This is a genomic window from Burkholderia sp. Ed8 (genome assembly GCF_040761425.1).
In the GTDB taxonomy this organism is placed as follows: domain Bacteria; phylum Pseudomonadota; class Gammaproteobacteria; order Burkholderiales; family Burkholderiaceae; genus Burkholderia; species Burkholderia seminalis.
Genome location: NZ_CP142887.1, coordinates 171366 through 229036 on the forward strand (window position 1 = coordinate 171366; position 57671 = coordinate 229036).

Below are 57671 nucleotides of genomic sequence, written 5' to 3' on the forward strand. Positions count from 1 at the left end.
CTGAGCGCCCATTGTCCATACGACCCGGCGCAGCTCGCCCGCGGTAATGGCTTCGCAGCGGCACACGATGGCGTCGTTCGGCAATTGCGCTGCCTGCAGCGCCGGCCATGGGAACGCCTGCGCCAGTTCCAGCCGGAACCGCTCCATGCGCACCAGCTCCGCCCGGAGCCGCTGCCATTCGTCGTGCAAGGCCGGCAGCACGAGGTCTTTCAGGGCAGCCATGGCCGCGAGGCGGCCGCCGATCTCGGCCGCATCCGCCCCCAGCACCTTGATGCCATCACCGACCAGATATACGCCAGGCATGCTTCGGGTTTCCTGTCAGATGAATCACGCCTGGCGCAGTTCGCTCGGCGGCTTGGTTTCGGGGTACGTCCATGCTTTCATGGTGACACTTCTGGAACGTCGCCCTTGAAATCATTAAAGCATGTGATGCCTGTGCGAATGCCTCAATTCTGACCGGCTACAACACACATTCGATCGAATTGGAGTCCCTGCTTAGCAGGATTTGCTGCATGGAGTTTGGTCGTATACACACCTTGCAGGCATGACGGCCCTCGCGCGCAGCACGACGTTTTGCAGAAAGGCATTGACGGTTGCCATGCATGTCATTTCACTCGTCCCGCGCGAAATCGATGAGGACGCTTTTCTGATGCAGGTCTGCCTCGTAGGCCTGATGTCCCAGGTCCTTGCGATGCCCGAGCGCTTGTAGCCGCTGTGATGTCCGAAGTACGGCCGTACCGGTTGATCCATACGGCTCCAGCTTCGATACTGCGCGCCATACGCAATGCCCGGCCAATGTCCGCAGTATGCACTCCCGCTGCCAGCCTGTAGTCAGGATGGTCGGCAAGCGCCAGCGCTTCTTCTTCGTCGTCGAATAGCTGGACAGTGAGGACCGGACCGAAGATTTCGCTTTTCACCGCCTCCATCTGGACATCAACGTCCGAGAGAATGGTCGGCAGATAGTCGCTCACAACAGTCCACCCGAGCGCGACCATAGTATCCCGCTGCTCGAGCATCAGCGCGGCGATTACCTCCACTCCGCGGTGCCAGGCCGAGTCGCTTACTGCTGTCTCATGACTGGAACCTGATCAGAGTTGTGAGGATTTCGGCCTGCATCGCGGCCACGGCTGTGGGCACTGGTTGGTGTGTCGCTGATTGATTTCCCGCACGGGCTGCGAACAGCGGCGGGGGTATCGGTACCGCGACGTGCGTGTTCTAGCTCGTCGCGATTCGGCGCGTGATGGAGGCGGGCGGCCCGTGGCAGTCGTTCTAAAACGAGTAGGCGAGCGACGCGAACAGGCTGCGCGGCGCCCCCGGCGTGACCCACAGGCTGTTGTAGGAGCTGACGTAGGTAGTGCGGTTGAACAGGTTGTTCAGCACGACCGACGCGCGCAGGTGCTTGTCGATCTGCACGTAACCGTTCAGCTGCACGGTCGCATAGGCCGGCAGGTCGAAGCCGTCCTGCGTGTTGGAGGTATTGCCAGCGCGGCGCCCGACATAGATCACGCCGGCGCCTGCGCCGGCCTTGTCCGCGAACGGCAGCGTGGCCTCGTACATCAGCAGTGCGCTGCCGCTCAGCCGCGGTACGTCGACGAGGCGCGAGCCGGGCGCCAGCACGGTATCGCGCATGACCGCGGCGTCGACATACGCGAAGTTGGCGATGCCGCGCAGGCCATGACCGAGATCGCCGCTCCATTCGAATTCGACACCGCGGCTGCGCACTTCGCCGGCCGCGCGCGAGAAGCCTGCATTCCCTGGATCGGCGGTCAACACGTTGCGCTTAGTCACGTAGAACGCCGAGACGGTCGTGAGCCAGCGTGCGCCGGCCCATTTCGCGCCGACTTCGTAGCCATGCCCCTTCTCCGGATCGAACGCGCGGCCGTATACGTCGGCGCCGTTGTTCGGCCGGAACGAATACGCGGTGTTCGCATACAGCGACAGCGCGGGGCTCATCTCGTACACGATGCCGAGGCGCGGACTCAATGCGGTCTGCAACTGGTGGCTCGTCGTGCCCTTCAGGCGGTTCTCGACCGACTGGTGAAAGCGATCCCAGCGCAGCCCCGCGAGGAGTTTCCAGTGCGGCCCGAACGCGAGCGTGTCCTGCGCGTAGACGCCTTGTCCATTGTCGCGTTCGAGCAGGTCGGTCGCGGTGCGCGGCGTCGGCGCGGGCTGGCCGTAGACCGGATCGAAGATGTCGATCGCATACGGCGCCGCGGCGGTCGGCGTCGAGCGCGCGACGAATTGGTCGTAGTTGAAGCGGTACGCATCGACGCCCATCACGAGCGTATGGCCGATGCCGCCGGTACGGAACGAGCCGCTGGTTTCGACGCGGCCTTGCAGGTCGTTCGAGTGAAACTCGACTTCCTTGTAGCGCCGCCACAACGTGCGGCCGTCCGGCTGCAATGCGAATGCCTCGGACGTACGACCCGACAGGTCGGTGTTGCGTTGCGCGACGCCGGCATTGATCGACCAGCTGGAATCGATATGATGCTCGAGCGTGAACTGGTGGCCCGTGTTGCGCACGTCGTAGTCGCCGTCGCGCGGCTCGCCGAGGAAGCGCGACGCGGGGATCACGCCGAGCTGGCCGTTGACCGCCAACACGCCGCGATCGAGCGGCGCGCGCTGGCGCACGCTCTCGAATTCGTAATGGAGCGTCGTGTCCGCGCCGATGTCCCACGTGAACGCCGGCGCGAACAGGTAGCGTTTGCTCGACACCGTATCGCGAAAGCTGCCGTTGTTCTCGTTCATCGCGACGAAGCGGTACGCCAGCGATTTCGTGACGGGGCCGGTCGAATCGAAGGTCTGGCGCAGTGCGCCGTAGCTGCCGGCCGACACGCCGATGGTGTTCGCGCGCGCAAACTGCGGCTGCTTCGTCGTATAGCTGATGATGCCGCCCGGATCGCCGCGCCCGTACAGCGCCGACGCCGGCCCCTTGAGCACTTCCATGCGCTCGAGGTTGACGGTGTCGCACGGGACGCCGATGCCGCGATTCCACGAAAAGCCGTTGACCAGATAGTCGGTGCCGGACGTGTTGCCGTCGCCGGCGAAGCCGCGCACCGCGTAGTTGTCCCACAGGCCGCCGAAGTTATTCTGACGAGAGACGCCCGCGACCCAGTCGTAAAGATCGTCGCCGCGCGTCGCGGCCACTGTCTGGATCAGCTTCGTATCGACGCTGCTGACCGCGAACGGAATCTCCATCACGTCGGCCTCGCTGCGCGTCGCGCTCGTCGATTCGCGCGTGCGGAACGGCGTCGTCGCGCGTTGCGCGGACACCTCGATGGTCGGCAGCGCCGTTTCCTGTGCGTAGACTGTGCCCATGCCGGCCGTGCCGACGACGATGGCCATCGGTGCGGCCGCCCAGTTCCTCCTGCTCATACCGCCCCTTTTCGTGTCGTTCGCGTTTGGGCACGGCGGACGGCCTGCGCCGGCATCTGTGTTCCAAACAGTACATTTGCGTGGCAATTTAATGCAAATGAGACGCGTTTGCAATAGTAGGCTGAGCTTGTTGTGTTTGAGTTGAAGTGCGGCGCGCGGAGCGGTGAATCGGCCCGAGTTTTTCGGAGACCTCAACTCTTGAGAGAATGGGGTCATGGGAACCTTAAAATCTGAAAGCAATGTAAAGAAGAAGGTCCAGCCGAAGTACTCGTCGTAGATGCGTGCTCGCGCCGTCCGGATGGTGCTGGACCACCTGCGGGAATACGAACCGGAATGGGCGGCTATCAGCTCGATCGCGGCGAAGGTCGGCTGTACACCGGAGACGCTGCGTAAATGGGTCAGGCAGAAGCAGAAGGGGCGAGGCCAGCGCGCCGGTGCCACGACGGCGGATCTGAGCGCCTACAGCGCGAACCGTTCGCACTGACGCCAAGGAAAACATGAGCAAGTCATGGGATTTCGCTGTCCAGCGCTGTCTGCAGTATCAGGCGGGTTCGGATAGTGATCAAACGTTTTCTTGATGACCGGTCGTAACCAGATCTTTGCTGCATCGTGGTTGAACCGCAGATACCAGCGCGTTTACGCGGAGGCTAGCAAAAACTACGCCGATTGGCCAACCTGAACAATGATCTGCGCGAGCACCTCAAGCTGACCATCAATCTCATCCTGGTCGACGTCGAACAGGTCGAACATTCCCATGCCACGCAAGCTGGCAAAGACGAGACCCGCAAATTGCTGCGGATTCGCATGCTCGAGCAAGCGGGGAAAACCCGCCGAGCCGAGTCCGATTTGACGCAAGCAGCTCGCATTCTGGCGGCCGCGCCGCTCGTTCGGACGCCGCCGGGACCGGTGTCGACATCGATGTCCACGTCGATCGCCGTAGCGTACCCGGCTACCAGTGTAGTGCGGCCCGAAGTCCCAGAGGTACGTGCGCATCCGCGCAAGCTGAAGATCGGCACCGGTCAGGTAGGTTGAACCAACGTTTCCGAGAGGAGGACACCATGTCAGTCGAGGTTCCACGTCCCATCGATCCGGCGGTGCATCCCTTGGCGACCGGCAATTACCGGATCGCTACGCCGGCCATCGAGGCATTCTACGATCTTGTCACGAAATGTTTGCGTTATCGCATCATGGGCCAGCTTTATCACTACAGCACGATCAAATCGCAAAACTAGGAATTTGGACAACGCGCGATCGTAAATTTCCTCGCTGCGACGGGGCGACGAGCAGTTGACAACGGTCTTCGCGACGCTCGCCTCGTGACAACTTTATTGCGCGGCGCACAACCTCATGAATTCACGAGGGTTTCGCATCTCTCGGTCGACGACGGCCGGCGAATTGACATCTTCACTTCGCAAACTGTGACAACATTATTTTGGTCTACGGACGCCGCTGCGTTGCTCGCGCTCGAAAACTGGGCCGACGAGTACTCGACCGGAATTTTGGGGGTGTCGAGCGATGGGGACTGGCAACGCTTCTGTGCGGGATCGACGTGGCTCTACCGGACGCCCGACCTGAGCGACGCGCCCAGCGCATTTCAGGACGAGACCGCACGGTTCGCCGCCCGGCGTCTCGCGGAGCTTTCGATGGCGGGCGGACCGCTCGATCTGGCGTCCGCGCTGCTCGAAGCGGTACGGAGCGCGAACGGTGCGATCAAAGTGCAAGTCGCTTCAGGAAAAGTCGAGCATTGACTGAAGTTCCCGCAACTCTCCTCTCTTTGCCAGTTGACTGACTTTAGCCGCAAAGGGTGCATGCCGCGGTGCCGCCTGAGCAATCTTTTCCGCCCAGTCAAGCAAATCGGATATCGCGCCCAGCTCGATCAGCACGCGTGCTTCGTCGAGCAATACCGTGGCAGGTGGTTCGAGAAACGGTGGATCTTGCGATGCCGGCTGCGCCAGTCGAAGCTCACGTTGCATCTTCAGCAGCGTAGCGATTGTGTTACGCAAATCGGCAAGACTGATCGGCTTGAGAAGCTGGGCGTCGAAACATTCGCCCGCATCCGGCCGTGCTGCCTGGCTAAACGGCACAGCGGAAACGAGAACGACTGGGACATGTGGATGGCAGCTTCGTGCAGCGGCCAACACGTCATGCCCGGATGCCTCTGGCATGAGTCGATCGGTTAGGATGAGTGCCGGAATCGGGCAATCCTTCGCAATCAGTCTCCGGACCGCTGACGCGCCATTATCGTAGGCTTCAACCTCGAACCCGAGGCTGAGCAAATCTCCGCGCAACAACTCTCGGATCTCGGCTGTATCTTCGGCCAAAAGGACGAGTTTTCCATCTCCGTCTATGAGCGGGAGCGCGTCAGCCGATTCATGCATGCGCAGACTGTCGACTCCCGCTTCGTCCACCTCATCGACCGTAAGCGCGATGACGACCTTCGTTCCGATTCCTGGGGTACTGTCGAATGTCAAGGTCGCCCCCATCCGGTCGGTCCATAGCTTGACAATAGAAAGCCCCAAACCGATACCTGGCCGATGGTGGTATTCCCCTACACGCACGAACGGCTCGAAAACGCGCTCGTGATCGACGATAGCAATGCCGCACCCGCTGTCGGATATGGAGAAGCGCAGATTCCAGCGCCGCTGCGTGCTATCGACAGGATCCGCGCTGACGGTCAGCAGGATACTGCCGTGGTTCGTGAACTTGGCTGCATTGTCCAGAAGGTTGCCAAGCACCTGGTGCATACGCTGTTCATCAAGCTCGATGACTGGCGGTAGATCTCCGACGACGTTTAGAGAAAACTCATTAGCGCTGCGATTCGCGAGTGCATAGCCATGCTGTGAAACGGCGTCCAGTAGAGCGTAGGTGTACACAGGTTGGGGTGACAGCGTGTCCGCTTCGCGCCCCCTAGCATAGTCGATCAGGTCGTTGACCATACCGAGCATGTGGTTGGCGCTGCGGCGGATGACTCGACCGCGTTCCGCATCCTCGCGACCATCCGCTTGGATTAGATCGGCGAAGCCGATAATCGATGTGAGCGGCGTTCTGAGGTCGTGGCTGATTCGGGCGAGGAAGTCGCTCTTTGCCCGTATCGCACCGTCGGCCTGCTCAAGTGCGCTACGCAGCTCGCGGGTACGTGTGGCAACCGCATTCTCGAGTCGCTCCTGAGTGGCCTCGCGTTCAGCCCAAAGCAGCCGCTGCACTTGTCGCTGCTCAAGCAGTAACTGACGCGACCTGCCGCCGACGATCATCGATAGCAAAACCAGCACGCCGATACTGTCCCAGATCTGTGCGGTGCCCGCGCTAAAACTGGTGGAAATGAATCCGGATAGCACACCGAGGCGAATGAAGAGCGTCGCACAGTCGGGAAGAAACGCTATCAGAATAAGGCGCGCGTTCGCCACCTTGCGCCGGTACGCATGAGCCACGGATGCTATCCACACCAGATTGCAGAGGAGTGTGCCCTGGATGGCGACCGCTGCGCTTGTGCGATAGTCCCCGAACGCGGTCCAGGCGGCGGCGGCGACAAGCGCCGCAATCATGATCTTGTAAGACCAGCGCCATGCACCGAATTTGTCGAGTCCAATGAACGAATACAGCAGCGCCGAGAACAGAGCGACACTGATGTTGCCCGCGATGCTCGGCAGGCGCACGAGCCAGTCGCCACCCTGATGAAGAAGCAGCGCGTAAAGATAGCCTTCGAAGGCTAGTTCGTAGATGACTTCGGACACCACGGTTGCCGTCAGTATCACGAAGACACGGTCGCGCCACATAGCTGCAAGCACTGCCGAGAAGACGGCCATCGCGAGCATGGCACCTGTCAGCAGCATATGCGCGGTGATGCTGCGCTGGGCTTCCACGTGGAAATTCCTCGGGTGCCAGAGATGCAAGGACAGCGTCAGCGATGAACGGCTTCGCACGCGGATCAGATACCGCATTTGCTGGCCAGGTGTCAGCGTGACGGGAAACGCGGTACTGACGGTTTCGAGCGGCCGGTTCGCGATCGGCGCTCCGATTCCGGAACGGTAGCGCACCTTGGCCGCGTTACCATCTTGATCGACCACGTAGAAAGCGACGTCTTCGAGACGTACTGGATCGACCGAGATCCATCGCGTGGTGGTTTGCGCGCCTTGATTTGAGAGTGTGCCGGCGATCCAGATGGTCGACGACGTGAAACCTCGTGACAGCGTGCGCGCGGTCGCACGCTGCCAGCCGTCGCTGCGCAAGACGGTGTCAGCTGCGAGGTTTGCCGTGCGATCGTCGAACAGCATGACGTCGTTCGCCAGCGATCGGTACCCGGAACCTGATGCGACGTCGATTGCCTGTGGCCATCGAAGGTCAGCCGAAAACGCGCTCAATGCGAAAAACATCAGCAACCACGCCAGTGCCAGCTGGCTACCCGCATGCGTGCGTCGGCCGATCATGGATTGGTCAGCGCTTCATTCGCATGGCTGCCCGCGCGGCGAAGCATACTCGGGGAGACGCCAAAACGTGTCTTGAACGCGGTCGCGAAGTTCGCACCGTTCGTATAACCGACTCTACGCGCGATGGTCACGATGTCGCTGTTGCTCTCGAGCAGCAGACGCCTCGACTCCTTGAGTCGTTCTTCTCGAATGTAGTCGAATATTGTGAGCCCGATGCAACGTTTGAGCGCTTGCGATAGCCGACGTGGTGAAGTACCGATCCGAGCGGCAAGCGCTTCGACGTCGGGTTCGTCGGCGAAGTTGGCGAGCACGATGGCCTTGACTTGACGGAAGAGCGCGAGGTCGATATTCGTAACATCCTGATTAAGCGGCTGGACGCCTGCTGTCGGTTCCGATTCGGTCGCAATGCCATTCAATCTCAAGTGCATGGCAACGCGCAGCTTTACCTCGTCGAAATGGAACGGCTTGGTGATGTAGTCGATCGCACCTGCCTCGAGGCCGGCAACGCGTTCCTGGGGTTGGCTTGATGCGGTCAGGAAAATCAACGGTACGTCTGAAGTGGCCGGATCGGCCTTCAGTCTGCGGCACGCAGTGAGCCCGTCGCAACCCGGCATCTTGATGTCCATCAGAATCAGGTCCGGCCGGACGGCACGTGCCTTGTTCACACCGTCTAGGCCGTCGCTCGCCACGAATACGCGAAAGTCCTGTTGTCGGAGGAATTCGGCGAGCAGGCTACGATCGTCGAGGTGGTCATCGACAACAAGGACGCGGGTCATAAATCAGCGGCTCGATGTGCTGCGCGCGGAGAGATCGGACGGATGCATATTGTGTTGCCAATAATAATGATCATTCGTTGTGCCGCAATGTCACCATCGCGTCGGCGGAGCAATGTACCGCAGGAAGGATATCTCGGAAACCGGCAGCTGTCGGCGGCGGGCGAAAATAATATCCGGCACCAAACAAAACAGACCGATTCGCAAAGTATTGCACTGCGTCATACATCGAATTGCTTTATCCGCGACTCGTTTGGAGAAGCGCCGAATCGTTTTCGGTACGCCGTCGAGAAATTCTGCCGGGTTCCATATCCCACTGCCTCGGCGATCGTCTGGATGTCGATAGTCGTTTGTGTAAGCAGGCTTGCCGCATATTGCATGCGCGCTTCGAACAGGAACTGCGAGACCGTCATGCCGGTGCATCGTTTGAAGACCAGGTTCAACCGCAAAGTATTCGTGCTCAACGTACGCGCGAGAGACGGAACGGGGGATGCTTCGTGAAGACGGGCAAGTAGATGGTAGCGGGCGTCTCGAAACAAGCGCGTATCCAGCGTATCGCCCGGATACGCGGCAGTGTTTTTGCCGCATGCGTAACGGCCTGCACGCGCATGGATGCTGAGGCGCAGGTGAACCTCCTTCAGATCGAAGGGTTTGGACACGTAGTCGATGGCACCTAACCGTAGCCCTTGTACGCGCTCGGCGGGTTGGCCGGCTGCCGTCAGGAAGCAAATCGGGATCGCGCGCGTATCTGGAACAGATCGTAAAAGGCGTGTGGTGGTCAGGCCGTCGCATACCGGCATGCCTACATCCATCAGGATCAGGTCGGGAATAATGGCCAGCGCCTTGCGAAAGCCGTCCTGGCCGTCGCATGCGACAAAAATGCGGCAACCGATGCCGCCGAAGTATTCCGCCAGCAGCAGTCGATCGTCAGGATTATCGTCAATGATCAGGATCCGCATTCCGGAAATGTCGCTGGAGCGTGATCGTTCAATTGCTTGTGGCATGTAAATTTCGCAATCGATTGGCGAGAGAGTCCGATGGCTTTATCTACCCGGAGCGCCGGACTGTTTACGGGCGAGATTTCTCTTCTTCCGGGTTAACGGCAACATCCGCCGCTAACTTGAGCTCGCAGCTGATGGTCGGCTCCTTCGAGCACCGAGTGCGACCCCGGTTCGGTCTGGATCTCGGCATCCCGTCGCGAGCCCTGTTCTCGGACGAAGATTTTATCGAGCCCGGCAAACCTTAGCGACAGTCTTTCAAAGGCCTGACTCCCACTTGCATATTCCTCCGCGGTATCGTCCGCTCCAACGATGTGGCGAGTACTCCACATCCCGCAACCGAATCGATACTGCATACGCCGCTTGCGTCGCAAGTCGATGGCGAGTCGGCGAGTGGCCAATCACCGACGGGGAAGCTATGCGAATAGCGCATCGAAATATAGAGAGAATTCCGACAATGAAAAATGAGAGGTCAACGATCCTCGGTACGCGGGTTTTAGGTGTGGGGCTGTTGACCAGTGCGGCATTGGCCGGCTGCGGCGGGGATGCTTCTCCGAATGTGCAGGTTTCAGCATTCCCTAGCTGCAGCAGTACCGCTCACGTTCCGAGCGTCGACGGATATCCGGTGTACAGGGTACAGCCAGGGAATGTCGACAAATGCTCAATAGCTGCGCATTACGATGCCGGCTATGCAATCGTGGCCGACGGCGATGTCGACATCTGGGGGCCGACCGACGATATGCCGGTCTTCAAGGTCGATAGCGGCGTCGCCGCAATGGAGCCAAGCGGCACGGATGGCATCATCAGCACGGTACCGGTAGCTTCATCGATCCCTGTCGCCACGAAGAGCGAGCAGTCGTCGGGCTTCATCCTGGCGAAATCCGCCGTCGACGGCGCGCCGGTAGAGTGCCAGATACAGGACGGCACCACGGACGGGAACGGCATCGATCGCTGCCTGGACCCGGTTCGGGCGAGCCAGGCGCGGCAGCGTCTGACGAAATCCGCAGTGCAGTCGGCTATGGTGCGCGCGACGGTGGACTCTCCGGCGGGCATCGCCGGCAATGCCAATCCCGACCCTTCCGCATGGACCCTGCTCGGCAACAGCTCGCAGGAAGTCAGCCTAGAGTCGTACACGGACAATTGGTGGCAGTCCGACCAAAAGGCCGGCAGCGCGAAACTCCAGTTTTCGTTGTATCGCCTGAATTCAAGTACGCAGAACGACTATTATCTCGTGAAGGCTAACTGGGAAACTACGCCTCAACCGCGAATCAACAAGACGCATCCGACGCGCAAGGATACGTGCGTGAAGGGCGATTACTGCGGTTATTACAACAACCTCCACGATATGGCATTTTCCTTGTCAGTCGTCAGGGGCGGTGTGGTGATCCAGGGAAATGTCGATAATTACATGCCCAAAACCGTCGAGAGAAACACCACGGTGACGCAAAAAATGGGCGGATCTCTTTCGTTTGGAGACAAGGGCGTAACTGCGTCGGTAAGCGGAGAAATTGCGACTTCGTATACTTATTCCGCACAAAATCTGATTTCGTCTTCGGACCATGGCATCGCGGAGTTTATTTCTTCCCATGCGACGTCGGCCAGTGATATCTGGAAGACCGATCCCACTACCGTCGGCACGGCCGGGACGGTTGCCTGGGTATTGTTCAGCGTGCCCGAGGGAGATCCAGCCGTCGAAGAAAGCGTGCAGATCAAGGTTTCGAAATTCGAGGGCAATTTCGGTCTGCGGGCTGACAATGACCTGATATCGAGAACGTATCTGTACGACTACAAGCTGGCCAAGCCTTACACCGTTAGCTATTCCACTCCGGCATTCGGCGTAAAGGTTCTGAACGACGACGGCACGACCCGACCAGTCCCTGCCGGACGAAATAACGCGATACGCCTGAAGGCCGGGGAATCCACGGAGCTGCAGATTTCGGCGGGTGATTATTCCACGCCGATCAGGCTGGCTTGGCAAGTCACCAATTTGCCCGACTGGCTGGTGGCGTCGGTCGAGAAAGGCAGCGTCAATAGCGGCAATGGACGTGTCACCGTCACGGTGCGGCCGAACGCGACGCCGGGCGTGCTTGGCTACGTGATGATCAATACGAGCCCGCGTGCGGCCGCGGCGTCGATGCGCAACCAGGATATCGCCGTACCGATTCAGGTCGTTCAGTAACAGGCGGGGGCATCGATCGTCCGCATTTGCCGAACGCATTCGCAGGCGAAGTATTTACGGGATTGGCTCGGTCATTACGAATATTGGCCGAGCTATCTGAACACGCGTCCAGTTTCTTAATGACGAACCGGTCGCACGGCAAAATATAACTGAATAAAAATATCGCCCTCCAATTTGGAGTTCGAATTCATTGTTGAAAAATGGAGTAGATATCGTGAAATCCTTATCAATTAAAGTGGCAGCACTCTCGCTAGTCGTGTTTCTGGCATCGTGCGGTGGTGACGACACTGCGTCGCCCCAACCGAAGCCCCAGCCGCAAGCCGCTACCACCGTGATGGTTTATATGCTCGGCTCCGATCTTGAGAGTGGTCGTGGAAACGACGAGGCGGGTAGAAATGCTACGAAGAACCTCGAAGAGATGTTGAAGGCAACCCTGCCGTCCAATGCCAATATCGTGATCGAAACCGGTGGTGCGAATGTCGTCAACGATCCCACCCGCCTCGTTCCGAACTGGATCAATGTAAAGCGCCATGTCATCGCCAACGGCAAGCTTCAGCAGGTCGCGGATCTGGGCAAGGTCGACATGGGGGCGCCGTCAACCCTGTCCGATTTCATTGCGTGGGCGAAAAGCAAGTATCCGGCAGGCAATTACAAGCTGCTGCTGTGGGATCACGGGGGCGGTTGGACGGGATATGGTGGCGACGAGAATTTCAACGGGTCGCAGATGACATTGCCGAATTTGTCGAAGGCGATTGCGGACGGCGAGAAAGCAGCGAATATTCGCTTTGATCTGATCGGCTTCGACGCATGCTTGATGGCGACGGTTGAAGTCGCGAGCGCACTGAGCCCGTATGCCGACTATCTCTTGGCGTCGCAGGAACTCGAACCCGGCAGCGGCTGGAACTGGACTACTGTCGTGGCCTCCGCGACGCAAGACGCACGTACGTTTGGGAAGTCGGTTGCCGATTCGTACATCGAAAAACAGGACGGCGAGCGGGAATTCAGTACGCTTTCGTTGATCGATCTGAGCAAGATCGCTAACGTTCAGACTACGCTCGAATCCTGGACGGGAACCGTGCTCTCGGCGATTTCCGGTTCGGATGACAGTTGGGCCCGGGTCGCCTGGATGCGGGCGACCTCACTGGGCTTTGGCGGCAATGGTAGCGGCACCGACAGTAACTCCTCCCTCGATCTGGTCGATCTGAAACAATTCTCCCGGAACATCGCGGACAAGGTTCAGGGTTCCGTTGCGCTGGCCAATGCGATCAGTCAGGCGGTGGTATATAGCAACACCAGTGCGAATTACAGCAGCGCGTCTGGCCTGTCAGTCTACTTTCCGTCTCGATCGTTCAAATCTGGCGCAACACAGTCACAGTATCAGGCGATCGATTTTTCGCCGAAGTACCGCGATTTCACAAGCAAATATATTTCCGCCATCGCGTCCAAGCCGCATATCAGCGATATCAATGCAGTCGTCAGGGGAGGGGCGATTACCGGGAGCGTCTCCAGTGACGCCGGGATTCTTTCTCTCGATAATCTTCTTTTTTCCAATGTCGGAACGGATGGTACGGCCACGCTGGTGGGCAGCAACCCCCTGGTCGATATAAGTCAATTCAGCGCATCGCAGTCGTTCAATGTGCCGCTGTCGGCCGACTGGCCTACGCTCGATGGCTACCCGGTGATTCTCGGCTATCTCTATGCTGACGATAACAATAAATACTGGGGTGTTCCCATCGAACTGAACGGAGAGCTGACCTATCTCTTGTACCGGTCCGATTCCAGTGCAACGGTGCCGTGGACGGCGATAGGCACGACATCGGCGCTCGCAGATCGCGTACCCCGAGTGATGCCGTTGCCCGACGCGGATGACAAAGTTCGCATCCTTGCCGCCAAGTTTGACACCACGACAGGGAAGGCGACCGATCTCGTTCCGGCGACGCCCGAGTTCAGCCTGGCAAATTTTGATCTCCAACTGACCCCGGTGCACGGTAGTTTGAGCCAGGCAATTATGGCGACCGATTCGACACACAGCGTCCAGTTTACGAATATTTATCCGCGTAACCCCTGAGCTGAAAAGTGTGGCCCGCCGTAAGCCGAATGGTAGAGACGGGCCACGTGCCTTAAGCGAGTCAATATATTCGCCATTGATGTGTGGCAGGGTATCTCTGTGCCACGACGGCTGGGGTGTTCAAACGCAAATGGCATTTGCTTTTCGAAGCGCTCAAAAATTTCGTGATGGGTTTCAGACTCAGGAACGGTCCCGCTTCACGTATCTGTTACGTCTCGCGTGGTTACCGTGGTGGATTGGTAGCGCGGAAATGGCGTTATTGGCAAGGCTCAATGGTGAATCATTCATCGATTTAATATGAAGTCCTTTGATGTGCGCGGGTGAATAGGTGCTATGCATGATGAACATTCTGTACACCAACTTCCACGGCGATTACGGCGGCGGCCAGGACACCTACGTCCGCGATCTCGCCGTCGCGATGAGCCGCCGTCACCGCGTGACCGTGGCGTCGCCGGAAGGCAGCCGCCTGTCGCGACTGCTGAGTGATAGTCCCGACGTAGCGATCTTCGACATGGAATTCAAGCCGCGCTGGAACCGGCTGTGCCGGGAGATTCTCAGGCTGCGCCAGCGGATCGCCACCGAACGCTTCGACGTGATCCACGTGAACGGGTCCGCCGATCACCGGCAGGTAATGCTGGCGCTGCTCGGCTACCGGTATCGACCAGCGGTCGTGCTGACCAAGCACAACACCTATCGCGCCGACAGTTTCGGCAACCTGCTGCGTGCCCGGCTGGCCACCGACCACACGATCGCGGTCAGCGACTACGTCGCGAACATGCTCGCGCTGCGCTCGCCGTACAGCGACGTCACTGTGGTCAAGCACGGCGTGCGCCGGCCGGCTGCCGAACGACTCGCGGCCGACGAGATCCGCCGCCGCAAAATCGCGCTGTTCGGCGCGTCCAGCGCGGATGCGATTGTGCTGGGCAGCAGCGCCGGCACCGCGCCCGAAAAAGGTTGGATGGACCTGATTGCCGCGCTCGGCCGCCTGCCGGAAGCCGAGCGCGAGCGGTTTCGCGTGCTGCTGGTCGGCGCGGAGCCGTCCGGCGAGCAACGCGAGCAAATCGCGCGGCACGGCATGGCGTCGCGCACCGCGTTCACTGGGCGGCTCGACGATGTGCGGACGCCGTTCTCGATCATCGACGTGTCGTTCGTGCTGTCGTACCACGAGAGCCTGTCGTATGCGTGCCGCGAAGCGATGTCGCTGGGCTGCCCGGCGATCGTGACGCGAGTGGGCGGGCTGCCCGAGAACGTCGAACCGGGCGTGGACGGCTGGGTCGTCCCGCCGCGCGAGCCCGCGGCAATCGAAGCGATCCTGCGCGCGATCGTGCAGGAACCCGGCTGCGTCCGTGCGATGGGACGCAGCGCGTGGCTGAAAGGCAAGCGCGAATTCTCGTTTGACGAGTTCGTCGACGCGACCTTGTCCGTGTATCACAAGTCGATTCGACACAACCCCTACCGCTGGGTGACTTCCTTGAGATCCACGAAATGGCAGTGAATATATGGAAGAGGTACCGGGACCTGCGCCACAAGGAACCGCCGGCCTACTGGAAGGCCGCACCGATCATCGCGCGGTGGCCCGCCAGTGCCGATTTCACTGAGGTCGGAGACCTCAAGACCCTACGGATCTTCCACAAGGCCACGTAATCCCGCTTTCCTGCGACCTGTTCGATGCTAACACGCCCCCCACGCTACCCGATCCTAATGTACCATCAGATCCGCCCGCTACCGCCGCCGACCGACCAGCTGCGCAGCCTGAGCGTCACGCCCGACGCGTTCCGCCGCCAGATGACGCTGTTCAGGCGGCTTGGCTACCGCGGCCTGAGCGTGCGCAAACTCCAGCCGTACCTGCGTGGGGATCGGCAGGGCAAGGTCTTCGGCATTTCGTTCGACGACGGCTTTCTCAACGTGCTGACGCATGCGATGCCCGTGCTGGACACGCTAGGGTTCACCGCGACCTGCTACTTCGTCGCCGGTCGGTTCGGCGGCGCGAACGACTGGGACGCGGGCGCGCCGACCACGCGCTCGCCGCTGATGACCTGCGAGGACATGCTCGCGTGGCGCGATCACGGCCATGAAATCGGCTCGCATACGCTCGATCACGTCGCGCTGTCGTATGTGCCGGCGTCTGTTTCGGCGTTTCAGTTGACCGAATCGAAGCGGCAACTCGAAATGCTGAGCGGTCAATGTGTCGAATCGTTCTGTTATCCGTACGGCAATCTCGATGCACGCGTGCGCGAGCAGGTCATCGCTGCCGGTTACGGCAACGCGACGACGACCCGGCACGGATGCGCCGGTGCAAACGACGATCCGTTTTTGTTGCCGCGGATTCCGGTCGCGGGCGGGGTCGGGGCTACGAGGCTGTGGTTCAAGTGTGCGCGGGTATCGCTAGGTCAGGCCGCAATGTTTCTTTCGCGTCGAGAAGGGACGGCAAACTGGTTCATGATTTCCAGTCGAACGCATCCCAGTTCCGCAAGGAATTCGATGTGATCGTCAAGCACTCATGCTTGTCATAGCGCGGTAAGCGCGGCCCGCGTATGAAGGTGATTTACCGGACGAACTTGCATTCGGCTTGTACCCGAACATCTTGAACGCGAAGAGCACGTTCATCTGCCCACCGACGATGACTGCCCGATTGCGGTGGTCAGCTCGGGCCGCTGGGCGAAGACATCGCGGAGCAACCGAATACGTGTGTGCGCACTTTCGTGTGATCCGTCATCGCCGTCCGAAGCTGGACTACGCGCGCTGTGATCGCCTCGCGCAGGCTGCGGCCCCGAGCCGCCCGATCTATCGGGGCATCCCGAGACCAGCGCTGCGCGCTCACATCGCCGTGTCGAAGTTCGCGTACCATCTCCCCCTGCACCGCAAAGCGGTGATGTACGCGAGTGACACCGTCGGAATCGATCCGGGCGCGATGGGGTATTGGATGGGTAGCATCGAGGCGCTGCTCGCACCGTTGGTCGACACCGTGCGCCGCTCCGCGCTGGCCGGCGGCAAGGTTAATGCTGACGACACGCCGTTGCCAGTGCTGGCGCCCGGCAACGGTCGCACAAAGAGAGCACGTCTGTGGGATACGTGCGTGATGACCGGCCGAGTGCCTCCGAAGAGCCGCCGGTGGTCTGGTTCGCTGCTCGAACAGGTTGGTCTCCAGCTTCCGTGTTCGCTGGCTTCGATACGCGGCGATCGCAGCAGTGATCTCTTCGTCGATACCGTCAAACGCGGCGTCGACCGCTTTCGGGATTTTGATGTCGTTCCCGGCCGCGCGCGCGAAGAACAGGCGGCGGAATGTGTCGATGTCCATGTCGGCGCCGTAGCGTTGGACGTACTCGCGATAGTTCGCCTAGATCTTGGGCGAATAGCACATCGCCGTCTCCCATAAACGTTGCCCTTTCGACAGAGTATGGCGGTCAGGCGCGGGCCGAACAGAATTGCGGGGATCCCCACTCGGCTGTGAGGGGCCCTTGTTCTTGTAGACATCGAGGTGCGGAGTCGCGAGAGGGCAATTTGGGCGGGTGCAAGGCGCTTGACCGTTAGTTGCGTATTGGAATTCCCCCCTCGCTGCTAGCTATGCGGCCGACGTTCGTCGATGTTGCTGGCAGGCAGATGGGCGCGCACCCGCGCGCGCTGATTTCGGGGTGCGGCTTTGACGCGCCCCGAAATCTTTTGTCGCGCCGTTAGCGGTGCGGCGGCCGTCGGCCGCCGTAGCGCTTACGGCCTGCCGGAGGACAGCGTGTATGGTTCGGTGGGGTTAGCCAGGCAAGCGGGCAAGGCCCGCGTGAAGCCGCGGCTTGCCGCGGGTCGATATGGGGTATAGGTAGAGATAGGTTCTGACTAAGCCCCGACACTTAACGGCGAGCCGTCCCGACAGATAAATGCACTTATTCACAGCTGTAGGTGGTACCACAGCGCAGCGTCGCCAGAATCAGTGCCGCAAGCCCGCCCATCCGCTACAAAACACCAGCGACAAACGCCATTGCCCAGGATTCGCCCGAGCGCGGGCCTCGCGGTAGCGATGGAGAGAGGGAACCGCCTAGGTGCTAGGCGGGTGGAGCGAGCTGGTTACGCGCGCCCCGGAAACATCGGTCGCGATCCCAGTCGGGGTAGGTAGCTTTGAGTTCGCCGGCGCGGATCATGACCGCGCGCTCGAGCTCGGCGCGACGATCACTCTCGGAGAGCGTGCCTCGGGCGACAGCCTTAGCCTGAGCGGCCGCAAGCTTGTCGGTGAGCTGCGCGAGCAGTTGGCCCCCACCGGCGCCTACCTTCCGCTCCCGCTTGCGCGCGGCGTCCCGCCGGCGCTGCATGCGCAGGTGAGCACGTGTGCGCTCGTGCCGCAACCACTTGCCCAGGCCGAATTGTTCGAATAGCGCGGGCGTGACGTATCGAATCGCCGCCAACCCGCGATAGCGCGGCCCTTCGTCGCTGACCTCAACCTCGCATTGTGGCCGGCTCTTCACCAGCCGTGCGGTGACCAGGTCGCGCAGCGCGCGCTCGGCACGGCGCACCGAGAGACCCGCCTGCTCGGCCAGGTAGGGCAGGGTGAAATCCACCCAACCGCTCTGGGCCGGCACTGCGATACGCAACGTCGAGACGTCACAAAATTTGACGAGCGCTCGCACCAGTTGCACGCACGCGATGCGGCGCTCGCTGCGCTGCTGGCGGCGGCTTCCATTGGCCGCATTCAGGGCCGGCAACCAGGCCTGCGGCGTTTCGAGATATCGGCCGAGGCGCAACTTCAATTCGCGCAGCAGCCGAGGGCTGTTCGCCGGCGCCGGACACAGAATATCCGTCGGCCAAACGCGCGCAGGCAGCGCCATGCGTCGACTGCGGGCGTGCGTAGGCACAGCCATCCAGTCGTCGCTGGCGGCCGGACAGGTCGGATTCATCGGAGCGTGCGCCAGAATCGGCGACGTACCGGGAATCAGCCGAGTCATGAGCTGGTTCAGTCCGTGCCCGATACCCTCGAATTCTGGTTATCCGGGTCGACGCCGGCCGCTACCACGTAGCGGAGCGGAATCGCCGTTGCATCTGTTTTCAATGCCTCACCGGCAATACGGCCAATGTTGTTCTGGATCATCATCTGATGTGCTGATTCGTTAAGTTGCTGTCACATAGATGACGCTTGACAGGGCACGCTTCTGTTCTAGAATCCGAAACTTCTCGTGTGACGCCTGCGACGCTGAAGGTCCCTGTCGTACGTCGTCTTATTCGCGCCCCGATTGCACTCGGGGCGTTTTTTTGGCTTGTCTACCCACTCCTCCGTATTCGTTAGCGATACAAAACATTCCAAAAGAGTCGCTTTCAGTCCAGCGGAACCGGGCAACTCCATAACCAGTTGCACTCACAACCAGTTCGCCGGACGATCCTCATCGGTATAGGGCGGATCTTCATCGAACATCGGGGGCGGCTCATCGACGACCGGAGGCTCGGCGAACAGCCGAGTCGAATCCGGCTCCGTTTCGGGCGCCTTAACCGCCGCGGGCGTTCTGTTTTCGGGCTCGTGCGCAGTCGCGGGCCTCGGTGCCGCTACGGCATTGGTGGCCGGTGCCGATGCGAGCGGCTGCGGTTGCCGTTGGGCCTTGCGTGCCGCGTCGAAGGCGGTCAGGGGAAGCGGGGGCATCACTTCGGTCCCCGGCCGCCAGATCCATGAATCCAGCTCCGACTCCGCGATAAGCGCGTCGAGCTCGGACTGGTAGGCGGACGACACGTCGGCAGGCACAACGTAGAGCGCCGTACCGCGCTCGGCGTCGGTCAACAACGCCGTGGCGATTGGATGCTTCGCGGTCTGGTTGTACCGCAGGCACTTCTGGTACCGACGGGTGGCCAAGGCCTTCAGCAGCGCGATATCGGCGAGCGATTCGAACGGGATCCACGATTCGTTGGTCAGCATCATCGACACTTCCTGGACGGTAGCGATACCGGCCGCTGACAGGCTCGCGGTGGCGATGACCATGAGGTGGGTGCCTTCCGTGGCCGACCAGATCTCGAACTCCGACGCGAAGACTTTCTCGATCCGCTTCTTGGTCTTCTCGTCGACCATCAGGCCATAGTCGGGTAGATGCTTGATGACCAGCTTGAAGCCAAAGCGAGCGGTCGCGATTTCCTTGAGCTCACCGATCACCAGCACGAAGTGCGGCTTCCCGGACTCGGAAACAGAAATCCGGGCGAGATGCTCCGTGCGTCGCTGGGCGATGCGGTCCTTCTGGTCGCCGACGAACATCTCGGGGACGTACAGCATGTCCTCGAGGCTCATCTTCTTCGCGTTCTTGCCCGCAGCGGCCAACAGCAGATACTTGCGGACCACCGACCAGTTGCGCTTGCCGGCCATGGCCGGCGACCAGCGATTCAGGCCGGCCTGTTCCCAGAGGTAGTGCAGCAAACCCCGCAAGGTCAACTTCTTGCCATCCGTCTTGATGCTGTCAGGCTCGTCGCCAGAGGGCTCCGGCATCTCCCGCGCCGCGCCTTTCGCCAACGCGAAACCGAACTTGAGGGTGACCTCCCCGGACTCCGGATCCTCAACGATGGCCGCCCCCTCTACATCGCCATAACCGCTCAGGCCGGGCGGGGTTTCGTACGAGTCGCAGCCGAGCTTGTGCTTCGCGCCGGTACCGGGCATACGCTTGACCTGATAGCGCCCCTCGAAACGTGCGATGTACATCGGAATCGGCGGAGTCGAGCACAGGCAGAGCGGACGTGTCTTCGCCTCGTGCGCAGCTGGCAGTTTCGCAAGGAAACTATTGCTTCCCGCCTCATATTCCAACCCGTCCAATTCAAAGTTCTGCATGCCAGATCTCCTGGTTTAAACGGCGGCTGAGCGCTTCGCCAAGCCCCTCGAGGGCGCTTTGGCAGAGCGGGGCTCCGCCTCTCGGACATCCAGGCCGCGCGCGCGGGCCTCGATCAGCAACTGGACGAGTTCCACGGCCTCGTCGGCCGTCATGTCGCCGGCGATCGCCGCCGACACGATGCTGTGTGCGGTCACGGGTTTGCCACTTCGAAACACCTGATCGGTCATGGGTAGCTCCGGTATGGGGATGGGGTGGCTCAATCGCTGTCGGGCGGGACGTCGCCGAATACGGTGCCGAGCGCGATCGCACCGAGCAGTTCACGGGCGTAGGTAACCGACGGTATGGCGTCTCCGAAATAGGCATCGACGCCATACGGATTCGTACACCACAGACCTTCGCCGCTGACGAAGTCGAACGAGTGGCCGTCGACGTCGACCGATTTGCCCGCGGTCAGCGCGTGCACGAACGCTTCGGGCGTTGGAAGATCCAGCGCCGGCCAATCGCCGGCTTCGATTGCCGCCTTTGTTTTGGCACGTCGCTCGTCGGCCGCTTTTTCTCGCGCCAGCTCGCTCTCCGCTTCAGCCAAGGCCTCCGCCAGTTCAGCCTCGGCGTTGGCCTGATCGACCTGCGCCCAGTTGACGGCGCTTTCGAACGCATCTCGCAACACGGGCACGTCGGCGAGCAACGGCGAGCAACCGAGATCGTCGGCCCCGACCAAGACAAGATCTCGGCCGAGATCGCTCGCCCCATAGCGTGCCCGTTTCAGGAGTGCGGCCCGCGCTTCGGATCCTTCATCGGTGGTGCAGATCGCCATCGCGTAGTCGACGCGAGCCTGCAGCGCGCGCTCGAAAGCGATCGGCACGTCGGGATTGCGCAGACCGATGCCCGTTGCCACGTCCGGTCCAGCAGGAAGCTTCGAATTCATGGTGGTCTCCTTGGTTACCAGACGAATCCCGCGCCTACGCCGGCGGCCACGGTGCCGCGCGTATCGGTCGAGCCGTTCGCCTTCAGAATCCAGTGGCCGGCATACGTTGAAATGCCGAGCGCCATGGCGGACTGCCCCCCGTACGTCCCGCCCCCGATGGCCACCATGCTCTTTCCGGGCGCCGGCGCCTGGGGCAGACTGGCGATCGCGACAGCCGCGGCGATACCACCGTTGGCGTCCCGCCGGTCATGTTCGATGCGGTTGCTCAGGTTCGTCGCGGAGTCGTTCAGCTGCTGGACGTTGACGGCATCGGTCGGAGCCGTTCCGGCCGAGACGTTGGTGAGTGTTCGCGTCATACCAGTGGCCGCGTTTCCGATCGACACCGAATCGTTGCGGTCAGCCACTGAGCCAGCCCCAAGCGCAACGGCATTGGCGCCAGTCGCGTCAGCGCCGCTGCCGACCGCGATCGAGCCGCTGCCTTGGGCAATGGCACCCACACCGAGTGCAGCACTGCGATCGCCGATGGCCACCGCATTGCTGCCGATAGCCGTCGCGTCCGCGCCGGTTGCCACTGAACCGCCACCGGTGCTGTTAAACGCGGCATATTTGAGGCTGCCCTGACCGGGCTCGGGGAGGCTCTGACTGAACCTCGACGGGAGGATCGCGCCAAGCCGGGAAGAAAGTGCGTCGATCGCGCTGGTATTGGCGGCGACGTTCGCATTCGTCGCAAAGAGCTGAGCCCCGTTGACCGCATCTGCGCTGGCCGCTGATAACGAGCCAGGCGCCAGGTTATGAACGGTGACGGCCGCACCGGCTCCCAGCCCTCCAAGCGTCACGCTAAGTTTTGCGGGGTCGTCGTAAGACAGGGCGTTGCCGGCGATCGTATTGACCGTACCGATAACCTGATTCAACTGGCCGACATTGACCGCGTCGGTGACGTTCACACCCGCTGCCACGCCGGAGACGCGGCGCGCACCAGCCAAGCCGCTGACGTCGATGTTGGCGCCGCCGGTGCCGGCACCGATCGTAATCGCGCCGGCGCTCGAGCCGCCGCGTTGTTGCACGATCCCGACGGTACCCGTTGCGAGCTGGCCAGCCAGGGCGGAGACGCTCTGGTTCGTCGCGTACAGTTGCCGTCCCGAGACCGCGTCGGTGCTGTTCGCCGTCAAGGTCGCATCAGCAACGTTGGTCAAGGTGACAGGCGCACCCGCCGCACCGAAGGTGACGCGCGTATGCGAGGGATCGTCGTAGACGACCGCGCTCGCGCCGAGCGCCCCGGCCTGAGATGCCACGCCCTGCAGCTGCTGGAGGTTGACCGCATCGGTAGCGTCAGTCCCGGCGGCCACGCCTTTGACCTGGCGCGCGCCGGCGGTGCCGGCGATGTCAAGCGCCGTACCCCCGGTGCTGGCGCCGATAGCGATCGTGCCGGCGCCGGAACCGCCGGCTTGCTGCACCAGCCCAATCGTGCCGGCCGCTAGCCCCGACTGCAGCGCGGCGAGCGTCGCCCCACCGTTGGCGACGCTGCTGGACAACGAGGACACGGCGAAGCCCGTCGACGTCGACAGCGTTGCGATCGAGATCGCGTTGGTGCTGATCGCCTGGTTGGCGGTGTAGAGCTGCCGACCAGACACGGCGTCCGTGCTGGTGGTCGTCAGTGCCGCGTCTGCGACGTTGGTGAGCAGGACGGGCGATCCTGTGCTGGGGGCGCCGAGCGTGACGCGCGAATGCGTCGGGTCATCATAGGAGACTGCGCCGGCGCCCACGGCACCCACAGCGGCCGTTACGCCCTGCAGTTGCTGGAGGTTGACTGCGTCGGTGGCGCTCGTGCCGGCGGCTACGCCCTTGATCTGCCGCGCGCCCGCAGTTCCGCCGACGTCGAGCGCGGTGCCGCCGGTGCTGGCGCCGATCGTAATCGTGCCGATGCCGGCACCGCCGGACTGCTGAACCAGCCCGACTGTCCCGACCGCAAGACTGGACGCGAGGGCTGATACGCCGGCGTTGGCCGAGGACAAGCCGGTCGACAGCGATGCCAGGCCATGGGAGACGCCGGTCGAGAGGGAAGAAAGCGCCGTTGTCGTGCTAGTCGACAGGCTCGCGATCGAGACAACGTTGCTGGAGATGCCCGTGGAAAGCGAGGTCGATGCCGCCAGCGTTGACGTGGACAGGGCAGCGATCGCGCCGACGTTTGCATTCGTCGTCTGCTGGGCAGCATAGAGCTGCCGCCCCGTCACAGCGTCGGTGCTGCTCGCGTTCAACGAGGCGTCCGCGAGGTTGCTCAGGGTCACGGGCGAACCTGATGCACCGAGCGTGACGTGGGTATGCGACGCGTCGTCATAGCTAACTGCGCTCGCGCCGATCGCGCCCGTCTGGCCCGCCACGCTCTGCAGCTGCTGCAGGTTGACCGCATCGGTACCGTCGGTGCCCGCGGCAACGCCCTTGACCTGACGCGGTCCGGATGTGCCGGCCACGTCGAGGGACGTACCGCCGGTGTTGGCCCCGACCATGATCGGGCCACCGCCGGTCCCATCGGTCTGCTGGACCAACCCGACGGTTCCGGCCACCAGACCCGACGAGAGAGATGACACGGTGACGTTGGTCGAGGACAAGCCAGTCGACAGGAGCGAGAAAGTAGCAGCCGTGCTCGTTGAAAAGCTACCAAACAAGGCCGCACTATTAACCGCGCCCGTCGAAAGCGACGATGTGACCGCCTGCGTTGAAGTAGACAGTGCGGCGATCGAACCGCTGTTGGCATTCGTCGCCTGCTGCACGGCATAGAGTTGCCGGCCGGTGACCGCGTCCGTGCTGCCGGCGTCCACGGAGCCGTCAGCGAGGTTGGTCAAAGTGACTGGCACACCCGCCGCATCAAAGGTGATGCGCGTGTGGGACGCATCGTCGTAGACGACCGCACTCGAGCCGATTGCGCCTGTCTGAGCCGCCACGCTCTGCAGCTGCTGCAGGTTGACCGCGTCGGTAGCGTCTGTGCCTGCAGCCACACCCTTGACCTGCCGCGCGCCCGCGTTGCCGGCGACGTTGAGCACCGTACCGCCGGTACCGGCGCCGATTGTGATCGCGCCCGTGCCGGCACCGCCTGCTTGCTGAACCAGACCAACGGTCCCTGCAGCCAGACCGGACTGCATTGCCGAGAGTATCGCGCCATCGCCAGCCAGGCCAGTCGAAAGAGACGAGATCGATCGGCTTGTCGTTATCGACAGCGACGCGATCGCGCTCGACGTTCCCGTGGAAAGACTTCCGATCGTTTGAGCGGTCGACGTCGACAGCGATGCGAACCCGGCAGCGGTGTTCGTGGACAAGCTCGTGACCGTCGTGCCGATATCGGACAGACCAGTTGAGAGCGAACCAAAGCCCGATGCCGTGCTACTCGACAGGCTCGTGATGCTGGCCGTGTTGCTGGCGAGGCCCGTCGCCAGCGACGTGACAGACTGCGCGGTCCCGGTCGACAACGAACCTATCGCGCTGGCCATGCCAGTCGACAGGCTGCTGATATTTTGAGCGGTCGACGTCGACAACGACACGAACCCTGCAGCGGTGTTCGTCGACAAGCTCGCAACCGTCGCGCCGATGTCGGACAGCCCGGTCGAGAGCGATCCAAAGCCTGACGCCGCGCTGCTCGACAAACTGGTGACGCTGGCCGTGTTGCTGGCGAGGCCCGTAGACAGCGACGTGACAGACTGCGCGGTTCCGGTCGACAACGACCCAATCGCGCCCGCCGTCCCGGTGGACAGGCTGCTGACCGTTTGAGCGGTCGATGTCGACAGAGAAGAGAACCCAGCAGCTGTGCTCGTCGACAAGCTCGCGACCGTCGCGCCGACGTCGGACAGCCCAGTTGAGAGCGAACCAAAGCCTGATGCCGTGCTGCTCGACAGGCTCGTGATGCCAGCCGTGTTGCTTGCCAGGCCGGTTGACAGCGACGCGCCCGACTGCGCAATACCGGTCGATAAGCTGGCCACCGCCGTACCAGAGCTGGCCACGCTGGTTGAGAGCGAGCCTACTCGTGAGGCTACGCTGCTCGACAGGTTCGTGACGTTGGCCGTATTGCTCGCAAGCCCTGTCGATAGCGACGCTAAAGATTGTGAGGCGGTGGTGGACAGCGCAGCGAGCCCGGAAGATACGCCGGCAACTCCCGTGGCATTGTTCGCGGTCGCAGTCGACAGCGACGTCACGGACTGACTCGTCGACGTCGAGAGACTGCCAACTGCCTGTCCCATTTGATAGAGCTCGGATCCGTTAATGGCGTCAAGGCTTGTTGCACTAACGGTGCCGGCGGCAACATTAGTCAGTTGCCTCGGATTTTGCGGCGCGCCGAAACTCACCACCCCGTTGGACGTTGATCCCGCCACCGAGTAGCTCTGACCAGCAATACCGAAGCTACTAAGCGGGTGCGCGGCGCCCGTGGTGGATCCTGAGCCGATTGCGACATCTTGCGAATTGTTGGCGACGGCGCCGTTTCCGATCGCGACGGAACCATTACCCGCAGCGGTGGCGGCGGCCCCAATTGCCGTTGCATTCGTACTGGCCACCGTCGTATTACCGATCGCAACCGCATTGGTCTGCGCCGTGCTCGAAGTACCGAGTACGATCGAATCGGCTCCGGCCGCCGTGGACGCGTAACCAAAGCTCAACGATCGAGGACCGGCAGAGGTAACCGCCGTGCCGATCGCAACGGAGTAATCGCCAGAGGCAACGGCACCATTTCCGTTTGCAATCGCGCCGTCTCCGGACGTCTGAGCATGCACAGGACCAGCCATCGATGCGAGCGCCGCAGCGATCGTGATCGATAAACCACTTGGTGTAGGGCTTTTCGAAAATTTCATTACAATCCCCGCTTAACAACGAGTGTCCGGTCTACGGGACGTTTACGCCTGCGCTCGCGCAGGACCTGGAGCCCTCTGTTCCTGTCCTCCGCCAAGATTCCGGGAACAGAGGGGTTTGTTTCGGCAACATCGCCGGCGATCCGACGGTGCTGCCTTTGGTGAATCTCGAGCACGACACCCTCGAAGGCGTCGCGCAGCATCGGGATATCGGCAGTCAGGGGAGGGAATTCCCCATCGTGGACGCCAACGCACGCTCGAGTGGGTGCTATCGCGTGGTGCTGAGCCGCACGGTGATGGCTGAAGCACTCTGGCGAACCGGGGTCTGTCGTACAGACCGCATAGGCGCACGGGACACGCACCTTGAGTGCCCGCGCGAAGGGAGAAAGGGCGACCGTCATCGCGACGCCTCCGACTGCGACAGCAGTGCAGCAGCAATCACCGGAAAAGTGCGCTGCATCGGCGGATAGCAGATCTGGTTGATTGCGCAGCCTTGATAAGTCACCGTGAGGCCGAACATCTCGCGAGCATTGACCGGCACACGCAACGTCACTTCGCGCTCGAACACCTCCACCGGATGTCCTGCGCTCGGATCAGCGACGACCTTGCCAGTACCGTGCTGAATTGCACCGAGGTGCGCCCGACCGTCATCACTCGCGACCCGGAAGCGATCGCCGTAAAGTCGATAGCCGTCGGCGATCGCAAAATGGAGGACAACCGCGCCAGGTTCTTCGGTCATGCGAACTCGGAAAGCTTGCTCCGGCGAGAGAAACTGCTCGGCGTATGCGGGGCAAGCGAGGACACCGTTCAGGATCCATGCATGCAATGCCAACGACACGGCCACGACGAATCGGCGTAGAACTCGGGTTCGAGCAGTCATCATGCGCCTCGCTGCTTCCACGCCAATTCAGCGCGAGCGAGCCCATGCAAGACGGGCAGCGCCAGTAAGCTCCAGAAGTACACCGTCGCGCCCGCGACCATCCCGTCGAAACACAAGTCGAAAGCCGATTCGACCAATCCGGCCGCCGGGGAGTCGAAGTTCCAGACGATCATGATCATCAACAGCATGCAAATCAGATAGACAAACATGCCGAAACTGCGCAAACCGCGTTGCGCACGACGGAGTGCGCTCCATGTGCCCGGTCGCGTGCACGTCGAGCGTAAAGCCGGCAAGAACATTAACGTCGTAACAAACGCCGCGATGAACAAGGGTTCCGTGCTATTCCAGAATCCGAGCGCATCAACGTAAGCAATGGGCGCAATCAACAGCCAGGTAACGAGCGCCAACACCGCGAGCATGATTCCCACATGTCGACGATGAACGGGAGGGTGAGGGAGGGGACGCAAATGCATACAGCTTTCTCCATTACATGCCGCGTATTTGTCGGATTCCATCGTGGCGTTCAGTTCGTCGAAACGCTGATCAAATAACGCAGGGCGTCCTGACTGCCGGCCGCTGCGGCTTGACGCATGAGTCGCATACCGATCTCCCGATCCGCATCGGCCACGGCCATCGGACCGCCTAAATCCGCGTGCTTTTGCAGGCGCGTACGAGCAACCAGGTACATCGCGGTCGGCTCGCCGGCGTCCGACTCCGCCTGAAGCAAACCCGGATAGTCCCGATTGAAATGAACGGCAAGCCACGTACCGGCAGAACGATTCCCGCCGTTAAACGCGGACTCCATCGCAGGTCGCATGTCGAGGTAGTCGCGCGAGCGAGCCCAAGACTGCAAGGGCCCGTTCGTGCCGGTGATGGAGAACAGGCAAGCCGCCGTCACCATCGCGACCGCCACGCCTTTCAGCTTGCGTTGAGCAGCGGGATCAGGATTGGTCAGGATCAGCGTGCCGTCAGGCCATGTGATCGAGGCGGCGGCTCGCCGGCGCTCGGCGAAAGATGCGCGATATCGATTCATTGGGGGTGCCTTAACAGAAACACGATTTAGGGAAAAAAGGCCAGCCGGGCTCACCGGCTGGTGCCAAAGGAAGTGCGAAATGGGTATACACACTTCCGGGGATCAATTCAGTGGTGGCACTTACTGGCCGATGCCTCCCTTGGCCACGTCGGTGGTCTCGGCAAACGTGTATTTCTTGACGACGCCGCTGTCGTCGAACAGCACGGTCAACGTCTTCTTCCGCACGTCAGCGCCATGTGCAAACGCACCGACGATCGGCACGAAGTTGATAGCGTGCGGCGTGGCGTGAGCCAGCTCGTATGTCCAGATCTCGAGACCCGAATCGGTGAACGTGGTCTTGTTCGGTGAACCGAAAGCATCCTGAACGTCCTGCTTCGTGCTCTTGCCCTGCTGGATTTGGGCCTGAACGCTTGATTGCGTCGCGGATTCGAGGTGCTCGTTGCCGGTGGTCGCGCAACCGACAAGTAACGCAGTGCCCGACAAGGCGACGATCAGGAGCGTGTTCTTCGTGAATTTCATGGTCTTCCTCTTGGTGTGGTCAACAGTCAAAAAATGGCGGTGATTCGTTGCTGGCCTAGTACAGGCGGCCGGATCGCTCTGCTTCACATACAGCGCGGTACCAGTCGTCCATGTGGCGCCTGACCTGCAGCTCGACGTAGCTGATGTACGGTCGCCACCACGCGTAGAACAGCGAAGCGACGAGGCCAGCGAACGCGTACATCGGCAGCGCCGTGCGCGGCTCGACGACGATCGGGTAGTCCAGGTGGAATCCGTTGGAGATCAGTCGCCCCCAGAGCAACAACGCCGGTGCCCATGCCAACCAGCACAGCGCGAGCCACTGCACGACGTAACGTGTCGCCCAATCGGCTTCGGTACGCAGCAGTCTCGGACTGGTCCACAGCCGACGGCGAATGTGTCGACGTTCGGCCAGATAGAGCCGCGTAAAATGTGGAACCGGACGCGCACGGCGGGGGCGATTGAAAATAGACATGGCGGCCCCTATCGCTCGATAGAAAGCTGGTGGTCGTGTGATCGGTCTGCGCGTTCTGCTTCGTGATCGCGCTCCTTGACCTGGTGCAGCGCGCTATCTGGCGAATACTGAATCGCGACCTGCTCGCCGACCTCCACGTCGCGGGACAATCGATCGCGCGGATAGACGATGCCGACGGTCTGACCGATCTTGACCAGCGAGTGGTGCGTCGAGTTGGCGAGCACCTCGCCGCGGTAGTGGCGCTCCAGCTGCTGCGCATTGCGCAAAATCAGGTTGTGGTGATCGCCGGCCAGGCCGATCGCCCGGCGCGAAACGTCGTCCGGCACGTCACCCTCGGGTAGCTGGCCGCGATGGATCTGCTCGGACAGGTTGGCGCGTTCGAGTTCGCTGTGGGGAACCGTGCTGATCGAGGTCCGCGTTTCGAGGTGGTGGTAGGCCGCGTCGAGCTCGGGGAAGAGGGCGAGCGCCTGGTCACGACCCAGCGTGTCGAACGCTCGGCCGCGCTCCGCGTCGCGTGCGTGGTCAACGGTACGCCGGCGCGGCGCGCGCGCCGTATCGACTTCGACCTCCGTCTTTGCCTGATCCGGTTGGTGTGCAGACGGCAGAATGGCCCGTTCGCGTACCGGCTCTATGCCACCCGGATCGACGACTACCACACGACCGTCCACGATGCCCAGATTGTCGACGCCCTGATCGCCCCAGTGGTAACCGCGCTGACGAAGCGCATCGGCGGTGCGCGCGACGTCGGCCGATGTCACGCCTCGCATTTCGGCGCGGGGCATGATTTCGTATCGCAGATTGCCTTCGGTGCCGCTCGCCACCGGCTGCAAGACCTCGGGAATTTTTGGCCGAACGGCAAGATCGCCGGTACCGAGCCGCACCACATGCTTGTCGTCGGCCGCCAGCACGACCGACGACGCGCCGGCGTCCAGCGGTGTCAGGTGAGTCATCCCGTGCGAGCGAAGCCTGGCTTCGAGCGCGGGCAGATGACGCGACGCGGCGATTTCCTCGGCGACCGGATCGGGGAAGCGGCCACCGAGGTTCGGCACGTCACGGGTCATTGACCGGAGGACGTCGCGCAAGCCACGCTCCGGCGCCGGCCGCGCATCCGCAGACGCCCCGTTGGCCAGTGCTTGCGCATCCCTCTCCCGGACGCGTAGCGCCTGTTCACGACGCAGCGAGATGTCGGCAATCTCCGGTGCCGGCGCACCTCGCCCTGTACGAGCGTCACGAATGTCATCGAGCATTTGAACGTGATGGGCTATCTCGTCGCGGGTCATCGGACGCTCGCGCTCATGCACGATCGACGCGGCGGCCGCTTGCGGCTCGCGCCATTCACCCTGATGCAGTTCGTTGCGGTAGACCTCGCGGTGATGCCGATCGAGGATCAAGATTCGATCCACTGCCTTCTCTCGCTCGAGCAACGCGACCGTCTCGACCATGCCGGCATACGCCTGGTCGTGCTGCTCGGGATTGACAACCCGCCCCACGCCCGTCGTCGCGATTTCTCGCTCGGTACGCATCTGCGCACGTGTGAGCGACACCTCGGCGGGCATAGCGACGCCCCGAACCTCCAGCGTGTAGCCGCGCTCCTTGAGCCGCCGTGCCAGATTGCGCAGGCTATCGGGGTTGCGCATCGTCCCGTCGACCACAAGATCACGCCGCGCGTCGGATGCGGCCGTGGTTAGCCGGCCGGCCCATCGACCGGCGTCGGCATGCGTCAAGTCAGCCGCGTGTCGCGGATCTTCGCGAAGAAGCCGGCTGTACTGCGGCAAGTTCTCCCTCATGCGATCCGCGTCGATCAAAACGGCACCACCGCGTTCGTTGAGTTCCCCCATCGCCTGACGCGCGAGGGCCGTCTTGCCGGCACCGGGCTGGCCGCCGATGAGGATCGCCTTCGGTTCAGCCTGCTCGCGACTGCCGTCAATCGCCTCGCGCTCCACGCGCGCATACGCGCGCTGCATCACGACATCCGGAAAATTGTCCATGATGGGCTCCGGAGTCAGGCGCGACCGAGGTTCAATCGACGAACACGCGGGCCGTAGACGTCCAGCGCACGAGCGATCGCGACCGCATCATCCGGATGCAGCGCATCGCGAGCGGCAACCAGAGTCTTGCGTTCTGCGTCCGCTATCGCGACGCACTCCGCATCCGGCTCCGACCGCGACTCCTCTTCAGCGATGACGGCGACACAGTGGGCGATCAGCTGCCCGATCGTTTGGCAGGCGACTTCGTAATCGACATGAGGCATCGTGTTCTCCTGAAAAAATTAAGCTTGCGCGCGTGCTTCCTGGGTCAAACCCCTGGGTAAGGCTTCGATTCATTCCATAGCCGCGTCCACGCGCTCCGCACGGCTGCGGCGACCGTGGCGTGATGCCAGATGACGAGGACGTTTTCTGCGTTGTGGTTGGCGCCGGCCTGCGTGTAGTTCATCGAGCCTGTCTGGGTCGTATCGCTATCAGCGACGATGAACTTGTCGTGCATGAGCGGTACGGCCATGTCGATGCGAACCGGTATTCCGGCCGCGACGAGATCCGCGAGCTTCGAGCCGCGGCCGTCAAGCTGCGAGCGGTCGAGGACAACACGAACCTGCACACCAGCGTGGGCGCGCTCGATCAGGTGGGTAACGATCCGACGATTGGTGAGCTCGTAAGCGGCGACGTCGAGCTCCGACTGCGCGCTATCGATCACGCTCAGCACGAGGGCCTCGGCCTGGCCGTCTGGCGAAGTGGCGAATTGCACGGAGGCGCGATCGCCAGAGCCGGTGCTTTCCGAATGTGAGGCGTTTTCGGCCGGGTGTTTCAGAGCGCTCGCATAATGCCCAACGGACGACGACAAATTGCCGAAATCCGGCGTTGGGCCGTCATGCAGCACGTAGTAGCCGACACCGGCCGCGAGCACGAGGAAGAGGAGAAACTTCATGCCGACCTCCCGACGTGGGAGGTGTGTCCGCTCGCGGAATAGGAGCGGGCGCAGGCATCGTCACCGTGCGGCGAGGCACAAGCGGCAAGAAGCAGGGCAGGAAACGTGAGCGCGGTCAAACGCACTCGACTCACCGTCGAGATCGCGCTAATTAAAGACGTAAATGAATTGACACCACGACGAATTACGTCATCAAGGATTAACTTGCCAGTACGCCAAATCAGGCGTAATGTCAATACTAATTGCGTACGGGGACGCTTATCATGGATTACGTACTTGCGAATTTCATGGCGGTAATGGCGGCAGTGATTTTCTCGGTTTTCACGTCGTTTATCGCTTCGCGAAGCGGCCGAATCATTTACAGGAAGATCATGTGGGGCTATCTGGCCACGCTGCTGATTTCGGCCGTCGTGGTTACAGTCATGCAGCTGCCCTTCGCCATTTTGGCTTTTGGTGCGCTCTTTTCCTGCATCGTCGGCGTGCTCGCTCAATTGGGAGTTGCAGTCAAGTTTGGCCATCTCATCATGATCGGTGCGCACTTTGATGACGGCTGGAACACGGCTCGCTCGAGCAACAATGCAACCAGCGACCTCTCTAACGATTGGTTCTGGAGAGACCAAAGAAATCAGATGAGTCATAGCGATTGGCGTCATTGATTGATGTACTAACGTCAGGGGCCGCGAGGCCCCTTTTTCATTGGTTCTCGGGATCATCGTTTGCAACGTCCGCGCGCGGGATCGACTTGACTCCCCGTTCGTCATCGGCCGAACCGCGCCCTAGTCGAGTCGGGGAGACCAGAACGCTCGGGGAAGTGGCGGCGCCGCTGGTCGCCGACTCGTCGCTCGGAACCAGTGCGTCGCTTCCGGCGATTGCGGGATTGGGGTACGGCGAAGGTGTCGTAGGCGAGACAGCACCAGCAGCAGATGGCCCGGCCGGCGCACGATCGATCTCGATCTTTCTTTCAACACCACCGACTTGTGACCCGACGGTTGGGAGGCCGACGCCACCAGACGTCAAACTGCTCCGGGCAGCTGTTCCAGGTGCAGTAGGCGCCGGCGTAGTCCCCACTGGACCAGCATTGGCTGGCATGACGTTGTCGACTCGCGAGCCGGAGTTAACGGCCGTCGTTCGCGGAGCCACGACTGAGACCCCGCCGCTGCGCTTCATTGAAGCGGTCGGCACGCCACGTCCCTGACTTCCATCGTCGACCATTCGGTGATCCCGCATCGGTTCGACGGATCGCGCTACAGCTTCTTGATCAGGGCTGGATAGCTCCGGAGACGGTCGGCTGTATGTCCCGTCAAGAGCATCGGGCGCTCGACGATCGCTCTGCCGATATGACATGTGGTCATTGCCGGCCGGCAGAGTCACGATCCTGAAGTCAGATTCGGACAGGCGCGGTTGATTGGCGGGCGAATCCGTGCCTGTTCCCGCCGCTCGAGCGGCTTCAAGAGTCGGGCCGTTTCCCGTCGTTCGCGGATGCAGAAAGTTTTCAATAGGTGCCGAGGTGGACGTTGTTCCAACCGGCCCGGTCGGCTGAATCGAGGTCACCCATGCCGAAAGGGGCCCCTTGCTATCGGAAGCTGGGGTCGCCGCCGGCGGAGAGGAAAGCGAGCGGCCCGGCGCCCGCTCGGGCGTCATGAGCGGCTTGTTGTCAGCCGACGGATCGATGTGGTCATGCACCTGCTTGATCGGCGCGGCGGACTCGCTTGCCACCCGTTGCTGCATAACCTCCACACGCTGCTGAGCGTCGGTCACGAATTGAGGCATCGGCGTCGCAACATCCAGGGGTTTCGTATCCACTGGTCCAACCGCTCCTGCAAATCGCTGGAACGACGCGGGCGCACTTCCACCAACACCAGACTGGTTGCGTTGGTCCTGGCGAACGACGTCGATCCCGCTCGCAGGGAGAGCGGACCCATCACGGGCCGTGGTCGGCAACGTCGAGTTGCGCGAAACGATGTCGCGCATCGCTGCATCTTGGGCGACCAACTGAGCGATCTGCGGAGAGGGCAGCGTCATCAGCTGGCTGTATCGCATACCGTTGCGCGCTGCGACGGCCTGCAGGTTCTCAGGCGTCATCAGGTTGGTCGAGGTATCTACGCGCGAAACAACTTGCGTCGATCCGCGCTGGCGCACGTCTGCGCTGCGAGTGAGATCCGCTGCAACACGAGAGCCAGATGAAACCTGGTCCGTCAGAGAGGCGGAACGGTCGCTGCGAACGTGCTGCCCGGACTCCATTCCGGTGGAGTCATTGTGCATTTGCGAGCCTTCGTGAGAGACCAAATCGCTCTCGGTGTAGGCAGCCAAACTACTGTTTTGATCAACGAATCTTTGTGCGTCGGAATTCCGCCAAGACTTCGTATATCCACCTTCACCCGAGACATCGAGACCGAACTTCAGACTCGACTGCCCTCTCCCCGTGCCACCGCCATTTGCATATTCCGCGGCTCGCACCTTCGATCGATATGCATCCCGAATCGCTTGGACTTCGTTCGGCGATTTGCCAAGTGACTCGGCTTTGCGAGCGAGTTTGTCTTCTTCTGCTTGGTTGAAGAGAGGCGAGTTCGAGATTGGATTGCCACTTCCTTGCCGACCATTGCCGGAAGGCCCACGCCCGCTACCACCGGCTGAGCCGCCGCCTCCACTGCCAGCGGTGCCGGCCGGCGCCCCATCATCGCCAAACGATTTGGCAAAGCCGCCACCAAGCATGATCGAGCCTTTGGCTCCTGCAGAAGTTGTGCCGTCGACGGAGTGCGACTGATCTATCGCATATTGCTGATCATGTGCGGTCCGCCGCTCACCTGTTTGGCTAGACGAGGCCCGCGTACCTGAGCTGGAATCGTCGGACAGGCGCTGCGTGCTTCCACGCTCCTGGCTGCTCGAGACGCTATTCGTGCTGGACGCAAGTTGCTCGCGCCCAGCGAACGTGGAATTGGTTCGGCTTGCGGCGACACCGGTCGAGGTGTCGGTGCCAAGAGACCGCTCGAATGCGTCCTGGGAAGTCGCTGAAACGCCGAGGCTGTTTTGAAACTCGGTGCGAGCGATTAGGCCATTGGAAAAATTCGTAAAGGCCGAGCCCGTCCCGGTATCGACGTTCATCGAACCGGTGCGCGATTGCACGGTGTTGTCGTACTTGTTCGCTGAGGTCACGTTGCGCGACGCGTTATCGATCGACGACGAATCCATGTGCACGTTGCCGATGTTTTCGTCGCCCTGCGCCTGCTGGCCACCGATCTGCTGAGCAGAACCGGTCAACGCGCCACTCAGTTGAGAGAATGCACCTACAACGCCAGCCGACGCGAAGTTCAGCAACATCCAGGCAAGGGGCGGCGTAATAATCACCATGTATCCAAGCAGCGCCTGCTCGTCGAGCAACGTCTGGCCAAACTTCGCCGCCATCCCGAACGGGACGCCGGCCTGCAACGACATCGAGCGCATCTCATGGCTCAGGTGAATCAGGGACAGCCCGTTGATTACCGCGAAGAGCATCGGCCAGATAGATACCCACGCCACCGTCTTCGCGTACATCGCAAGGATTCGCTTGGCGCCGTCAGCGCCGCTGATCAGGCAGAGCACCAGAATGAGCGGGAAAACCGCATAGATGATCGCTTCGGCATAGTTGCGAACAGTCGGCAGCGTGTTCTTCGCCAGAATCGCCATGGAGGCAAGCGAACCGTTCGTCGCCACTGCAGCCTGAGCCGAGCTCATCAACGCATTGACCTCGGCGACGCGCGCCGGATCGCTCAGCATCGCGGGAAGCTCGGCGCCCGCCTGACGCCACACGTTGTTGAACATTGCCTGTCGCAGCGCCGACGACGCGTTCTGCGACGATTGGAGGATGAAGCCGTACGAATCGCCGATCGCGTTGACAAATTCCGCCTTCGCCATGGACGGGTCGGCGATATCCGGATACATCTCGCTGCCATACATTTGCTCGGCTGCTTGCTCCGCATCCTGTACGCGCAGCAGCAGCAAGGTTCCGGTCGCTGAACAGGTGTCCGTCGTAGGATTCGCGGTGAGGGTGTTGGTTGTCACGTACCGTGCCGGGCTGGTCGACGTGAACACCGTATTGAACGGGTCCGTGCCGTTCATAATCGTCCGCGGATCAATCGCGCCGTCCTGGATGTCGTAGACCGTGCACTCCTTGAAGAACTGGATAAGGTCGGCGTGCAGCCCCGGATCGGTGATTTCAGCCTTGTTCACCTTCTGAAGAACTGAGATGCCGAAACCCACATCGCCCTTTTTCAAGGTGAGCGTATCCGGCACCGAAAAAATCGTTTCGTACGACTGTGTCAGCACTCGAGAGATAAGCGTGAAGCTCTGGGCAACCGCGGCCAGATACACCGGGACGTGGTCCACCTCGCGAGTAGGCTGCACGTTGTTGACGTCGGTGATGAACACGTTTTCAACCGGCAGGAACAGCAGCTGCGTCATCAGCATTGCGGCGGCGAACCAGCGGAAGATCTCATAGCCTTTCCGACCGAGCGCGACAATCGTCCAGATCACCACCCCGCACAACAGCGTGTAACGGATGAGACCTGTCCAGGTGCCACTGCCCATGAAAGACGCAATACCCTGCATGACGTAGTACAAGGTATCGACGTTTCCATAGGTGTCAATTTCCATGTTCATTGAGTGCTCCCGCCGTTCAACGTCTGGCCAAACGCCAACGAGTTTCGAAGCGACGACGACACATTCGCGTGTACCGCACGCTCGATCGATTGGAGCTGCTCAACCAGCTGCCACGCGTTCGACGTCTGGCTGAACGCTTGCATTACGACACTGCGTGCTTCCGATTCGACCGTGTCGATGTTGGTGTTGAGCTTTGTGGCCTCGTCGAGCAGCGACGTGCTGGATTTCACCGTCCCGTAACGCGCGATTGCTCGTCGAAGATCTTCAGCGGATCCATGGATGTAGGCTTCGGCATACTTGGCTGCGATTAGCGACTGGTAGGTACTCAACAGTTGGTCGGCCAGAGACGAATTGTTCAGGCGCGTGCCGACCGCGATCATTTTGTAGACCGGCAGGTCGGTCATGCTCAAAAACCGAAACGTGTCCGCCGGATTCGGGATCGCGGAGCGCGAGGCGATCGCGTCCGTAATCACCTGCAGCTTCTGCTGTACGAGCGTACGGAAGGGGGTGTAGCCAATTTCCTGCACTGACGGATTCAAGCACTTCGTCGTTTCGTCGCACACGTACACTTGGATCGTGGTGCCGGAGTTCGCGGCAGGATCGTTACCGACCAATTCCTGCACCGTGAGGCTGCCGATTCGCGGCAGGAAGACAGGATTCACCTCCGTGCCGCCCGAATCCGACGGGTCGGGAAAAATGACCGTCCCCACCAGCGACATCAGGAATTCCCGATCCGACGTGCTCAGGTCCGGCAGCTGCTGCAGCGCCTGCCACGTCACGTTGCCGTACGGCTGCTTGGCCGCGAGATTGGAATCCGATGCGGTGGCCGTATTGATCGTCTGCGCCGCTTGCGCCGAGCTGTTTCCGGTATTTGTCCAGGCATCGGTCATATCCGAATACAGGTTCGTGAATGGCCCGAGCGTGTCGGCCAAGTTCGCCTGCTCTTTTTTCCATGCAACAGGCGTCACCGCATTGACGATGCCCTCCGCGGCCTGGCACGAGTCGATGTTCATCCGGTTGACGTCGCGGGCGATGGTCTGCAGCGACTGCATGACGTTGTCGCAGGTTGGGCAGAGGTTCTGCAGGGCAAGCTTGAATGCGTAGCCCAAGGCGTTCGAGCCGATGTTGCGCAGCAGCGCAACAAACTGCTCTTTATTGATAAAGCTGAACCCGCCGGCAAACAGGTCGATCCCGCCGCAACCGGCGCCCCATTCCGGGGCGGTGACACTCGCGAGCTGGTAAGTCTTGTGTGGCGTACGCATGAACACGCTTCCGCCGCTGTACATATCCATCGTCTCGCCCTGCAACGCACGCGGGCTCGATACGTTGCCCATGGCGTTGATCGAGTCGAAGACCTGCTGCATCGACATCGCGCTCGAACAGACTGGGGCGATGGCAAACACTGCAGCCGTCAGTGCGGCGATCCAGCGTGTCGGTTTCATCAGAAGAGCTCCCCAGGCTGCGAGGCAGTGAGAACGAAGATACGATCCATGATGTCCTGGAGGGACATCGTTCCCGAGCCGATCATTGCGTGATCGCCCGTCTCTTTCGATGCGATGAAGAGGGCGGGCACCTGCTGGACGCCCCAGACCGACGCCTGCCCATGGTCAGGCGTCGGGTGCGGAAACTCACCAATGCCCCGGCCGTCCAGCGAAACGGGCAACACGTCGATGCCATAGCGCTGCGCGAGCAGCACAATCGTCGGGGCCATCGCGTGGCAATACGGGCAGTCGGAGCGGAAGAAGAAAATCAGGCCATGCTTCTGCGCGAGCGCACGCAGCTGCCCGTCCTGGTCCGAATCCCGGGTCCGGTCGTAGGTATGGACAGCGACGTTGTTAGTCGGACGCTTGAGCGAGTAATCGAGACTCGGGTTCTGCCACACAACCCGGCGCCATTGGTCGGCAAAGACCGCGCTCTTTTGCTGGACGTACTCCCAGAGCTTGATGTACTCCTTGATGTGCTCGGGCGTCGGGTCCATGTTCGCGACGTCGAGTCGGTGCTTCAGTGCCTCGCGCATCTCATCGGCCGACTTGATCTGGTCGAAGTCGTCGGAATCGGCCGGTTTGGCCGCGCTCGCACCCGCCGGCGCCGCAGGCTTGTCGTCATCGCAGTACCAGTTGAATTTTTCCTGCCCGTCGCAGCTCCAGGCGGACTTGTAGTCCAACCCGTCAGCGTCCACGATCGGCGACGCCAGTAGCGCGGCGGGAAGCAGGATCGCTACCGCGAGCCGGAAGCCTCGGGATGCGCTCATGGCTGGCTCCGCTGCGCGTCGACGTGATAGCCGGCGTCCATCAATTGCCCGAGTGCCTGCTCGAGTTGCACTTCCGCGAAACCCAGAGACTGCGCGGCTTTGACCTGTTCGGCTGCATCGGATTGACGCCGCCTCCCTCCGAGAATCCACAGGAATTGACTTCGAGCCCTGGGCTTGTGCAACACCGCCGCAGCGCCCATAAACGCACGACGTGCGTTCCGCCAGGCGAAAGCCGCGTCAACTACGTTCGAAATGCAATGTCGCTGATATGCAGCAAACTCGCGCAAGTCGTGGTCGTGCTGCACGTGACGCTGTTCGGCAGAAAATCGGCCATCTTGCTGCTGGCTCGGTTCTGTCGACGCCGGCGAGGGTGCCGTCGGGATATTGACGACACCGCTTGCGGGCCGAGCCGGCTTGTCCCACTTAGGGGTCGACCATGGCGCACCGGAGAAGTGATGCCTTTGGAAAGCTGCGAGAAGCGCGGCATGGTCGCCGCCGAGGGAACCTGCAATTTCCTTCAGCCGTTCGAGGTTGTCGCTTCCGTACCGATATACCCGGGAATCGTCCGAGTAACCGAAAAACCAGTCGTGCCGATCGAGCATGTCGTAAAACTGTTCGATCGTAGGCTGTTGGATTGGCACCCCCGAGCTCGGGGGCGCCCGATCAGACAAGTCGACCGTATCCGCGACCGCGTCGTCATCGAGCTCGATCGTCGTACCGGCCGCCGGCGCCGGTCCGTCGACAACTACGAAGCTGCCTTGCCCCGTGGCCTGATCGTAGTTCGTCACGCAAACATCTGCGATGGCGTCCTCGAGCAACACGGAAATGGCTTCTCGCGACGGTGCGGCGCCGCGCGTCACCCGGAAGGTCGCCCGGTCACTGCCGGCGCCGGCAAAAAGATGGCTCGGCAAGTCGGGCGCCGGCGCGGCGCTCATGCTGGTGATCGTGATCTGCAGTCTCACTTCGCCTCTCCTTCGCGGCTTGCGTTGCTACGTTCGGCACGCTGCCGTCCGATCGGGTCGAGTTGTCTGCGCAGTGCGAGAGGCGAGGGCGGAGACCAGACGAGGTCCACAGCAAGCGTAATGGCGGCAGCAACGAGCCAGGCGACGAACAAGCCGTGACCAACCTGAGGGGCAAGCGTCGCGATGGGCACGTCATCAGTGCGCCAGTGCATACAAATGGCGGCCGCCGGCGCATGTCGAGCGGCCGTATCAGTGCATGTCCGCAGGCGAATCGTGTCCGGGTTCGTACCGCTTCCGGCCGCCTGTTCGAGCACGGTCGTTGCCATAGCCGTGAACGACCCGTGATTCAGTATTGCGAGCCCGACGACGGGGGCGGCCGCCGGCACAATGACCAAAGCGAAGAGGAATCGCCGCACGTAGCAAGGCAGGCTGGCGAGCAGCACATAGCGCCAGTTCGAGCGGACACGCGAAGGGGGAAACAGGCTTTCGATGGACATGATCAACGCTCCTGCGTATTGAGGGTTTTGAAATCTGCAACCAGTGGGCGGTGCTGCGTCACGGTGCATCTCCCGCGGGTTGCGTCGGCGCCGCCGGCGTCAAGCCGATCGGCGGGATTCGATCGCGGCAGTAGTTCATCTTCACGTCCAGGCGCCCGCTGGTTTCGCCCGCCTCGGTCTGGACGCCGCGGACGTCGAACAGCACATCCAGACGCTTGCAGCCAGCCCGCGGCAGGTCGCCGATCGGGCGAGCCGTGACGTAGACCGGGCCGTTGGCGTGCAACTTGGTGATGAGGGAACCCGCAACGGGTCCACGCAGCGCGCCAAACGCTGACCCGTGATCAATCGCGTCGATGAGAACTGCACTGAAGTCGTCGTAGCTGCCGGCGAAAGCCGCGGCCGGCAGCGCAAAAATCGCAGTAGTAAACGCTGCGGAGACAAGGCGCTTCATTGGGATACCCCTTTTCCGCTTCCGATCGATTGCCGCACGCGCTGCAGAATCGCATCCTCGTCGACGGCCTTGGACTGGATCGAATTGACGAACTCGGTAAAGTCGATATTCGAAAAGTCGATACGCTGGAGTTGGTCGGCCGTGAAGCCACCGCAACCGGCAAACGGGACGCCGAGTTGCGCCTTGCCTTGCTGGTTGACAAGCTTCGCGATCAGCGAGTTGAAACAGCAGTAGCTCTTCTTTTCCTCGACGCACACGCCGAGCACGCGCTTGGAGCAGCCCTGGTTGTACTGGACACAGAGATTCTGGCCACGCTTCAGACTGAGCACCTGCTCGTCGGGAGAACAGGCGAGCCACATCTGGATCAGCTGCGCAGCGATCTCGGCCGCGAATACGTACGGATTGAAGTCGGCCAGTTGAACGCCGTTGGTCAGCGAGAACGAGAACTGGAAGCCGTAGGCACCAAAGGTGCCGGAGGTAGACAGCGCCCTATCGGCCCATGCACCCATCTGCAGGAGACCGGAGTTCACGATGGAGCTATCGACCGTTTCGTACAGTTGGTCAAAGACATATTTCGAGCCTAACGCGATGCCTTGCTTGGCCGCCGTTCCGGCAACCGACAGTCCAGCGCTAACTGCGGCGCTTCCAATCGCGTTGTTCGAGTAAGCTGCACCGCCGCCGTTGCTGGTGCAGCAGCTCTTGATTTCGAGGCCGCCCAGCACCTTGATCGAGCAGCTGCTGTCGTAGCCTTTGAAAATGTTCACGTTCCCGCCACCGACACCGTAGGCGCCGGCTTCCCGCCCGGTTTCCAGCCCTGCTACGACCTTGCCGAGCGCGCCGTCCGCACCACTACTCGACGAGAAGCATCCGGCACCCGGTGCGCACATCGTGTTCGTGCATTGGGTGACGGTCGTTGTGTGCGCCGGGGTATCGAGACACTGGTACGTGTACTGCATCGTGTCGCAGCTTCCCGGCACCGCGTCGTTGTACGACACACACTGCTGGTTCACTAGGCCGCAGCCTTGCTGCTGCAATGGCGTGCAGTCGTTAACGGTGGAAGCGGCTTGGCATTCGTAGCTATCCTGGTAATTCCAGCAATCCTGGTAGAGCGGAATCCCGTTGATGACACGTGTGCCGGCCGGCTCGATGCAGGTTGAACCTGTACGCTGGCAGGTTGGCGCGGCATACGCTACCGGCGCGGCGAGCAGGGTGGCCGTCATTACACTGCCGACGAAGCTGAACGCACGCGTGGCGAACGTGAGAGCGCGGATCTTCATTGTGCCGCCCGCTGTTCGAACGAGCTGCACTGGTCGATCCAGTTCGGCGTGCAAGTCGCGGTGCAGATCTGGTTCAACGTCAGCTGAACTCGAGCCTGCCCACCGCCTTCGAAACCGTACCCACCTATCGCCGCTTGAATTTCGTACGCGGTCTTTTAACGACGCCCCTCAGTGGTTGAGGGCAGCAGGCATTCTCCAAGGCATGAGATCGGCGTAGTCGTCGGCAGTTGCAGCGAGCGGCAACCTGGTGAACAGCCAGACCAGATAGCGATACGGCTCGATGCCGTTCGCCTTGCACGTCTCGACGAGGGAGTACAGGTTGGCACTGGCCTGCGCGCCGGCGACAGTATCGGAGAACAGCCAGCCCTTGCGGCCGACGACGAACGGCCGGATCGCGTTCTCGCACAGGTTGTTCGAGATCGGCCAGTTGCCGTTACCGACGTAGCGGACCAGCTTGGGCCACTGTCCGCTCATGTACTGCAATGCCTTGCCGAGCAGACTCGACGGCACGACGCCTGGCAGATGCTCGACCAGCATGCGCTCGATGATGGTGAGCACGCGGGCGCTGTACCGGGCACGCAGTCGCTGCCGGCGTTCAGACTTCCACTTCGCGCTGCGCGCCTCGGCCGCGAACAGCTTGCCGATCAGCACGACGAAGCGCGTCGCCAGTAGGTCCGGCGAGCGTGCCGCCTTCGGCACCGACTCCTCGGCCTTGATGAAGCCGCGGCGCACGTGTGCCCAGCATCCGAGATGCACGAGCTGGTGATCGTGGGCGATGCCGTTGTAGAGCTCGTACCCGTCAGTCATCAGCACGGTGCCAGGCTGCACGCCGGCATAGAGCTTCTGCGCATGCTGGGCGCCGCGCCCCGGCGAGTACGAGAACATCCGCACAGGCGGCCCCGAGCCGTTGATCTGCGCCCACAGGTAACTCTTTGCTTGCGGCCTTCGTCCCGGTTCCTTCAGCACCTGGAACGTTGTCTCGTCGCCGTAGATCAGGTCCGATTCGAGCAGCGCGTCGCGCATCAGATTGATCACCGGCTGCGTGGCGAGCCCCACCCGCACTACGCTGGCGGCCAGCGTGTTCGACGAGATGGCGCCGCCGAAGCGACGCAGCAGCGTGGCCTGGCGATACAGCGGCATGCCGTACTGGTACTTGCCGGTGATGATCCACGCCAGCGCGGATTCCGTGAGCAGCCCGCGAGGGATGATACGCGCCGGTGCGGGCGTGACCTTGATACCGAGATCGCAGCATGGGCACGCGTATTTGACCCGTTGGTGCTGAACGACGCACACTTGCTCGGGAATCACGTCGAGCTGTTCGCTCGTTTCCACGCCGATCTCGACGAGAGCATGGCCATCATGCGCGCAGAACCGTTCGGACTCGGGCAACTCGTGTCGCACGACCTCGCGCGGCAGGTTCGGATCGAGTGGTTTGCGCCCACGCTTGCCGCGCGTGTGAGCGGCGACCGATGTGCCGGGCATATCCTCGCGCGCGGGCGCGTCGGTAGTCGTCGCCAGCGCCTCGGCTTCGTTGAACAGACCGAGCTGGTCAGCATGGCGCGCTTCGCTCGATGCGCCGAACAGTTCGTGCTTGTAGGCCCGCAGTTTCTCCTCGGCCAGATCGCGCTGAGCCGTCACGAGTCGAAGCTCACCGCGCAGCGCATCGCGTTCGGCGCTCGCGGCAATCAGCGCCTCGTACTCCTCGGCGCTCAACATGACGGGATTGTTCGGCATGGCCGGTTAGACCATGTCGCCCTCGTCGTGTTCAGCTCATCCGCGCGTAATATCGCTGGGGATGCTTCTGGATCACGGCCAGGTCGATTCCGTCGAGCAGCCAGTGCAACTGCTCAGCGCTGAGCGTGATCGTGTCGCCTCCGTTCGGCCAGACGAAGCGGTCGGCTTCGAGTCGCTTGAGCAGCAACCAGAAGCCGTTGCCGCCCCAGCCGAGAATCTTGATGCGATCGCGTCGTCGGTTGCCGAACACGAACAGCGCCGAGGTCATCAGATTCAGGCGCATCGCCTGTTCGACCAGAATCGACAACCCGTTGATGCCCATGCGGAAGTCGACTGGATCGCGATGCAGATAAACCTTCAGCTCTTCGTCGAACCGGAACACGGCAGCCTCCCGAGCATCTGGATCACCGTGGCCAGCTCATCGACACTCGCCTCGCCGAGATCAAATTCGACACCATTGGACAAGCGCACATGTAACGAGAGCGCCATCAACGACGGGGCTGGTGGCAGTACTGGGGAAACGGCAGGCACGGTCGACGCAGTCGTGACGACAGGAACGAATGCCCGCGCTTCACTCATCGGAACCCGACGGGCAGTGCCCGGAATGTCGATCGATACGCCGTCGATCACCAGCGGGTCCGGCCTCGTTGGGGTTTGCAGCGTATGCTGCTGATGGCGCGAGATCCAGCGGCGCAACTGATTCGGATTGACGTCATGGTCCATAGCCGCCCGGGCGATCGATACCCCCGGCTTCAGGCAAAACTCGACCAGCTCCCGCACGGCATCTTCATCAAATTCCCGCCGGCCATCCCGTCGTTGGCCAACTACCAGTCTGCTTCGAAGGTCCTGTTTCTCTGTCATCATGGTCTGAGTGCATGTGTCCACGCGGACACTTAGCATCTGACCTTATGCCTACCATTGGTAGGGCGTCGTTTATTGACGGCTTACTGAATTTCGACGGTATTGACGCCCTTATGCAGATACGAGCGGATATCGGTGTTGGGCGCAATGGTCGAGGGATTCCCCTCGTACTCGCTACCGAATGTGAAGAACGGTCGATACTCCGTGAGGCCGCCGTCTGCCGTGAACGCAGTTTTATCCGAGCACACGCTCCGAATGCCGTTGTAAACCAAATTGTGAGTGAAGGTCACACCAGGCGAAGCGGCGGCAAGATAGCCAGTAGTCTGCCGTCCATCAATCCCGCCGGCCGACGCCGGCAGCGTCGCCTCCCCACATTGGAGAATGCGACCGCCGTCCGGCGCATCGGTGTAGACCGTTACGCCGTTGATGTCGACGCTGCGCAGCGTATTGTTTGCCGTGATCTGGCTGATGACTGCGGTACCGATCTGACCAAGGTTCTGTACGCTGAAGCTCATCGAGCCGGACACGGTAAGTCCGTTGTAGCCCGAGTTGTCGTGATAACCCGTGTCCGCGCCGAAGTTCCAGAGAGCAGAGTTCGATGCCAGGCGCGAGGCAAACCCGCCGTTGAAACTTCCCTCGACGACTCCGCCGGCAGCGCAGCCCTGGTAGGGTTCGGTGCAGACCGGATCGTTGATGCGGTTGCACGTATATGTTTGTGTACCCACCGCCTGCTCGCAGGTTTCCTTCCGGTAGGTTGCTGGCACGGTCGACGTCACGTTGTGGCAGTCCTGCGAACTTGTCGTAGAGCCGGGGTTATTGATGGTCCCCTTGCTCCCGGTCACAATCGGATCGCTCGCGGTGATCGGCATGCGATTGGGCGGCTTCTTCGCGAGGTAATTCACGGCATCGCATTCCTGACGCCAGTAGGCGCTTGGATTGGCTGGCTGCGTCGAGCAATCCGCTTCCTTGCCGGATCCGGCGGGCCCGAGACTGCCCTGCCCACCGCCATACAGCGGCGTCAGCTCGCCGTCCTGGTTCGTGTAGTTCGGCACGTTCGAGCCACCGCCACTGATGCTTCCGTGAGCCGCGTTCATTCCTGACTTACCGAACGACTGGCCTTCAGTAAACGCAGACCCGGTAGATGGGGCGTCCGCAGCAGCGCACACGGCGACCGCAGCCAGGACGGCCGCGATGGCCAGTGGTGCGCTTCGGCGCAGGGTTGCCCGCATTCCGTTCATTCGACATCCCCCAGTGCACGGAGATATCGCTCGGCGATCCCCGCGTAGGTAGGGCTGTGATCGACGATTTGGCGGAGGGCGTACGCGGGCGTCACGTCGCCCGACAAGGAGACGTACGACGCCGGCAGCGCACATCCGCTGCTGTCGACCTGACTGTTGGCATCTCCACCGCGTGTGACGACATAGGCGGGCACGCGGGCGATGCGATACTGCGTGAACGCCTTCGGGTTGACGACGATGCCGCCGGACGCAATCCCCAGCCGCTGCATCTCAGCGGCCGTCGCCTTCAGCGAGTCGTTCTTGAAGCCCCGGAACACCACAGTGCCGCCGGCCTGATTCATTGTCTTCACCAGGCGTACGAGCGAGGCAGCGGGCATGGAGAAGCTCGCGAACGCGACGAAGGAATCCGTTACACGGCGCTGCGTACGGCTTTCATACCTTTTCGCAACGGCGAGAGGATCTGCACCGGCGGCGGCCGCCGCCGGCGTAGGCAGGTTCGGGAACGCGTTGCCATCGTGAGCCGCCTTTGCTGCCGCCTTATCCATTTGCCGATCGCGATTGCCCTGGATACGGCGCATCTCGGCGTCAATCGCATCCGACGAAGGCATCGCGCCGCGATAGCGCGCGGTGCCGCTGGCTGCCGCATCGAAGGTCGCACGGCGCGTCGTATCGATCTGTTGCTGCTCGCGTGCAAGCGCGTCGTTCGAGACGTTCTGGGCCGACACCGACATGGTAGCTAGCCCGATCGTGCCGGCGGCCGCCAAGGAGGGAAGGAGACGTGTCATTGCGGGAGATCTCCCAGGTTTGCGCCCATGCAGCAGTTGCGCTTGCGGAAGATCTCGTAGGCGAAGTCCTCGCCGGTGTACGGGATCATTTTGCCGGCGCCCCAGAGGGCAGACGTGCGCCCATACGGCTGGCAGCACTGACCGTTGATTTGGTCGGTTTGCGCGACCGGGTACAGCATCGTGTACTTGTATTGGGTCTTGTCCATCACGGGCTGCAGGTAATAGCCGCACATCGCGCCGTCACCCGTCGTTCCCCACATCAAGCCCTCGCGATGCAGCTTGGCGGTCATGCGCTCGACCAGCAGCGACGACGCCTGAATGGCCGAGACATGCGCCTGAACGTGGCCGTTGAACGGATAGATCGAGCCGTTGCAGCCTGCGCACCAAAACAGCAGGTTGCTGCCGAATCCAAGGCTGGACAGCACGCAGTCGCCGGCGCAAGCCGCCTGCGCGATCGGGCTACCGAACAGATACGTTTCCGGCTCGAGGAGCATGGTGAGATCGTCGTCGCTCCAGGTCGGATCGACTTCGGTCATGTACGCCATGTCGAAACTGCCCGTCTCCATGCATGGATCGTCGAGCAGGATCTCGGTGTAGTACATGACCGGATCGGTGTACCAGTGGACCTGATAGAAGCTCTGTTTGGTATCGTCCTTCTGCTCGCGCACCTCGCCCTCCGGCGCGTGGATGCCCGGGTTCAGCGAGATCCCGCCGAGCGACACGAAGCAGTATGGCGAGCGCGTGACGTCGACGCGCCGGATCGGCTCCCAGAAGCTGAACTTGACGCCGAATGTGCCGTTGCAGAAGCAGAGGAATCCGCCCGGGTTCGGGGTGTCGTCCTGGCCCATATTAAGAGGCCAGTTCAAAAACCCCTGCTCAGCTCGTCGGAAGATGTTCCAACAGATGAGCGAGCAGCCAAGTTTCAGGAATGCTTCGTGAATGTAGGCACGTCGCTCAAAGCGAGTGCGTAGGCGACGGAAATTGTGGAGCCAGGAATGCGTACGTTCGACCACCCAACGATACTTGCCCAGACCACTGCCATGCTCGGTCCGGCGCTTGGCGATCACCGGCTTGATACCGCGTTCGCGCAACGCGCGACGATGTCGGGTGCAATCGTAGCCGCGATCGGCGTAGACGACGCCGGGCTTCTGAAGCGGTCGGCCACGAACGCCGCGGATGGGTGGGATCGCATCAACGAGCGGCAGCAACTGCGTGACGTCGTTGGTGTTCGCGCCAGTCAGGATCGCAACGAGAGGAACGCCGTTGGCGTCTACGAGGATGTGGTGCTTGGAACCGGGTCGCGCGCGATCCGTGGGGTTCGGGCCAGTTTTTCGCCCGCCCCAACGGCGCGCACGGACGACGAATCGACCGCAGCGTATGACAGATCGATTTGGCCGGTCGCACGCAACTTGTCGAGCAGCAACTCGTGCAGTTGGTCCCATACACCAGCCTTTTGCCAGCCGCTCAATCGCCGCCAGCAAGTGGCGCCCGAGCCAAAGCCCAGACGAGTCGGCAAGTGGTTCCAACGAATTCCCGTTTTGAACACGAACAGGATACCGTTGAGCGCCGCACGATCGGACACGCGCGGACGACCAGGATCGCTCTTCGCGCGAAGCTTCGCAGGTGGCAGCAATGGTTCGATCAGTATCCACAGTTCGTCGTCAATGATTGGCGCTTCCATCCTTGGACTTCCCTTGTTCTGATGCCCAAGGTTAACAGCTTGCCGAGGAAGTAAACAACCCCTCTCCGGAGTTTTTGAACTGGCCTCTAAGGAACGTGACGCTACCGATGGCCATCGGGAAAGCGCATTCCCAGCAGATATCCGTGATCGGATTGGCGAATCGGCCGACACACTGACCCGCATCGGCCGGTGCCGAGAACGAGAAGCAGCTGGCAACCAGCGCGATCGCGAGAATCCAGCGGCGAAGGAGAGGGCGCATGCTCACGAAAGCAGCTCCCGCAATGCCGGATACACATCGAAAGCAAAATCGACCAGGTGTGCGCCGTGGGGCGAGTTCTTCTCTACGGCGTCGATAACGGCCGGGTCGGCAGTGAAGTCCAGACGGTCAAAGTTGTTCATCGCGATTCCGGTAGATTGGGAGGTAATAGGTGGCTTCGTCGAAGCGTCAACGCAGCTGAGCCGCAGGCTCTTCCTCAAGAAGTAGTTGGTTACCGCGCTGGCTAATCACGGCCGGCACGCGGGTGATCCCGAAACGCTGGCTAAGTCGCCCCTGCTGATCGAAATAAACTTGCCGTTTCCACGACTTCGTCAGCTCAAGCCACGCACCAGCGGTCAGGATCGGTTTGATTGAATCGCCGGAGCGGGCCGCGAGCGCCTGGACCGCCTTTACCTGCGACGCATCACGGCCGTCGAAGAACACCAGGCGCTCGTGCAGCGTCACAATGTCGAGCGGATTGATACGCGTGCCGGCTGCGACGATCACGGCACCCTCATCATTGGTGACGGGTTTTGCGTAGGTCACCGTCGGATCAATCAACCGACTCGAGTACTCGCTAACGGTCGAAATTCCCGGCACTGGTGGCAGGGACGTGATGTCATGCAGCGCGCGTTGACGTGCGCGGCGCTCGATGGCCGCCAGCCCGCCATTGGCTTGCAGTTCAACCAGACGATGCTTCAGCATCGCAATCGCGTCGTGCTCTGCAATCGGATACGTCGGGCCAACGACACCCAAGTCCTCAGCGATAGCGGAAAGTGGACATACCGCCAGCAGCAATGCCGAGATCCATGCGACTGCAGTGCGTCGCACACGCGGCCGTAGTTGCGGGCCGATACCAAGGGAGCCGGCTCGCCTTATCTCCGGGCCCAGTTTTTCGAAGATAGATAAAAGAGGCGTTCCAACAACATGCCGATAAAGCATGCCGCCAGGAGCCCCACTCCTAGAAAGAGCAGGGCCACGCTCATCCACACGGCCAATATCAGCAAGCCGATCGCAGCCATCAGAACCATCTGAGCCTCCAGTCGAAGCGCCGGCCGAGGTGCTGAGGACACGACATTGGTCAAAAAATTTCATAGGCCTCCCCGACGATTGCGGACTGGGGAACGGTGCCGACGATCGAGTACCGCGAATCGAGGCTGTCCGGACTCGGCGTGGCAACAAAGTAGTGTCTGGGTGGAATCACACCGTCCTCGGTCGGAAACAGCGCCATCCCTGCAAGTGAGAGTGGCTTCGCGTAGCCGATATAGGTCTGATTGACCCAGACATTCCGGCCAATCACGCGCACGACATCGCCTGGCAGACCAGCCACGTGTTTGATGAAGGTCAGTCCTGCGGGGTAGGTCGCCCCCCCGTGCCACCGAAATGCGATGGTGTCGCCGAGGCGCGGCCGACAGGGGCCCTTGCGGATAAAGTAGAGCGTCCCCGGCAGACTGGTCGACATGTTGAACGTCAGCCCATACCAGGGCGTGAGGCCCCATGCGACGGCCGCCATGATCGTCAGGGCGAAGACGGTGCGAACAAACCGTCGATAGCGAGCCAGGCCGCTGGAGTAGGCGACGAGCGCGATCACTGTTCATCTCCGCGAAGGTCGGCCTTTGCAGCCATCGCGCACGCCGATCGGCAAAGGACGACATGCGTCGTTACGTTTGCAAGGACCGCCGCACAAGTACTGGTCGAGGCGGCCGGATAATCGCCAACGTCGGTCGGCGCGTATCGCTCTCCCGCCGTTTCTATTCCACGCGTGCGCGCCGAAAACCGGGGCGGCACCGTCAACCGGAGACGAGTCATTTGGCGATCCTCTTGGCGATCAGGTCCGTGAGATCGGGCGCATCACCTGCAAGCACGGCAGCTTTGTTAATCACCACGCAGCCACACTGCGCGCCGAGCTGGTCCAGCGCGGCCGACAGGCGCTTTGCGTAATCGCCGGCGTGTTGGGTCGCCTTGTTCTTCGCGTCGTCCGTCATATGCACGGGATCGCCGTTGTTGAAGGTTTTCAGCAACGTTTCTTGCTCATCGCTGATGAGCTTCTGCACGTCGACCACGACGACCGGCGCAACTTTTTCGCGTTGCGTCCAGAAGTAGACGAGCGGGGAGCCCAGCAACAACGAGGCGCCGATCGAGATAAGGCCGGTGAGTACGAGGTCGTGTCGCATGTTCATTTCCGTTTGGCTTGGATCAGGGCGCGGATAGCGTCCTCGGTGGAGGTCCCGGTGGTACGCAACTGCTCCATGAATTCGTAGTCGGGCCCCTTGGTGGTTGCCATGGCCAACGTGAATTCGTCGGGGATATGGCGCAGCAGGTGCGTGCCCCCGTTCGGGTCGACAAGGACGAACTCGCTATAGCGACCCGGCACCGGACGCAGCGACTTCAACATGCGCTTCAACCCCGGTGACAGATCCATCACATCACCCTTCTCGATCTTCTTGAGCGTGTCGTCGCTTTGCTTGAGGTGGAACTTCCATGCGGAGTTGTCGAAGGCGGCCTGCGTAGCCTTGTTCATCCCTGCATCGGTGATCCCCTGCGTCGCGAAAAAGAAGCTGCCTTCGTACTTGCGCGCACGCCGATACCCTTCTTCCATGAAGTCGGCCGATTCTTGATCGTCACCGACGATCTGCCAGCCCTCGTCCTGCAGGAACAGCTTCGGCCGTGACCGGTCAAAGCGGTACATTTCGTTGGTGACCTGATTGGTCAGGCCGAGCATGATCACCGTGCGCAGCTGGGGATCGCTGTTGAGGTGCTCGAGTTCAAGTCCGACCACTTCGTTGTCGAGTCGTACGTTGGTGCGCCCGTTGACGTAGTCGCCGTAGACCCCCCCCTTGCAGAACGGTTCGAGACGCACCGCAAGCTCGTACGCGACGCGCTCGGGTTGCCCGTTCTGGTCCTTCAGGCTCAGCAGGGCGTCTCGCACTAACGTGGGACTACCTTCCTGGCCGTAGTCCTTCCATACGATGCGCACTGCGACATCGAGCAACGCGCCCTCGAACGGGGTGATAGGAGCGGTCGGCGATACCATGCGCGCGATAATCGGCCGGATGAATTTCACCTCGCTATCGAGGCCATTTTCGGTATCGATGCCAGCAGTGGAAAACGCATTGATGACGATTCGCGACCCAGGCTTGAAGTCGATGTACTGCCCGTCACCCATGTCGATCTGCTTTTCATACGAGTAGCCCACGTCGCAGATCCGCACGATTCCACCGACCGAGCGAAACGCTGCGATGATCTCGTTCAAGAGCACCGATTTACCGGCCCCGGAAGTACCATCAACGAAGCCGTTGTAATTCGTCCCGCTCGAATAGATGTCTACGAGCGCGGGCGTACCGCGGCGCCCAAAAAAGAGCAGGTTGGCTCGTCCATTGGTACCCGACCACTCGCCGAGCACTGGCGCCATATCGGTCGCGTTCACAGTGGTCTTGGTAGTGATCAACCGAAACTTCTTGAGGTCGTCCCGCATGTCGCTTGTCAGCATCATGGGCAACGCCGACAGGAATGTTGTGAGCTGCTGGGTCAGCATCGGGAACAGCTTGAAGCGCTCCGAGCGCCAGATCCCCTTCGCGGCCGCCACACACTGCTCGATTTTCTTGCGCGGGGCGAAGAGCGTCAGCGTGTGATAGAGCTCACACATCGAGCCGCCTTGCGTGAGCTGCATCGAGACGGCCTTCCAGTCCCTGTTCTGCAGGGCAAGTTCCGGCTGCAGCTTCGCGATCTTAGACTCGGCGTTCTGTGTCGCGCGAGCGCTACGCAAAGCGGCCCGTGTCTCGACGGCAGTCTGATCGAGAAGAAGGACGCCGAGCGTGATCAGGTACGGGCAGGGGTATTGATGGACATCGTTGAAGAGCGAGCCGACGATGTTGTTCATCTCCCACAGCTCTTTGCTACTCGGATACTGATGGACGCCGAAGCTGCGCACGGCGATGCGTGCGTCGGGCTCGTCGGCATCCTCGGGCGGCACTCCATAAAGCAAATGCTTCGCCTTCACACGCATGTGGTGACCGAAAGCCGTCAGTTGGTCACGTATGGGCTTGTCGTCGCTGTACGTCTGATCGATCGTTTCAGCCCCATCGCCAAAGAACGCACCGGGGTTGAGGATCGGCCAGAGAAAGCGCAGCAGATCGTTGGGCTCGGCGGTACGGCTTGCCAGGCTTGCGGAGCTCAACGTCGCAGCGACGACGTCCCGAACATTCTGGATTTCTTCGATCAGCTTCAGATCGTCGAGCGAACCCTTGCGCACGATCGACAGCAACAGCCGCTTGTCCGTGATCGAGTAGTTTTGGCCAAGAAACAGCGGCTGGCCGAGTTTGCCGCGGATGAACGCGGCGCGGCGCTCAGCCTGTTCCAGATAGAACGACGGTGCACGTCCCGCTTCGGCGTACTCGCGCCGAAGATCGACGTAGGCGTTCAACGACTCCTCGATGATGGGGTCGCCCAGCAGCATCCATTGGAGCCCATAGCCAGCAGGAACTGAGTCATATAGGCCGTGGAGACTGCGGGTCAACTCCGCGTCGGCGCCGGTCTGCGGTGCAACCGCGAGCACGAAGCCAACCGAATCCGTGTTGTAGTAGAGCTCGGTGGCGGGGTCGTACTGGTCATACGGCAGCAGGTTATGAAGTCCGACGGTCTCGATGCGCCGCTGGTCCGCGGCAACGGGGGCGGGCGGTCCAAGATCATCCTCGGTGCCGAGAATTGCTTCGCTGATCGCTGTTCGCGCGAGCGATTTCGCGTCATCGATCCAGGCCTGCAAGGTGCTCATCGATGGCTCCCGAATCAGTGGTCCGTCGCTGCAGGCATCGCAGCCGCTGCACGGTCGACTGCGCCGGCGGGCGTGAGAATTCCCTGCATGACCCGATCGGCACTCGAGATCGAACCCGACGTCGAATCGGTGTTGGAGCTAGGGATAGCTGCCTTGCTGCCGCTGCTGCCAACATCCGGCGCAGGTGTCGGCGGCATCACCGGCCGGAACGCGGCCTGGATGCGCTGCTGGTTGTGCGCGATAGACCAGTGGCCAGGATCGATGATCAGATAGACGTACTCCTGATCGTGCAAGTCGGAGTCCGCGTCTTGCCACGGCGCGAACCAGATGCGCATCTCGCGCGAAGCCGTGTGAACCGGAGCGCCGCTATCGAGCGCTTTCGGGAGAATCCCGGCGGCGCCAACGAAGGGGCGTGAACTGGCACTCACCGGAGCACCCGATGCGCTCGATGTAGTGCCGGGATCTCCGGCATAGTTGCCGAGTGCGATATTCGTCGTCGCGCCGGCGCCTGTATGAACGCGCTGATCGGGCAGGTTATGCGCCATCGCATTGGCATAGATGCCGGACATGCTGCTGCAAAGCACGCCTTCGGGCGCCTTGCAGGCGAATTGCGAACTCGCGTCGTATCCGCTGAAGCTGCAACCGGTCAGACCGAGAACCGCGTAAAGCGTGACGAGATTGATCTTGCTTTTCATGGTCACTTCGCTCCGAGCCATTGATCGATTGCTTCGGCGCTGGCTGCGCCAGGCAGCACCCGCCCGTCCTCGCTCACAAGTGCCGGCGTGCCAGAAATGCCCATGCTTGCGGCCAGCGCTTCGTTCGCGTCAATGGGATTTGCGCACGACACGAGCTTCGGCTCGACGCGCGGCGGTGCAGGTTTCTTGCCAGCGCCGCCAGTCGCAGCCGATCCCTGATCGCGCATCCAGCGCGACAATGCGAGAGGCATCCACGCGTGCCAAGTGGCAAGCCTGTCCTCGGCGCACCAGATCGCTATGGAATGCGCGCGGGCCCGCGGATGGATCGATTCGAGCGGATACATGAATCGGTAGATCGTGACGTCCTTGAGCTTGGAGAGGTCGTCCTCCAAGGCGAGGCAGTAGGGACAATCAGGATCGTCGAAGATCGCGAGCTTGCGGCGGCCGGTACCATGAACCTCGACGAACGCGTCCTGAAGCCGGTCGGCCGGGAACCGCACCTTCTGCAGTGCTTGCTCGAGCGGCACGGTCAGATCCTGTTGCGTCACCATGTCGAAGAGGTGGCCAAACAGGAAGTACCGCCCGGTGACGTCCGTGTAGCCAACCTTGTTACCCATCACGACCTCATAGATGCCGGCCGACGGCGTGGCGGCGACCTCGCGAAACTGGGTCGCCGGGTAGCGTGCATGGAGCGCTGCCTTGAGCGCAGCAACCCCCGGATCAACGTTCGGATCGGCCGGGTTTATCTGCGGCGTGGCACCTTGAGCGGCGGACGCCGTGACACCGACTTCAGAGCTTGGCCCGGCGACGTGCGCCGGCACGGTGGACGTACCTTGGGTGGTGCAACCCCACGCGATGCACGTCGTCATCAGAAGAGCGAAAGTGAATTTGGCCTGTTTCATTGGATCGTTGAGCATGTTGAGGAAAAGGTGCCGCCGACGAACGTGGGTGCCGACGAGGGAAGAGGGGTCAACCACGTGCGGTCGCGACACTTGATCTTGTTGGACTCGGTCATCGCCGCACCATCATGCAAAGGTCGGCGCGGCGCTTGATCTCATCCGCGTATACGGTCAAGTCGCCGGTCAACACAACATGCGTGCGCGGTGCGGCGGGCACGCCGACATACTTTTCAACAGGGGAATCCGGAGTCCGCCTATCTCCGGCAATGCAGACGTTGTCGCCCCGCGAATTCGGAACATGCGCGATTGACAGCGTGCCCTGCGCGACCATCGCCTCGAGCAACGGGCGGATTCGTGCCGCGCTCAGGTGGAACTCGCTTGCCAACGCGTAGGCTGCATAGGCGACACGGGGGCGCATCGCAGCAAGTACATCGTTGGCAGTCGGCATATATTTGGCGCGCGGCATGGTCAGTCCTCCGCGGGCTTGCGGCGTTGCACGAAGTCCCACAGCGCGGCCTGCAAGAACCGCGCGTCTGCACCTCGCTGGTCGAGCATCATCGCTACGTTGCCAACATCCACGGGATCGCCCTTCGCGACGAGCTCGATAAGCTCGCGCGCGAGCGTCATCGCTGAGACGGTCGCGGGGTCGCTCCATCCGCCACGGCCTTCTTCGCGCTTCTTGGCGAGCTTGCGTTTCATCCGTGCAGCGAAGAGGACGACGGCGACATCGTCCGGATGCACTGAGCCGGCGCGTCGGTTCCACGCGGCCGCAGCCGCAGCGGCGTCGTTAAAGAGCAGCACCATCTGATAGCCGAGGCACGCGAGGTCGACGCAGCTCCCACCGAACATTCCTTCCGACACGCGCATGGCGGCTTCGCGGTCGCAGAATGGACAGGGAATCAGTTGATATTGGCGTGGAGAGATCACTGACGTTCTCCGGAAGTCACCGCACGCGCGGCTACACGCTCGAAATAGAAGACGACGGGCGCCCCGGTTTCCTCGATCAACCCGTAGCACTTCGCCAGGCGATAGATCGGGTGATACGCATTGAGGGAGGCGACATGCTTCATGAGCGACTGGCGCCACTGCTCGAGCGACATCTGCCCCTTGCTGATGTTGCAAGGCGGACAGGACGGCATGTAATTCGACTCGACGTCACGCTCCGGATGCCTGGACGGCCCGCTCACAAGCTTCCATTGGCCATCCGTGGTACGCTTGGTCTCGACCGCGCGCACGACCGGGTCTACATGGTCGCCATGCCACCGATCGGGCAATGGCATTCCGCAGTACGCGCAGCGTCCGTCGTATTTGCGCTGGAGCCGATCGCGCTGGGCTTTCGTCAGTCGGCTCACGCTTTCTGCTCTAATGAAGGAGCGGCAGAATCGTGACAGACGGCCTCGCGATCCGCGCCTGCGCCCACCTTGACGGCTGCAGCGGGTCGCTCTGCTGCCGTGGAACGGATCACAATCTCCACCCGTTCCCAGAGCAAGGGCTTGCACTCGCGAGCAAGTTCGTTCGGAAAGCCGGTAATGCCAATGGCACCGGCCGATGTTCTGATGTCGAGTTGGCCACCCATGACCGGACTGCTGGAAATCTTCGTCAGCTCGCCGGCGGCAACGATCTCGGGCGGCGCCGGGGCAGGCGCCACGGCCTCGCCTTTGTACCAGTGCATCATGGCGAGCAGGCCGATATCGATGGGGTCGCCCTTGTCGACGTGCGAGCGCAACATCGTCGACAGGTCATCCCGTTGCGCGCTCCACCAGCCGGCACGCCCCTGGGCTCTGCCCACCGCCATCTTTGCCTTCAACGCACTGTTGAACCCGTCGAGTGCCGCGTCGTCGAACGCTGCCGCACATGTCAGCGGATTCGCGTCGGTTACGGCTAACGAACCGAATTCGTTGCTGGAGAGGTCCAGCAGATCGGCAGCTTGCTTAAGAAATTCCAGGAAGCCCGATTGAAACGCGGGATCACCTTGAAATCGATCGACAGCGATATCGGCGAATCCGCGCACGTGCTCGGCAATGAGCGAAGCCGCGCCGAGCCAACCGGCAAGCGCCCGACGCATTTCCGGTTGGTGGTAGTTGCCGTCTACATCCTGCGTGAACGACGCTTCGTGCTCCGCTTCGTCCGTACACCGCTGCATTGCGGCCTCGAACGCTGCGACGGTCACGCTCTTCGTTTCATCAGTCATCGGTGTAGCCCCCATCGTTAGCACGGCCATCGTTGGCCAGGCCATCGTTGATGTTGCTGATATCGGAGAGGGCGCCGTCGTATTCGGCTCCCTTTGTCACGGCGAACTCGACAATGCGACCACCGTCCGTTTCGATCACGGGGAAAAGCTTCTCAGCCGTGCGGATGTAGTACTGCTTAAGAGCGTCGGCGCCCCCAGAGACGCCACTGCCGATAGCAGCATGGCCGACCTGGCTCGGATTGATAATGGAGGTCGACCCAAGGGCGGTATTACTGAGGGTGTTGGCGGACTGATTGAAAGCTTGCCCAATC

The 57671-nt window shown here is 61.6% G+C and carries 52 protein-coding genes and 5 pseudogenes (2 of these 57 cut by a window edge); 10 read left to right on the plus strand and 47 right to left on the minus strand.

Annotated features, from left to right (window positions below; genetic code table 11):
* The 3 genes and pseudogenes from VXM69_RS32405 to VXM69_RS32415 form a co-directional block, all read right to left on the minus strand.
* Nucleotides 1-297: pseudogene (locus VXM69_RS32405) on the minus strand (FAD-dependent oxidoreductase); its annotated part reaches 411 nt to the left of the window's first position; the annotation flags it as partial.
* A gap of 313 nt (nt 298-610) precedes the next feature.
* Nucleotides 611-956: pseudogene (locus VXM69_RS32410) on the minus strand (aldehyde dehydrogenase family protein); the annotation flags it as partial.
* Nucleotides 957-1269: 313 nt separating this feature from the next.
* Nucleotides 1270-3375 (minus strand): TonB-dependent siderophore receptor, encoded by a 2106-nt coding sequence (locus tag VXM69_RS32415; RefSeq protein ID WP_367190249.1) that lies wholly within the window; start codon nt 3373-3375, stop codon nt 1270-1272.
* 277 nt (nt 3376-3652) lie between these two features.
* On the opposite strand from VXM69_RS32415, the pseudogene VXM69_RS32420 reads away from it, so the two are divergent.
* From VXM69_RS32420 to VXM69_RS32435, 4 genes and pseudogenes are all read left to right on the plus strand, one after another.
* Nucleotides 3653-3826: pseudogene (locus VXM69_RS32420) on the plus strand (transposase); the annotation flags it as partial.
* A gap of 215 nt (nt 3827-4041) precedes the next feature.
* The gene (locus VXM69_RS32425) at nt 4042-4407 is read left to right on the plus strand and encodes a hypothetical protein (RefSeq protein ID WP_367190250.1); all 366 of its coding nucleotides are present in this window, start codon (nt 4042-4044) and stop codon (nt 4405-4407) included.
* A 26-nt stretch (nt 4408-4433) separates the two neighbouring features.
* Entirely contained in the window at nt 4434-4607 is a 174-nt protein-coding gene (locus VXM69_RS32430; RefSeq protein ID WP_367190251.1) for a hypothetical protein, read from the plus strand.
* Between the two features lie 84 nt (nt 4608-4691).
* The gene (locus VXM69_RS32435) at nt 4692-5123 is read left to right on the plus strand and encodes a hypothetical protein (protein WP_367190252.1); all 432 of its coding nucleotides are present in this window, start codon (nt 4692-4694) and stop codon (nt 5121-5123) included.
* Here VXM69_RS32435 and VXM69_RS32440 read toward each other — a convergent pair.
* The 3 genes from VXM69_RS32440 to VXM69_RS32450 form a co-directional block, all read right to left on the minus strand.
* Nucleotides 5103-7799, minus strand: coding sequence for a 7TM-DISM domain-containing protein (locus tag VXM69_RS32440; protein ID WP_367190253.1), 2697 nt, complete (start codon nt 7797-7799; stop codon nt 5103-5105). The genes VXM69_RS32435 and VXM69_RS32440 overlap by 21 nt on opposite strands.
* A complete protein-coding gene (locus VXM69_RS32445; RefSeq protein WP_367190254.1) occupies nt 7796-8575 on the minus strand; it encodes a response regulator in 780 nt (259 codons plus the stop codon). Before VXM69_RS32445 ends, VXM69_RS32440 begins: the two co-directional genes overlap by 4 nt.
* A gap of 218 nt (nt 8576-8793) precedes the next feature.
* Complete coding sequence (locus VXM69_RS32450) at nt 8794-9531, minus strand: response regulator (RefSeq protein WP_367190384.1); 738 nt, start codon at nt 9529-9531, stop codon at nt 8794-8796.
* Between the two features lie 496 nt (nt 9532-10027).
* On the opposite strand from VXM69_RS32450, the gene VXM69_RS32455 reads away from it, so the two are divergent.
* From VXM69_RS32455 to VXM69_RS32475, 5 genes and pseudogenes are all read left to right on the plus strand, one after another.
* A complete protein-coding gene (locus VXM69_RS32455) occupies nt 10028-11749 on the plus strand; it encodes a hypothetical protein (protein WP_175868182.1) in 1722 nt (573 codons plus the stop codon).
* 214 nt (nt 11750-11963) lie between these two features.
* Nucleotides 11964-13817 (plus strand): clostripain-related cysteine peptidase, encoded by a 1854-nt coding sequence (locus VXM69_RS32460; RefSeq protein WP_367190255.1) that lies wholly within the window; start codon nt 11964-11966, stop codon nt 13815-13817.
* Nucleotides 13818-14157: 340 nt separating this feature from the next.
* Nucleotides 14158-15312 carry a glycosyltransferase gene (locus VXM69_RS32465; RefSeq protein WP_175028081.1) on the plus strand — a complete coding sequence of 385 codons (1155 nt, stop codon included), beginning with the start codon at nt 14158-14160 and terminating at the stop codon, nt 15310-15312.
* A 173-nt stretch (nt 15313-15485) separates the two neighbouring features.
* Nucleotides 15486-16304 carry a polysaccharide deacetylase family protein gene (locus VXM69_RS32470; protein WP_319001389.1) on the plus strand — a complete coding sequence of 273 codons (819 nt, stop codon included), beginning with the start codon at nt 15486-15488 and terminating at the stop codon, nt 16302-16304.
* Between the two features lie 78 nt (nt 16305-16382).
* Nucleotides 16383-16943, plus strand: a pseudogene (locus tag VXM69_RS32475) (transposase); the annotation flags it as partial.
* A gap of 908 nt (nt 16944-17851) precedes the next feature.
* Here VXM69_RS32475 and VXM69_RS32480 read toward each other — a convergent pair.
* The 14 genes from VXM69_RS32480 to VXM69_RS32545 form a co-directional block, all read right to left on the minus strand.
* Nucleotides 17852-18745 (minus strand): Crp/Fnr family transcriptional regulator, encoded by an 894-nt coding sequence (locus VXM69_RS32480; protein ID WP_367190256.1) that lies wholly within the window; start codon nt 18743-18745, stop codon nt 17852-17854.
* 8 nt (nt 18746-18753) lie between these two features.
* Nucleotides 18754-18891, minus strand: a complete 138-nt coding sequence (locus VXM69_RS32485; protein WP_175028068.1) for a hypothetical protein — start codon at nt 18889-18891, stop codon at nt 18754-18756.
* 261 nt (nt 18892-19152) lie between these two features.
* Nucleotides 19153-20595 (minus strand): DUF1173 domain-containing protein, encoded by a 1443-nt coding sequence (locus VXM69_RS32490; RefSeq protein WP_367190257.1) that lies wholly within the window; start codon nt 20593-20595, stop codon nt 19153-19155.
* Nucleotides 20596-20610: 15 nt separating this feature from the next.
* Nucleotides 20611-20823, minus strand: coding sequence for a hypothetical protein (locus VXM69_RS32495; RefSeq protein WP_058904043.1), 213 nt, complete (start codon nt 20821-20823; stop codon nt 20611-20613).
* Between the two features lie 29 nt (nt 20824-20852).
* Nucleotides 20853-21521 carry a hypothetical protein gene (locus tag VXM69_RS32500; protein ID WP_175028066.1) on the minus strand — a complete coding sequence of 223 codons (669 nt, stop codon included), beginning with the start codon at nt 21519-21521 and terminating at the stop codon, nt 20853-20855.
* 14 nt (nt 21522-21535) lie between these two features.
* Nucleotides 21536-26353, minus strand: coding sequence for a YadA-like family protein (locus tag VXM69_RS32505; RefSeq protein WP_367190258.1), 4818 nt, complete (start codon nt 26351-26353; stop codon nt 21536-21538).
* A gap of 394 nt (nt 26354-26747) precedes the next feature.
* The gene (locus tag VXM69_RS32510) at nt 26748-27233 is read right to left on the minus strand and encodes a protein-disulfide reductase DsbD N-terminal domain-containing protein (protein WP_367190259.1); all 486 of its coding nucleotides are present in this window, start codon (nt 27231-27233) and stop codon (nt 26748-26750) included.
* Nucleotides 27230-27649 (minus strand): hypothetical protein, encoded by a 420-nt coding sequence (locus tag VXM69_RS32515; protein WP_367190260.1) that lies wholly within the window; start codon nt 27647-27649, stop codon nt 27230-27232. Before VXM69_RS32515 ends, VXM69_RS32510 begins: the two co-directional genes overlap by 4 nt.
* Before the next feature lie 104 nt (nt 27650-27753).
* Entirely contained in the window at nt 27754-28263 is a 510-nt protein-coding gene (locus VXM69_RS32520) for a hypothetical protein (protein WP_367190261.1), read from the minus strand.
* Nucleotides 28264-28383: 120 nt separating this feature from the next.
* Entirely contained in the window at nt 28384-28782 is a 399-nt protein-coding gene (gene bamE / locus VXM69_RS32525; RefSeq protein WP_058904131.1) for an outer membrane protein assembly factor BamE, read from the minus strand.
* A gap of 55 nt (nt 28783-28837) precedes the next feature.
* The gene (locus tag VXM69_RS32530; protein ID WP_226230460.1) at nt 28838-29254 is read right to left on the minus strand and encodes a hypothetical protein; all 417 of its coding nucleotides are present in this window, start codon (nt 29252-29254) and stop codon (nt 28838-28840) included.
* A gap of 8 nt (nt 29255-29262) precedes the next feature.
* Nucleotides 29263-31242: a zeta toxin family protein gene (locus VXM69_RS32535; RefSeq protein ID WP_175028061.1), complete on the minus strand. Its 1980-nt coding sequence runs from the start codon at nt 31240-31242 to the stop codon at nt 29263-29265.
* A gap of 14 nt (nt 31243-31256) precedes the next feature.
* Nucleotides 31257-31505 carry a hypothetical protein gene (locus VXM69_RS32540; protein ID WP_175028060.1) on the minus strand — a complete coding sequence of 83 codons (249 nt, stop codon included), beginning with the start codon at nt 31503-31505 and terminating at the stop codon, nt 31257-31259.
* A gap of 44 nt (nt 31506-31549) precedes the next feature.
* The gene (locus VXM69_RS32545; protein ID WP_367190262.1) at nt 31550-32176 is read right to left on the minus strand and encodes a phospholipase D family protein; all 627 of its coding nucleotides are present in this window, start codon (nt 32174-32176) and stop codon (nt 31550-31552) included.
* 263 nt (nt 32177-32439) lie between these two features.
* Between VXM69_RS32545 and VXM69_RS32550 the strand changes: the two genes are divergently transcribed.
* Complete coding sequence (locus tag VXM69_RS32550; RefSeq protein ID WP_367190263.1) at nt 32440-32832, plus strand: hypothetical protein; 393 nt, start codon at nt 32440-32442, stop codon at nt 32830-32832.
* A gap of 37 nt (nt 32833-32869) precedes the next feature.
* On the opposite strand, the gene VXM69_RS32555 is transcribed toward VXM69_RS32550, so the two are convergent.
* The 27 genes and pseudogenes from VXM69_RS32555 to VXM69_RS32685 all read right to left on the minus strand — a co-directional run.
* The gene (locus tag VXM69_RS32555; RefSeq protein WP_367190264.1) at nt 32870-36811 is read right to left on the minus strand and encodes a conjugal transfer protein TraG N-terminal domain-containing protein; all 3942 of its coding nucleotides are present in this window, start codon (nt 36809-36811) and stop codon (nt 32870-32872) included.
* The gene (locus tag VXM69_RS32560) at nt 36808-38253 is read right to left on the minus strand and encodes a conjugal transfer protein TraH (RefSeq protein ID WP_058904055.1); all 1446 of its coding nucleotides are present in this window, start codon (nt 38251-38253) and stop codon (nt 36808-36810) included. The genes VXM69_RS32555 and VXM69_RS32560 overlap by 4 nt, the downstream gene beginning before the upstream one ends.
* On the minus strand, nt 38253-39062 hold the full coding sequence (locus VXM69_RS32565) for a conjugal transfer protein TraF (RefSeq protein WP_367190265.1): 810 nt from the start codon (nt 39060-39062) through the stop codon (nt 38253-38255). Before VXM69_RS32565 ends, VXM69_RS32560 begins: the two co-directional genes overlap by 1 nt.
* Nucleotides 39059-40024, minus strand: coding sequence for a hypothetical protein (locus VXM69_RS32570; RefSeq protein ID WP_367190266.1), 966 nt, complete (start codon nt 40022-40024; stop codon nt 39059-39061). Before VXM69_RS32570 ends, VXM69_RS32565 begins: the two co-directional genes overlap by 4 nt.
* Complete coding sequence (locus tag VXM69_RS32575) at nt 40021-40521, minus strand: hypothetical protein (RefSeq protein WP_367190267.1); 501 nt, start codon at nt 40519-40521, stop codon at nt 40021-40023. Before VXM69_RS32575 ends, VXM69_RS32570 begins: the two co-directional genes overlap by 4 nt.
* Before the next feature lie 58 nt (nt 40522-40579).
* A complete protein-coding gene (locus VXM69_RS32580) occupies nt 40580-40972 on the minus strand; it encodes a hypothetical protein (RefSeq protein ID WP_367190268.1) in 393 nt (130 codons plus the stop codon).
* Nucleotides 40969-42279, minus strand: a complete 1311-nt coding sequence (locus tag VXM69_RS32585; protein ID WP_367190269.1) for a conjugal transfer protein TraN — start codon at nt 42277-42279, stop codon at nt 40969-40971. The genes VXM69_RS32580 and VXM69_RS32585 overlap by 4 nt, the downstream gene beginning before the upstream one ends.
* Before the next feature lie 138 nt (nt 42280-42417).
* Nucleotides 42418-43983, minus strand: coding sequence for an IS66 family transposase (locus VXM69_RS32590; RefSeq protein WP_367189789.1), 1566 nt, complete (start codon nt 43981-43983; stop codon nt 42418-42420).
* A gap of 31 nt (nt 43984-44014) precedes the next feature.
* Nucleotides 44015-44365: an IS66 family insertion sequence element accessory protein TnpB gene (gene tnpB / locus VXM69_RS32595; protein WP_121863073.1), complete on the minus strand. Its 351-nt coding sequence runs from the start codon at nt 44363-44365 to the stop codon at nt 44015-44017.
* Nucleotides 44341-44883, minus strand: a complete 543-nt coding sequence (locus VXM69_RS32600) for a transposase (protein ID WP_175907237.1) — start codon at nt 44881-44883, stop codon at nt 44341-44343. The genes tnpB and VXM69_RS32600 overlap by 25 nt, the downstream gene beginning before the upstream one ends.
* Nucleotides 44884-44927: 44 nt before the next feature.
* Nucleotides 44928-46073 carry a hypothetical protein gene (locus VXM69_RS32605; RefSeq protein WP_367190270.1) on the minus strand — a complete coding sequence of 382 codons (1146 nt, stop codon included), beginning with the start codon at nt 46071-46073 and terminating at the stop codon, nt 44928-44930.
* Between the two features lie 5 nt (nt 46074-46078).
* Complete coding sequence (gene trbC / locus VXM69_RS32610; protein ID WP_367190271.1) at nt 46079-46867, minus strand: type-F conjugative transfer system pilin assembly protein TrbC; 789 nt, start codon at nt 46865-46867, stop codon at nt 46079-46081.
* A complete protein-coding gene (locus VXM69_RS32615) occupies nt 46864-47715 on the minus strand; it encodes a TraU family protein (protein WP_367190385.1) in 852 nt (283 codons plus the stop codon). The genes trbC and VXM69_RS32615 overlap by 4 nt, the downstream gene beginning before the upstream one ends.
* A gap of 18 nt (nt 47716-47733) precedes the next feature.
* Nucleotides 47734-48548, minus strand: a pseudogene (locus tag VXM69_RS32620) (IS5 family transposase); the annotation flags it as partial.
* Nucleotides 48549-48579: 31 nt separating this feature from the next.
* A complete protein-coding gene (locus VXM69_RS32625) occupies nt 48580-48807 on the minus strand; it encodes a TraU family protein (RefSeq protein WP_367190386.1) in 228 nt (75 codons plus the stop codon).
* Nucleotides 48808-48809: 2 nt separating this feature from the next.
* Nucleotides 48810-48947 carry a hypothetical protein gene (locus VXM69_RS32630; protein ID WP_175905948.1) on the minus strand — a complete coding sequence of 46 codons (138 nt, stop codon included), beginning with the start codon at nt 48945-48947 and terminating at the stop codon, nt 48810-48812.
* Nucleotides 48948-48993: 46 nt separating this feature from the next.
* Nucleotides 48994-49899 carry a type-F conjugative transfer system protein TraW gene (gene traW / locus VXM69_RS32635; RefSeq protein WP_367190272.1) on the minus strand — a complete coding sequence of 302 codons (906 nt, stop codon included), beginning with the start codon at nt 49897-49899 and terminating at the stop codon, nt 48994-48996.
* Nucleotides 49886-50395: a S26 family signal peptidase gene (locus VXM69_RS32640; protein ID WP_367190273.1), complete on the minus strand. Its 510-nt coding sequence runs from the start codon at nt 50393-50395 to the stop codon at nt 49886-49888. Before VXM69_RS32640 ends, traW begins: the two co-directional genes overlap by 14 nt.
* A gap of 214 nt (nt 50396-50609) precedes the next feature.
* Nucleotides 50610-50978: a TrbI F-type domain-containing protein gene (locus VXM69_RS32645; protein ID WP_226094270.1), complete on the minus strand. Its 369-nt coding sequence runs from the start codon at nt 50976-50978 to the stop codon at nt 50610-50612.
* Nucleotides 50979-50980: 2 nt separating this feature from the next.
* On the minus strand, nt 50981-53575 hold the full coding sequence (gene traC / locus VXM69_RS32650) for a type IV secretion system protein TraC (RefSeq protein WP_367190274.1): 2595 nt from the start codon (nt 53573-53575) through the stop codon (nt 50981-50983).
* A gap of 14 nt (nt 53576-53589) precedes the next feature.
* Nucleotides 53590-54270: a type IV conjugative transfer system lipoprotein TraV gene (gene traV, locus VXM69_RS32655; protein WP_367190275.1), complete on the minus strand. Its 681-nt coding sequence runs from the start codon at nt 54268-54270 to the stop codon at nt 53590-53592.
* Nucleotides 54271-54272: 2 nt separating this feature from the next.
* On the minus strand, nt 54273-55247 hold the full coding sequence (locus VXM69_RS32660; RefSeq protein WP_367190276.1) for a DsbC family protein: 975 nt from the start codon (nt 55245-55247) through the stop codon (nt 54273-54275).
* 34 nt (nt 55248-55281) lie between these two features.
* Complete coding sequence (locus VXM69_RS32665) at nt 55282-55635, minus strand: hypothetical protein (protein WP_367190277.1); 354 nt, start codon at nt 55633-55635, stop codon at nt 55282-55284.
* 2 nt (nt 55636-55637) lie between these two features.
* The gene (locus VXM69_RS32670; RefSeq protein WP_367190278.1) at nt 55638-56096 is read right to left on the minus strand and encodes a hypothetical protein; all 459 of its coding nucleotides are present in this window, start codon (nt 56094-56096) and stop codon (nt 55638-55640) included.
* On the minus strand, nt 56093-56521 hold the full coding sequence (locus VXM69_RS32675; protein WP_367190279.1) for an HNH endonuclease: 429 nt from the start codon (nt 56519-56521) through the stop codon (nt 56093-56095). The genes VXM69_RS32670 and VXM69_RS32675 overlap by 4 nt, the downstream gene beginning before the upstream one ends.
* Nucleotides 56518-57360: a hypothetical protein gene (locus tag VXM69_RS32680; protein WP_367190280.1), complete on the minus strand. Its 843-nt coding sequence runs from the start codon at nt 57358-57360 to the stop codon at nt 56518-56520. Before VXM69_RS32680 ends, VXM69_RS32675 begins: the two co-directional genes overlap by 4 nt.
* Nucleotides 57353-57671 carry the 3' portion of a TrbI/VirB10 family protein gene (locus VXM69_RS32685; RefSeq protein WP_367190281.1) on the minus strand. 1028 nt of this gene lie beyond the right edge of the window, so the window shows 319 of its 1347 coding nt (coding positions 1029-1347); the start codon falls outside the window, past its right edge — the gene reads right to left on this strand; its stop codon occupies nt 57353-57355. The genes VXM69_RS32680 and VXM69_RS32685 overlap by 8 nt, the downstream gene beginning before the upstream one ends.

What these genes read in the sequence shown, in the direction of transcription:
- VXM69_RS32500 (WP_175028066.1), bottom strand. Translation starts at nt 21,521, where the DNA reads ATGAATTCGAAGCTTCCTGCTGGACCGGACGTGGCAACGGGCATCGGT.
- bamE (WP_058904131.1), bottom strand. Translation starts at nt 28,782, where the DNA reads ATGAAATTCACGAAGAACACGCTCCTGATCGTCGCCTTGTCGGGCACT.
- VXM69_RS32555 (WP_367190264.1), bottom strand. Translation starts at nt 36,811, where the DNA reads ATGAACATGGAAATTGACACCTATGGAAACGTCGATACCTTGTACTAC.
- VXM69_RS32490 (WP_367190257.1), bottom strand. Translation starts at nt 20,595, where the DNA reads ATGCAGAACTTTGAATTGGACGGGTTGGAATATGAGGCGGGAAGCAAT.
- VXM69_RS32455 (WP_175868182.1), top strand. Translation starts at nt 10,028, where the DNA reads ATGAAAAATGAGAGGTCAACGATCCTCGGTACGCGGGTTTTAGGTGTG.
- VXM69_RS32680 (WP_367190280.1), bottom strand. Translation starts at nt 57,360, where the DNA reads ATGACTGATGAAACGAAGAGCGTGACCGTCGCAGCGTTCGAGGCCGCA.
- VXM69_RS32465 (WP_175028081.1), top strand. Translation starts at nt 14,158, where the DNA reads ATGAACATTCTGTACACCAACTTCCACGGCGATTACGGCGGCGGCCAG.
- VXM69_RS32600 (WP_175907237.1), bottom strand. Translation starts at nt 44,883, where the DNA reads ATGCTAAGTGTCCGCGTGGACACATGCACTCAGACCATGATGACAGAG.
- VXM69_RS32540 (WP_175028060.1), bottom strand. Translation starts at nt 31,505, where the DNA reads ATGCCTCATGTCGATTACGAAGTCGCCTGCCAAACGATCGGGCAGCTG.
- VXM69_RS32450 (WP_367190384.1), bottom strand. Translation starts at nt 9,531, where the DNA reads ATGCGGATCCTGATCATTGACGATAATCCTGACGATCGACTGCTGCTG.
- VXM69_RS32575 (WP_367190267.1), bottom strand. Translation starts at nt 40,521, where the DNA reads ATGTCCATCGAAAGCCTGTTTCCCCCTTCGCGTGTCCGCTCGAACTGG.
- VXM69_RS32665 (WP_367190277.1), bottom strand. Translation starts at nt 55,635, where the DNA reads ATGCCGCGCGCCAAATATATGCCGACTGCCAACGATGTACTTGCTGCG.
- VXM69_RS32535 (WP_175028061.1), bottom strand. Translation starts at nt 31,242, where the DNA reads ATGGACAATTTTCCGGATGTCGTGATGCAGCGCGCGTATGCGCGCGTG.
- VXM69_RS32530 (WP_226230460.1), bottom strand. Translation starts at nt 29,254, where the DNA reads ATGTCTATTTTCAATCGCCCCCGCCGTGCGCGTCCGGTTCCACATTTT.
- VXM69_RS32430 (WP_367190251.1), top strand. Translation starts at nt 4,434, where the DNA reads ATGTCAGTCGAGGTTCCACGTCCCATCGATCCGGCGGTGCATCCCTTG.
- VXM69_RS32415 (WP_367190249.1), bottom strand. Translation starts at nt 3,375, where the DNA reads ATGAGCAGGAGGAACTGGGCGGCCGCACCGATGGCCATCGTCGTCGGC.
- VXM69_RS32485 (WP_175028068.1), bottom strand. Translation starts at nt 18,891, where the DNA reads ATGATGATCCAGAACAACATTGGCCGTATTGCCGGTGAGGCATTGAAA.
- VXM69_RS32510 (WP_367190259.1), bottom strand. Translation starts at nt 27,233, where the DNA reads ATGATGACTGCTCGAACCCGAGTTCTACGCCGATTCGTCGTGGCCGTG.
- trbC (WP_367190271.1), bottom strand. Translation starts at nt 46,867, where the DNA reads ATGACACGTCTCCTTCCCTCCTTGGCGGCCGCCGGCACGATCGGGCTA.
- VXM69_RS32605 (WP_367190270.1), bottom strand. Translation starts at nt 46,073, where the DNA reads ATGCGGGCAACCCTGCGCCGAAGCGCACCACTGGCCATCGCGGCCGTC.
- VXM69_RS32560 (WP_058904055.1), bottom strand. Translation starts at nt 38,253, where the DNA reads ATGAAACCGACACGCTGGATCGCCGCACTGACGGCTGCAGTGTTTGCC.
- VXM69_RS32505 (WP_367190258.1), bottom strand. Translation starts at nt 26,353, where the DNA reads ATGAAATTTTCGAAAAGCCCTACACCAAGTGGTTTATCGATCACGATC.
- VXM69_RS32440 (WP_367190253.1), bottom strand. Translation starts at nt 7,799, where the DNA reads ATGATCGGCCGACGCACGCATGCGGGTAGCCAGCTGGCACTGGCGTGG.
- VXM69_RS32645 (WP_226094270.1), bottom strand. Translation starts at nt 50,978, where the DNA reads ATGCGACACGACCTCGTACTCACCGGCCTTATCTCGATCGGCGCCTCG.
- traW (WP_367190272.1), bottom strand. Translation starts at nt 49,899, where the DNA reads ATGAAATTTTTTGACCAATGTCGTGTCCTCAGCACCTCGGCCGGCGCT.
- VXM69_RS32445 (WP_367190254.1), bottom strand. Translation starts at nt 8,575, where the DNA reads ATGACCCGCGTCCTTGTTGTCGATGACCACCTCGACGATCGTAGCCTG.
- VXM69_RS32520 (WP_367190261.1), bottom strand. Translation starts at nt 28,263, where the DNA reads ATGAATCGATATCGCGCATCTTTCGCCGAGCGCCGGCGAGCCGCCGCC.
- VXM69_RS32495 (WP_058904043.1), bottom strand. Translation starts at nt 20,823, where the DNA reads ATGACCGATCAGGTGTTTCGAAGTGGCAAACCCGTGACCGCACACAGC.
- VXM69_RS32590 (WP_367189789.1), bottom strand. Translation starts at nt 43,983, where the DNA reads ATGCCGAACAATCCCGTCATGTTGAGCGCCGAGGAGTACGAGGCGCTG.
- VXM69_RS32625 (WP_367190386.1), bottom strand. Translation starts at nt 48,807, where the DNA reads ATGCGCCCTCTCCTTCGCCGCTGGATTCTCGCGATCGCGCTGGTTGCC.
- VXM69_RS32545 (WP_367190262.1), bottom strand. Translation starts at nt 32,176, where the DNA reads ATGAAGTTTCTCCTCTTCCTCGTGCTCGCGGCCGGTGTCGGCTACTAC.
- VXM69_RS32550 (WP_367190263.1), top strand. Translation starts at nt 32,440, where the DNA reads ATGGATTACGTACTTGCGAATTTCATGGCGGTAATGGCGGCAGTGATT.
- VXM69_RS32615 (WP_367190385.1), bottom strand. Translation starts at nt 47,715, where the DNA reads ATGGGCCAGGACGACACCCCGAACCCGGGCGGATTCCTCTGCTTCTGC.
- traV (WP_367190275.1), bottom strand. Translation starts at nt 54,270, where the DNA reads ATGAAAAGCAAGATCAATCTCGTCACGCTTTACGCGGTTCTCGGTCTG.
- VXM69_RS32580 (WP_367190268.1), bottom strand. Translation starts at nt 40,972, where the DNA reads ATGAAGCGCCTTGTCTCCGCAGCGTTTACTACTGCGATTTTTGCGCTG.
- VXM69_RS32630 (WP_175905948.1), bottom strand. Translation starts at nt 48,947, where the DNA reads ATGAACAACTTTGACCGTCTGGACTTCACTGCCGACCCGGCCGTTATC.
- VXM69_RS32515 (WP_367190260.1), bottom strand. Translation starts at nt 27,649, where the DNA reads ATGCTCGCGGTGTTGGCGCTCGTTACCTGGCTGTTGATTGCGCCCATT.
- VXM69_RS32565 (WP_367190265.1), bottom strand. Translation starts at nt 39,062, where the DNA reads ATGAGCGCATCCCGAGGCTTCCGGCTCGCGGTAGCGATCCTGCTTCCC.
- traC (WP_367190274.1), bottom strand. Translation starts at nt 53,575, where the DNA reads ATGAGCACCTTGCAGGCCTGGATCGATGACGCGAAATCGCTCGCGCGA.
- VXM69_RS32470 (WP_319001389.1), top strand. Translation starts at nt 15,486, where the DNA reads ATGCTAACACGCCCCCCACGCTACCCGATCCTAATGTACCATCAGATC.
- VXM69_RS32480 (WP_367190256.1), bottom strand. Translation starts at nt 18,745, where the DNA reads ATGACTCGGCTGATTCCCGGTACGTCGCCGATTCTGGCGCACGCTCCG.